Origin of the sequence: Methylobacterium sp. WL119, assembly GCF_008039875.1 — a bacterium.
In the GTDB taxonomy this organism is placed as follows: Bacteria; Pseudomonadota; Alphaproteobacteria; order Rhizobiales; family Beijerinckiaceae; genus Methylobacterium.
Window position 1 is genome coordinate 113,484 of record NZ_VRUU01000002.1, and the last position, 55,847, is coordinate 169,330.

Genomic DNA, 55,847 nt, shown 5'->3' on the forward strand with positions numbered 1-55,847 from the left:
CCACCCGCTGACCGAGCGCGCGCTGCAGCGGCAGGCCGGTGGCGAGGCCGACGGCGATGGTCAGCCCGGCGAGCACCACCATCGCCGCCGCGAGCGGAGCCGCGAAGGCCGGGATGCGCCCCGGCGCGAGGCGGACGAGGAGGTAGGCAGCGACGAGCGTCGGCAGGAACTCGCCGGCCATCCGCAGCGACAGCGCGGGGAACGGCGTCCAGGCCAGGGTGAGCGCGCACCAGGCGAGGAACGCCAGCGCGGCGAGGCCGACCGGCGTCGCGAGCGGCGGGACGAGGCGGCGCGGGACCGCGCCGGCATCCTCGACGCAGCGCCCGGCCAGGAACAGCACGGCCGCGATGGCGACGACGAGGGGGCTCGACCGGTTGGCCAGCGCCATCGCCAGGGGCATCACGGCGAGCGCGACGGCGCCCGCTGCATAAAGACGTCGGGACGGGGACACGGGCCGGCCGCGCGGTCGATTCGTGCGCCTACTGGAGCTGGTGCCCGCGCTTGCCCATCTCGGCGCGCACGCGGACCATGACGTATTCCGAGACTTCCTGGGTCCAGGTCTGCATCGCCTGCACCATCTCGTCGAGGATCTGAGGCTGGGTCTCGACGTAGCGCTTGCCGGCGGGCGAGCGGAAGAACGCCGCGATGTCCTGCAGCTCGGCTTCGCTCAGCTTGTTCGCGTAGATTCGCGCCGCGGTGTCGATGATGCGCTGCTTCTGCAGCTCCATCTCGGGGTTGAGGCCCTGCAGCACCTCGTCGAGATCCTTGCTCAGCTCGGGGCGGGTGACGGTCTGCTGCTTGATCTGCTCGGCGAAGGCCGGAATGATCGAGTCGAACGAGCGCGCGATGCCGGAATTGAGCATCACCTCGCGGGCGAGCGCGAGATGGTTGGCGCCGATCGTCGGGGCGCCGCGCGTGGCCGGGGCGGCGGGCGCGGCCGGCGTCGCGGCGGGCTTCTGAGGCGCAGCCTTCTGGGCCTGGGCGAGGCCGGGCGCAGCGGCGACTAGGGCCGCGACCAGCACGGGGAAGAGGCGGCGGGAGAGGACGGGCATTCCGGGCATTCCTGAAGCGAGGGGAAGAGCCGGCGCCGGCATCCGAGGCCGTCGCCGGGGCGCCGTCGGGCGCGCTGATGCAGCTATGCGAGGCTGCCGATCACGGTGATCTCGGCCTGCCCGTCGCGGTCCTCGGCGAGGATGGCCGCGGTGGCGATCCCGAGGAACAGGCCGTGCTCGACCACGCCAGGCACCGACCAGAGCAGCGCCGACAGCCGCTCGGGATCGGCGATCCGCCCAAGGCGCGCGTCGAGGATGTGGTGGCCGCCGTCGGTCGTGAGCGGCGCGCCGCCGGGGGCCATGCGCAGCGCGACCGCACCCGTGCAGCCGGCGCGCGCGATCGCCGCCTCGACGGCGCGCCGGGTCGCCGTGAGGCCGAAGACGTTGACCTCGATCGGCAGCGGGAAGGCGCCGAGCGTCCCGACGCGCTTGGCGGCATCGGCGATCACCACCATGCGGCGGCTGGCGCAGGCGACGATCTTCTCGCGCAGCAGCGCCGCGCCCCCGCCCTTGATCAGCCGGAGATCGGCATCGACCTCGTCGGCCCCGTCGATCGTCAGGTCGAGCTCGGGCAGTTCCTCCAGCGTCGCGAGGCGGATGCCTTCCCGCGTCGCCGCCGCGTGGGTCGCCTCGGAGGTCGGGACGCCGACGACGTCGAGGCCGTCGCGAACCCCTGCGCCGAGCAACGCGACGAAGGCCGCCGCCGTCGATCCGGTGCCGAGGCCGAGCCGCATTCCGGGCTCGACGAGATCGAGGGCGCGGGCGGCGGCCGCGCGGCGCAGGTCCGGGCCGCTCACGACGACGTCCCGCCGTCGGGTCTCACGAAAGGATGCATGCGCAGGGTGCCGGTCCGTCCCGTTGGGATGCGGCACGCCCTAGCATGGCCGCCGTCGCGCCGGGAAGCCGCGGTACCGGCCGAGACCGGTATTCGGATGACGATCCCCCCGGTGGGATCCGGCTTCGTCAGAACCGGCTGCCGCCCTGCGGCGGCGTCGCGCTCGCGCCGGCCCGGCCCGGGACGCTGCCAACGAGCGGCGCCTCGGCGGCCCCCTCGGCCGACGGGTTGGTCTGCTGGGTGCAGACGACCTGCTCCTTCTTCACCAGCACGAAGCAGATGCTCATCTCGCCGGTGCGGTAGTTCACCCGGAACACGCCCGCCTCCCGGGTGTGGCGCGTCGCCACGAGCCCATATTCCGACGGGGGCTGCGCACCGGCGCCCTCGCCGGCCGCGAAGCAGACCGTGAGGCCGATGCCGCCGGCGCCTTCCTGCAAGCCGTATTGGCACGAGGTGACCTCGCCGGTGACCTTGTCGACCCGATACATGCGGTTGAGGTCGGCCTGGGGCGCCGGAACGAACTCGAACGAGGCGGCGGCGGCGGTACCCGGCGCGAGCAGGCCGAGGCCGAGGGCGAGCAGAGGGAGTTTCATGGGGGGTCCCGGAGGGTGTGACGCCCCTCCTTTCGAGGGTTTTTCGGGCAAGTGTGGGGCGCCGCACGCCGTCTCGCGCACGACGCGCACGGTTTCGAAACCTGCCCGCAACCTTGCCCCGCCGCGGGCGGCCGGCTAGCGAGGGCCCCTCCCCCCGTCGCCCCGGAAAGACCCGATGCCCACCCTGCCGAAGATCGCCGTGTTCGACCTCGACGGCACCCTGGCCGAGACCGCGGGCGACCTCGTCGGCACGCTCAACGTGCTGCTCGTGCGGGAAGGCCTGCCGGAACTGGCGCTCGAGGAGGCCCGCGACCTGATCGGCGCCGGCGCCAAGGCGCTGATCCGCCGCGGCTTCGAGGCCGCCGGCCGCGAGCTGACGCCGGAGCGGCACGAGGCGCTGTTCGGCGACTTCCTGGAGCATTACGGCGCGCATCTGTGCGAGCGCTCGCACCTCTATCCCGGCGTGGTCGAGGCGCTGGATCGGCTCGAGGCCGAGGGCTTCCGGCTGGCCGTCTGCACCAACAAGGTCGAGGGGCTCGCGGTCGACCTGCTCGACCAACTCGGCATCGGCGGCCGTTTCGCCGCGATCTGCGGGCGCGCGACCTTCCCCTACAGCAAGCCCGATCCGCGCCACATCACGCTGACCATCGGCCGGGCCGGCGGCGATCCGGAGCGCGCGGTGATGGTCGGCGATTCCCGCGCCGACATCGATGCCGCCAAGGCCGCCGGCATCCCGGTGGTGGCGGTCACCTTCGGCTACACCGACACGCCGGTGGACCAGCTCGGGCCGGACCGGGTGATCTCGCACTTCTCGGACGTGCCCGGTGCCGTCGCCGAGCTGCTGTCGGCTCAGGCGTAGTCCTCCGGCACCCGGACCTTGCCCGCGCGCAGCAGCGTGTAGAGGAACGGCACGAACAGCAGCGTCGCCGGCGTGCCGAAGGCGATGCCGCCCATCACGGCGCGGGCGAGCGCGGCGTTCTGCTCGCCGCCCTCGCCCGTGCCGAGCGCCATCGGGATCAGGCCGAGGAACATCGCGCCCGCCGTCATCAGCACCGGGCGCAGGCGCGTCTCGCCGGCGAGCAGGGCGGCGTCGACCGCCGAGCACCCCGTCGCCTCGCGATGCTCGCGGGCGAAGGTGACGAGCAGGATCGAGTTCGCGGACGCGATGCCCACCGACATGATCGCGCCGAACAGCGACGGGATCGAGAAGGTGGTGCCGGTGATGAACAGGCTCGCGACGATGCCGCAGAAGGCGAGCGGCAGGGCGGCCAGCACCACGAAGGGATCGCCCCAGCTCTGATAGTTCACCGCCATCAGCAGGTAGACGGCGATGAGCGCGATGCTCAGGCCGACGCCGAGGCGCAGGAACGCCGAGTCCATGTTCTCGATCTGCCCGCGCACGGTGATCTTGTCGGGCACCGGCAGCGCCTTCTGCTCCTCGTCGACGATGGTGCGGATCTCCCGCGCCACCGAGCCGAGGTCGGAATCCTGCACCGCCGCGTAGATATTGTAGGTCGGCGCCGTGTTGACGTGGTTGACCACGGTCTGCGTCGCCTCGCGGCGCAGGGTCGAGACGCTGGAGAGCAGGGTCAGCACGCCCGGCTGGTCGCTGTTGGCGCGCACCAGCAGCGGCGTGTTCTGCAGGTCGGTGAGCGAGGCGTTGCGGTATTCCGGCGTCTGCACCCAGAGCTGGTACGGGATGCCGGTCTTCGGGTCGGTCCAGAAGTTCGGCGTCACCTGGAAGGAGCCCGACAGGGAGACGTTGAGCCCCTGCGCCACCTGCTGCTGGGTCAGCCCGAGCTCCGAGGCGAGGCGGCGGTCGACGTCGACGAAGAACTGTGGCGTGCCGACGATCTGGTGCAGGTGCACGTCGACCGCGCCCTTCGTCTCCTTCAGGCGGCGGACGATGTTCTGGGCGACCGCGAGGTCCTTTTCGGCGTTGCGACCCGAGACCTGGATGTCGATCTGCGCCAGCGTGCCGAAGTTCAGGATCTGCGTGATGATGTCGGAGGGCTGGAAGTAGACGATCACGTCGGGGAAGCGCTCGCGCAGCACCTCGCGCAGGCGCTTCGCGTAGGCGCCGACGTCGCCGTGTCCCTCGCGCAGGTTCACCAGCATCTGGCCGTCGTTGTAGCCGACGAAGGAGCCGTCCGAGAACGCGAAGTTGTAGTTGTTCGAGGGCAGGCCGATGTTGTCGAGGATCTGCTCGATCTCGCCGTCCGGGATCACCTCGCGCACCGTGGCGCCGACGGCCGCGAAGACCTGCTCGGCGGTCTCGATCCGCATGCCGGGCCGGGTGCGCAGGTGCAGCGTGAGCTGGCTCGAGGCGACCTGCGGGAAGTAGTCGCGCCCGACGAAGGTGAACAGCCCGGCCGTGCCGAGGAACACCAGCAGGACGACGGCGATCGTCGCGACGCGGCGGCGCACCACGACGTGGAGCAGCCCGAGATAGCCGCGGTGGAAGCGCTCGAAGCGCGCCTCGAAGCCGTTCCGGAAACGCCCGGCGACGTGGATCACCGGGCGCCCGAGCCAACCGATGGCCCGCGCCACCCGCCCGCGCCGCGGCGGCGCGACGGCGTCGTGCCCGCCGCCATGTCGCTCGACGTACTCGCGCGCGACCAGCACGTCGATCAGCACCGGCACGAGGGTGCGCGAGAGCAGGTACGAAGTCAGCATCGCGAACACGACCGCGAGCGCCTGCGGTGTGAACAGGTACTTCGGCGTGTCGGCCAGCGCGAAGACCGAGACGAAGGCGGCGCAGATCGACAGCGTCGAGATCAGCGTCGGCTTCGCGATGCTGGCGGCGCCCTCGACCACGGACTTGCGGAACGGCTCGCCCTCCTCGAACAGCCGATAGGTGTTCTCGATCGCCACCGTCGCGTCGTCGACGAGGATGCCGACGGCGAGCGCGAGGCCGCCCAGCGTCATCACATTGATGGTCTGGCCGAGCGCGGCGAGGATCGCGAGCGAGGTCAGGATCGAGAGCGGGATCGAGATCAGCACGACGATGGTCGAGCGCCACGAGCCGAGGAACAGCAGGATCGTCAGGCCGGTGAGGCAGGCGGCGATCGCCGCCTCGTGGATCACGCCCTCGATCGCGGCGGACACGAAGACCGACTGGTCGAACAGCGGCTTGATCGCCATGCCGTCGGGCGCGGCGGCCTGGATTTCGGGCAGCACCTTCTTGACGTTGTTGACCACGTCCAGCGTCGAGGCGGTGCCGTTCTTGAAGATCCGCATCAGCACCGAATGCAGCCCGTCCGAGCGCACGATGTTGACCTGCGGCGGCCCGCCGTCGCGGACGTAGGCGACGTCGCGCACCAGCACCGGCTGGCCGGCCACGACCTTGATCGGGATCTCGTTCAGCGCCGCGATCGCGTCCGGGGTCGCGTTGAGCAGGACCGGATATTGCTGCTCGCCGATCTTGACCAAGCCGGAGGGCACGGTGAGGTTCTGCGCCGTCATCGCGTTGGTGACGTCGAGGGCCGTGAGGCCGAGCGCCCGCAGCGCCTGGAGGTCGAGATCGACCATGATCTGGCGCGGCGTGCCGCCGAACGGCGACGGCAGCGTCGAGCCCGGCACCTGCACGAGGCGCTGGCGGATGCGGTACTGCGCGTAATCGTAGACCTTGGTCAGGCTCTCCTTGGTCGAGGTCAGCGCGAGCTGGATCACCGGCACCGAGGAGGCCGAGAACCGCAGCACGATCGGCGGCTGCACGCCCGGCGGCATCGCCGAGCGGATCGAGTTCATCGCCGAGACGACCTGGGTGATGGCGAGGTCGACGCTGACCTCGCCGTCGAAGTAGATCTTCTGGATCGCGGTGCCCTGGAGCGTCGTCGACTCCATCCGCTTGATGTTGTTGACGTTGTTCGAAAGCGAGAACTCGGCGTAGGTGGTGATCCGCCGCTCCATCTCCGGCGTCGACAGGCCGGTATAGGTCCAGACCACCACGACCACGGGGATGTCAACGATCGGCAGCACGTCCTTGGGCGCGACCACGATCGCGCCGCCCCCGGCGAGCATCATCAGCACGGCGAGCACGTAGGTCGTGATGCGGAACTTCAGTGCGTACTGGACGAGGCCCATCTGGTCTCCGTGATCCGGCCACGGCCCGGATCATCGCATCATGAATTCAGGCGCCACCGAACGCGAGTATTGTTTCGCGATCATGTCCGCGCGCTGCGGCTGCGAAGAGGCCGCAGGACCTTGCGGCGTGGTCGAAGGCCGGCTCAGACCCGCCGTCGCTGGCTCGGACGGGGTTTCGGTGCAGGCTTGTCCGGCCCGTCCGTCGCCCCGGGGCAGATCCCGCGCAGCTGCATCCAATCGGCGTCGCTCAGGATGTGCCTGTCGGGGTCCCGGGCCCCGGCGTGGGCGCGGATCGTCGCGGCACGCTCGCGGGTGAAGGGATGGCTGCGCAGGAGGGCCGGGTCGGCATCCGCCTCGTCCTTGGCGATCCGCTCGAGCATCGAGGCCAGCGCCGCCGCGTCGCCGCCGGCCGACCGCATCGCGGCGACGGAATAGGCGTCGGCCGCGCGCTCGGCATCGCGGCTGTAGCCGGCCGAGAGCACGGCCTGGCCGAGGGCGACGATCACGGTGGAGCCGGTGAGGTCGCCGAGCACGAGGCTGAGCAGGAACGACGTGCCCGAGGCCTGGATCAGCGCCCGGGTCGGATCGCGCAGCGCCACGTGCCCGAGCTCGTGCGCCAGCACGCCGGCGAACTCGTCGGCGCTCCGCGCCTTGGCGATCAGCTCGGAGAGCACGACGACGCGCGCGCCCGGCAACGTCACCGCGTTCGCGGTGTCGTGGCGGCGGACCGTGACCGCGAGATCGGGCGGCAGGCCGCGACCGGCCGCGAGGCGGGCGACGAGGCGGTCGAGCACGGCCCGGCCGGCCGGCTCCGCGCAGGGCGGCGGATCGCCCATCAGGTCGAGCACCTGCGCCTCCACCGCGGTGCCGAGGCGCGCCTCGATGCCGGCCGGCACCAGCGGCGCGAGAACGCCCGCCGCGATCGGAAGGCCGAAGAACACGGTGAGCAGGACCGCGATGCCGACCGCAAGCGAGCCGGCGACGAGGCGCCAGGTCCCTCCGCCCGCGTCTGCGCGCTTGCGCAGGTCGGGGCAGCGGGTTTCGAGACATGCGGCGAACGACGGGTCCACGACCTCGACATGGCCGGGATCGCCCGCGATCCCGAGGCGCAGCAGCGGGGCCTGCCCCTCGCCGGCCCGCAAATCGGTCAGGTTCCAGTCGCGATGGACCTCCAGCCCGGTGATCTCGAGGCGCTCGCCGAGGTGCAGGGTCACCTCGTGCGGCGCGGCGCTCCGTCCGTCGAACCAGCGGCCGGACGCGGTGAGCGCCATCAGAACCCGATCTGCAGCGCGCCGCCGACGTCGAGCGCGTCGGCGAGGCCCTCGTTGAGGCCGCTGCCGGGCCCGTGGCTCGCGGCGAGGATGCGGTTCAGGCCGTCGGCATCGGCCACCTGCGTCGTGGTTGCGACCGCGGCCCAGAGTCGGGCCTGGACGACGCGCACGTACAGCACCGCGAAGGCGAGCGCGCCGCCGAGATAGAGCAGGCCGCCGCCGAGCACCGCCGCCCAGGCCAGCCCGTCGCCGCCCGCGGCCCGCGCGGCGAGGCCGGCGAGCAGCGCGATCAGGCCAACCACCACGACGAAGCCTAGAAGCGACAGCGCGTAGACGAGGTAGGGCCAGTAGAATTGCCGCGCCCGGAGCGTCGAGACGAGGCGGACCGGCCCGAGGCGCGCCGCGTTCATGAAGACCCGCGTCTCGCGCGCCCGATAGAACGGTACCAGCAGGAGCGAGAGGGGCAGGCAGCAGCCGGCGGTGATCCCGAGCGCGACGGCGAGGGTTGCGATCCGGGTGCCGGCATAGGCGGGGTTGAGGATGAGATCGCCGCCCTTGCCACCGGGCTTGGGCAGCATCAGGTCGATCGGCGGGACGAAGTCGTTGGCGGCGATCAACGCCAGCAGCAGGGCGAGCACCGGGCCGAGCGCCACCGCGTAGAACAGCAGCCAAGGCCCGAAGAGCGCGCGCCCGCGCGCGTCGGACGCCATCCGGCTGGTGCCGATCAGGGTGTGGGCGATGCGGTAGCGCTCGAGGCCGGCGCGCATGAACGGGAAGGCGAGGCCCAGCGTCGCCAGCGTCAGCGCCCACCACAGGGCGGCCCGGCCGGCATAGGCGAGGCCCGAGCCGTCCTGGCCGAGGCGGATGCCGCGCCACAGCGTCCGCATCGCCCGGTAGCGGCGCCCGCGGTAGATCGCGAACTGCCCGAGCAGGAACAAGATGACGAAGGACAGGATCGCCGAGTATGGCGCCAGGCTCGGCAGCGCGATCGCCAGGCCGAACAGCCCGACATAGATCACGATCAGCAGCCCGAGGGCCGCGAGGAAGCCGAGAAAGAGCTCGCGCCCGGTGCCGGTGTAATCCGCCGGGCTGCCGTCGACGACGGTGCGGCTCCAGAAAAAGCGCCGCAGGTCGGTCATGTACCAGAAGCGGTAGACGCCGAAGGTGACGAGCGAGAGCAGGAACCCGACGATCGCGAGCCCGGTGAGGCCGCGGAGCCGGGTGTCGAAGGCAACCTGTCCGGTCCGCGACATGGATCCCCTTCCGGGCCTGCGATCGACGGCCGGTCAGCGCAGCAGGGCCGATTTCTCGACCTGGAGGGCGGCGGCGATCTCGTCGAGCGCCTTGTGCTCGACCTCGCTGATGCCGCCGAAATCAGCAACGTCGGCGGCGATCAGGAAGATGTCCTGGCGCTGGTCGAGCGGCCGGTCGGCGATGGCCGCGACGTGGCGCAGGTTCTCGATCCGCCCGGCGCGGGTCTTGGCGCGGGCGATGCCCTCGTACAGCTCCTGCTCGATCCGCAGGGTGTCGTAGGATTTCTGGAGGATCGGGTTGGCGCGCATGCCCGAGATCGCCGACTCGACCTCCTCCTCGTCGACGTCGCCGTCGGCGATCGTCACGTTGGCCGCGGCCGAGACCGCGGCAGCAAGAAACAGGCCGTCGCCGGCATAGGACATGATCGTCCGGCCGAACCGCAGAATGGCGTCCTGGAAGATGCTCATTGCCTACCTCGCACTCGCCTGACTCACGGGAAATGCCCGTTCGGAGTCAAGCGTTTCCCGCCCGCGACCGGGCCGCATCCTCGAACGATACGTCCGTCACGCCGTCGCATGGTCAACAGCAGCGAAATCCGTTGGTGTTGCCGACACCGAACCGCGCGTTCTCCCGATGGCGGAAGAACTCGATCTCGGTCATCGGCGCCTGGTCGGGATGCGTCCGCGCGGCGTGGGCGGCATAGGCCGCGTAATCGCCCTGCCCCACCATCAGCCGCGCGCCGTCGCAGAAGCACTTGGACAGGGCCTTCCAGCGGTCGCGCAGGTTCTGCGGGGCGGCCTCCATCGGCCCTACTCCGCCGCGACGATGCGGGCTTCGCTCTCGAGGGCCGTCCAGCGGTCGGTGCGCAGCGCCTTGACGCAGGCGGCGATGCCGAACCAGGCGATCGCCACGACGAGGCCGATGAACAGCCCGGCGAGCACCGCGTCGATCCGGTCGTTCAGCACGATCTGACCCATCTGGCCGAGGTCCTTGGCCGGCACCAGCACCTTGCCTTCCGCCAGCGCGCCCGCGTAGCGCTCGGCATGGGCGAGGAACCCGATCTTCGGGTCGGCGGAGAAGATCTTCTGCCAGCCCGCAGTGAGGGTGCAGATGCACAGCCACGCGGTCGGGATGATCGTCACGAACGCATAGCGCTCGCGCTTCATCTTGAAGATCACCACCGTGCACAGCGTCAGCGCCACGGCGGCCAGCATCTGGTTCGAGATGCCGAACAGCGGCCACAGCGTGTTGATGCCGCCGAGCGGGTCGGTCACGCCCTGGTAGAGAAAGTAGCCCCAGGCGCCGACCGCGATGGCCGTCGCCAGGATGCTCGGCACCCAGGCGTTGGTCTGCTTGAACGACGGCACCGCCAGCCCGACTAGGTCCTGCACCATGAAGCGGCAGGCGCGGGTCCCCGCATCGACCGCGGTGAGGATGAACAGCGCCTCGAACAGGATCGCGAAGTGATACCAGAACGCCATCATCGCCTTGCCGCCGATGGCGCTGGAGATGATGTGCGCCATGCCGACGGCGAGGGTCGGCGCGCCGCCGGCCCGCGCGACGATGGTGCGCTCGCCGACATCGCTGGCGGTCTGAGCGATCACCTCGGGCGTGGTCGGGAAGCCGAGCTTCGTCACCGCGGCGGCGGCGGTCTCCGGCGTCGTGCCGAGGAGCGCGACCGGCGCGTTCATCGTGAAGTACACGCCCGGATCGATGACGGTGGCCGAGACCAGCGCCATCACCGCGACGAAGCTCTCCATCAGCATGCCGCCGTAGCCGATGAAGCGCGCATCCGCCTCGCTGGCGATCAGCTTCGGCGTGGTGCCCGAGGCGATCAGCGCGTGGAAGCCCGAGACCGAGCCGCAGGCGATGGTGATGAACAGGAACGGGAAGAGCTGGCCCGCCCAGACCGGCCCGGTGCCGTCCACGAACTTGGTCACCGCCGGCATCTGCATGTGCGGGGCGACGAAGGCGATGCCCAGCGCGAGGCCGACGATCGTGCCGATCTTCAGGAAGGTCGAGAGGTAGTCGCGCGGGGCCAGCAGGAGCCAGACCGGCAGGATCGAGGCGACGAAGCCGTAGCCGATCAGCATCCAGCAAAGCTGCGTCCCGGTGAAGGTGAAGGCCGGGCCCCAGACCGGGCTGTCGGCGATCGCGCCGCCACCGAAGATCGCCGCCATCAGCAGGACGAAGCCGAGGATCGAGACCTCGCCGATGCGGCCGGGGCGGATGTAGCGGGTGTAGACGCCCATCAGCATCGCGATCGGGATCGTCGACATCACGGTGAAGGTGCCCCACGGGCTCTCGGCCAGCGCCTTGACGACGATGAGCGCGAGCACCGCCAGCAGGATCACCATGATCAGGAACGTGCCGAACAGCGCGATGATGCCCGGGACGGTGCCGAGCTCGGTGCGGATCAGCTCGCCGAGCGAGCGCCCGTCGCGCCGCATCGAGACGAACAGGACCATGAAGTCCTGCACCGCGCCGGCGAGCACGACGCCGGCGAGGATCCAGAGCAGGCCGGGCAGGTAGCCCATCTGCGCGGCCAGCACCGGGCCGACGAGGGGACCGGCACCGGCGATCGCCGCGAAGTGGTGGCCGAACAGGACGCTCTTGTTCGTCGGGACGTAGTCGAGCCCGTCGTTGTGGAGGACGGCCGGCGTCTCGCGCTTGGGATCGAGCCGCATCACCTTCTCGGCGATGAACAGCGCGTAGTAGCGATAGGCGATGAGGTAGACGCAGACCGCCGCGACGACGAGCCAGAGCGCGTTCACCGCTTCGCCGCGCTCGACGGCGACGATGGCGAGCGCCGCCGCCCCCAACGCACCGACCAGGGCCCAGGGGCCATGCCTACCGATCGCGCCCATCGTTCCACTCCCGAAGCCGGCACTCGGGGGCCGACGATCCCGCGCGTGATGCCGCAATTTTGGATTGAGGAAAATCCCCATCGCGGCAGCGAGTGGACAACCGCGCGGCGTTGTCGCGATCCGCTTCGCATCGTCGGCGCCGCGGTTTGACGCTGCGGTGCGCGATACCTAGACCGCTCCAGCAGCACACGAGACGGAGACGGATGATGGCGAAGGTCGCGTTCCTGGGGCTCGGCGTCATGGGCGCCCCGATGGCCGGACACCTGGTCAAGAAGGGCCACTCGGTCACCGTCTACAACCGCACGGCCGCCAAGGCCGAGGCGTGGGTGGCGGCCAACGGCGGCGCGCATGCGCCGACGCCGCGCGAGGCTTCCGAGGGCGCAGAGATCGTCTTCGCCTGCGTCGGCAACGACGACGACCTGCGCGGCGTCGTGCTCGGTCCGGACGGCGCGCTCGCCGGCATGGAGGCCGGTGCGATCTTCGTCGATCACACCACCGCCTCGGCCGAGGTGGCCCGCGAGCTTGCCGAGGCCGCGACCGCGAAGGGGCTGGGCTTCATCGACGCCCCGGTCTCCGGCGGCCAGGCCGGCGCCGAGAACGGCATGCTCACCGTGATGTGCGGCGGCGGCCAGGGCTGCTACGACAAGGTCGAGAGCGCGATCGGCGCCTATGCGCGCGCCTGCCGGCTGATGGGGCCGGTCGGGGCGGGCCAGCTCACCAAGATGGTCAATCAGATCTGCATCGCCGGCCTCGTCCAGGGGCTGTCCGAGGGCGTGCACTTCGCCAAGAAGGCGGGGCTCGACGTGGAGGCGGTGCTTTCCGTGATCTCGAAGGGGGCCGCCGGCTCCTGGCAGATGGAGAACCGCGGCTCGACCATGAACGCGGGGAAGTTCGATTTCGGCTTCGCCGTCGACTGGATGCGCAAGGACCTCGGCATCCTGCTCGACGAAGCGCGCCGCAACGGCGCCAAGCTCCCGGTCTCGGCCCTCGTCGACCAGTTCTACGCCGACATCCAGGCCATGGGCGGCAACCGCTGGGACACGTCGAGCCTCGTCGCGCGCCTGGAGCGCTGAGATCCCTCAGCCGATTTCCGCCATCGCCGCCTCGGGCGCCAGCCAGCGCCACTCCGCTCCCATCTGGTGGCGGAACCAGGTGAACTGGCGCTTGGCGTAGCGGCGGGTGTCGGCCTGCCCGCGCACGATCGCCTCCTCCAGCCCGATCGCGCCGTCGAGATGCGCGATCAGGCCGGGCACCCCGTGGGCGCGCATCACCGGCAGCAGCGGGTCGAGGCGGCGCTCGCGCAGCACCGCGACCTCGTCGAGTGCGCCCCGCTGCATCATCGTGCGGAAGCGCGCGTCGATGCGGGCGCGCAGCAGCTCGCGCTCGGGCGCCAGGAAGATCTTCAGCAGCCTTCGCCCCGCGAGCGGACCGGGCACGCGTGGCCCGTGGAACGCGGCGATCGGCCGGCCGGTGGCGGCGAGGATCTCGAGCGCGCGCATGACCCGGGCGCGGTCGCTCGGCCGCAACAGGGTGGCGCCGGCGGGGTCGCGTTCGGCGAGATCGGCGTGCAGCGCCTCGGTCGGGCGGCCCTCGCTCTCGGAGCGGATCGCGGCGCGCACGGCCTCCGGCACCGGCGGGAGGTCGGACAGGCCCTCCTCCAGGCTGCGGAAGTACAGCCCGGTTCCGCCGACGAAGACGGGCAGTCGCCCGTCGAGACCGGCCAGCAGCGACGCGGCGTCCCGCGCGAAATGCCCGGCAGAGTAGTTCACCGCCCCGTCGACATGCCCATAGAGGCGATGCGCGACGCTTGCCTCCTCCGCCCGATCCGGTCGCGCCGAGAGGATGCGCAGGTCGGCGTAGACCTGCATCGAGTCGGTGTTGACGACGATCCCGCCGTGACGGAGCGTCAGCGCCGTCGCGAGCGCCGACTTGCCCGACGCGGTCGGCCCTGCAATGAGGATCGCCTCCGGCCGCCCCTGCGACGACGCACTTGAAAGCGGCAACACGAAATCGTCGGCTCCGATGACCCTTGTCGCGACCCTGATAGCAAACGAGGCCCGCCCCGCCATCACCGATGCGGTGCTGGCTGAGGCGCGCCTGGTTCTCGCGACCGAGCATCAGCCGCGCATCCTGCACGGCGAGGTCGCCGCCGAGTTGCTGGTGCCGGGGGCTGCGGTCGCCGCGCCGGCGTTCACCGCGCGGTTGCGGACGGCGCTCGCGGGCGAGCCGATCGACGTCGCGGTGCTGCCGGCGGACGCCCACCGGCGCAGGCGCCTGTTCCTCGCGGACATGGACTCGACCATGATCGAGCAGGAATGCATCGACGAGCTCGCCGACACGATCGGCCTGAAGCAGCAGGTCTCGGCGATCACCGAGCGCGCGATGCGCGGCGAGATCGCCTTCGAGCCCGCTCTGCGCCAGCGCGTCGCCCTGCTTCGCGACGTGTCGGCCGGCGTCGTCGACGCGCTGATCCGCGACCGGCTGACCCTGACGCCGGGCGGTCGCACGCTCGTGCACACGATGAAGGCGCACGGCGCACGCACCTGCCTGGTGTCGGGCGGCTTCACGCTGTTCACCGGGCCGATCGCCGAAGCGCTCGGCTTCGACGAGCATCACGCCAACCGGCTCGGTCTCTCGGACGGGCGCCTGACCGGCATGGTGGACGACCCGATCGTCGGGCGTGCCGAGAAGCGCGCGACGCTGATCGCGCTCCGCGATGGCCTCGGACTGGACGTTGCGGAGACGATGGCGGTCGGCGACGGGGCCAACGACCTCGACATGCTCGGCGAAGCGGGCCTCGGCGTGGCGTTTCGCGCGAAGCCGGCTGTGGCCGCCGCGGCGCGCGCCCGGATCGAGCACGGCGACCTGAGCGCGCTGCTCTACCTGCAGGGCTACATGGCGAGCGAGTTCGTCGCCTGACCGCCGTCAGTGCAGGCTGCGGACGAGCGCGACGACCGCGCCGAGGATCGCGACCGTCTGGAACCCGATCATCCCGAACATCCACTTGATGATGTCGGACTTCGCCGTCGCAATGTCCACGCGGGTTGCTAGACGCAGGGCATCGATGTCCGCCTTCGTCGAGAAGCGCAGCGCATCGATGTCATGTCGGACCGCGACGATGTCGGCCTGCGTCGTCACGCGGAACGCTTCGATGTCGTGCCGGACATCCGCGATGTCGGTCTTGGTCGGAATGCCGCTGGCGAACACCTCGGACATGGCGTCCGCCATCCCCTCCGCCTGCTCCGGCGTGAGGTGAGCCTTCTCGTGCAGGTTGCGCGCGAACTTCAACGTATCGAAGGCGATGGCGTTCACGGGGGCGGCCGACTCGCGCGCGGGCATCCGCCGGATGCGAAGGGTGACGGGTTCGATCCTTGCGGGCAAGGCATCCGCCAGCTTTCGTCCGCCACCAAAAAGAACGCCGCCGCCCGGATCAGGCGGCGGCGTCGGTTCGTGCCGTTATCTTCGCGAAAAGGTCAGTCCAGGCCGATCGCCACGAACCGGACGTCGCCAGTCGCGCTGGCGACCAGCAGAAGCACCGACTTGCGGGAATCCTTGCGAAGAGCCTCGACGCGCTTGGTCACGTCGGCCGGCGTGTTGACCGCCTCCTGCCCGACCTCGACGATGACTTCGCCCGGCTGGATGCGCTTGTCGGCCGCGGTCGAGTTCGGGTCGACGCGGGTGACGACCACGCCCTTCACGCCGTCCTTGATGCTGTACTTCCGGCGAAGCTCGTCGGTAAGGCCCGAGAGGTTGAGGCCGAGCGCCTGACGCGTGGCGCTCTCGGCCTCGGGCTGGCGAAGGTTGGCGAGCTGCGGCTTGTCGCTGTCCTCGAGACGGCCGAGCGTCACGGCCTTGGTGCTCTCCTCACCCTTCCGGACGACGACGACGTCGACCTTCTGCCCGACCGGGGTCGAGGCGACGATGCGCGGCAGGTCGCTCGAGGCCTTCACCGCCGTGCCGTTGAACTTGACGATCACGTCGCCGACCTCGAGGCCCGAGGTCTTGGCCGGCCCCTTCTCGTCGACGCCGGCGATCAGCGCGCCCTTGGCGCCCCCCTTCAGCCCGAGCGCTTCGGCGGTGGCGTCGTCCACGTTCTGGATGCGCACGCCGAGCCAGCCGCGACGGACCTCGCCGAACTCGCGGAGCTGGTCGATCACCGGCTTGGCCGAGCTCGACGGGACGGCGAAGCCGATGCCGACGGAGCCGCCGGTCGGCGACAGGATCGCCGTGTTGATGCCGATCACCTCGCCGTCCATGTTGAACAGCGGGCCGCCCGAATTGCCCTTGTTGATGGCCGCATCGGTCTGCAGGTAGTTGTCGTAGGGACCGGACTCGATGTTGCGGCCGCGCGCCGAGACGATGCCGGCCGACACCGAGCCGCCGAGGCCGAACGGGTTGCCGATCGCGATGACCCAGTCGCCGGCGCGCATCTTGTCCGAATCGCCGAACGGCACCGCCTTCAGCGGGCGCTCGGCCGTCGGCTTCACGCGCAGCACGGCGAGGTCGATCTTGGAATCCTTGCCGATGATCTCGGCCTTCAGCTTCGTGCCGTCGTGCAGGATCACCTGGATGTCGTTGGCGTCGCCGATGACGTGGTTGTTCGTCACCACGATCCCGGACGCGTCGATGATGAAGCCGGAGCCGAGCGAGCTCGACTTGCGCTGCTGGCGCGGGTTGTCGCTCTCGCCGCGCTGCTCCGGTCCGCCGCGCCCGCCGCGCTTGTTGAAGAATTCCTCGAACAAGTCCTCGAACGGGGTCCCGGGCGGCAGCTGCGGGCCGGCGCGGTTGCCGGGGCGCGCTTCGACGGTGGTCGACGCCGAGATGTTGACCACCGCGTCGTCGACCTTCTCCGCAAGGTCGGCGAGCGAATCCGGCCCCTTGGCATAGGCCGGCATCGCCACGGACGAGGATGCGATCAGGATCGCGGCGGCGACGGACCGCGCGGAGCGGCGGAACCGGGCGAGGGGATGCGCGGGCGCGCTCGCGGCGGGGTGCATGATCGACCTCTTCAAGAACGCGTTTCCGGTGCTGTCGGGTGCCGCCGATCGGCGGCCGGCGGTTCGATGGCCGCCTTAAGATCGGCGGCGGCCCGCCCCGTTCAAGGGCGGGCCGCCTGCGTCATGGTCAGCGTGCCGGGCCGGTCGAGCCGGTCGTCGCCGCCGGATCGGACCCGCGCGGCGCCCCGCCCTGCGCCGCCTTGCCCTGCGGATCGCTGAAGTAGCGGAAGAAGTCCGAGTTCGGGCTCATCACCAGCCGGGTCTCGTTCCCCTTCAGCCCGGTCTCGTAGGCCTGCATCGAGCGATAGAAGCTGAAGAAGCCCGCATCCTTCCCGAAGGCCTCGGCGAGGATGCGGTTCTTGTCCGCGTCGCCCTGGCCGCGCAGCTTCTCCGCCGTCTGGGTCGCGTCGGCGAGGATCACGGTCACGTCCCGGTCGGCCTTCGCCTTGATCGTCGCGGCGATCTGGTCGCCGTTGGCGCGGATGTCGGCGGCCTCGCGCTCGCGCTCGGTCTTCATCCGGCGATAGACCGCGACGCTGTTCTGGGCGGGCAGGTCGACGCGGGTCATCCGCAGGTCGACGATCTGCACGCCAAGCGCCTTGGCCTCCCGGTTCACGTCCTCCTGGATCTGGTTCATCAGGCGGGTGCGCTCGGTCTTGACGATGGCGTCGCGTGTCGAGCGCGCCAGGACGTTGCGCAGGGACGAGTTGGTGAAGCTCGCGAGGCGCTGGTTGGCCAGCGCGACGTTGTTCACCGACTGGTAGAACCGCAGCGGATCGACGATCCGGTAGCGGGCGAAGGCGTCGACCTCGAGGTTCTGCCGGTCGGCGGTCAGGAGCGTCTGCACCGGCAGGTCGAGGTCGAGGACGCGCTTGTCGAAGAGCACCACGTTCTCGACGAAGGGCAGCTTGAAGTAGAGCCCGGGCTTGTCCTCGCCGGTCTGGTTCAGGACGGCGCGGACGCGGCCGAACTGAAGCACCAGCGCCTGCTGCATCTGCCCGACGGTGAAGACCGAGGCATAGAAGGCGAGTGCGAGGGCGGCGGCGACGACCGCCGAGCCCGTGCGGATGGCCTGTGCGTTCATCGGGCCGCTCCATTGGTCTGCGCCGGGGCGGGGGTGCGGGACCCGAACTCGGCCAGCGGCAGCACCGGCACGACGCCCGCGGCACCGGTCGCGCCGGAGCCGGCGACGCCCTGATCGATGATCACCTTGTTCACGGAGCCGAGCACCTTCTCCATCGTCTCCAGGAAGATCCGCTCGCGGCTGATCGCCGGGGCGGTCTTGTAGGAGGCGTAGACCTCGTCGAAGCGCGCGGCCTGGCCCGTCGCGTCGGCGGTCGCCTTGGTCTTGTAGGCTTCCGCCGCCTGGACGATCTGCGAGGCACGGCCGCGGGCCTGCGGGACCTCGCGGCTGGCATAGGTCTTCGCCTCGTTCTGCGCCGTGTCGGCGTCCTGCTGGGCCGCGTTCACGTCGATGAAGGCGGGCCGGACTTCCGGCGGCGGGTTGACGCTGACGAGCTGCACCACCTCGATGCGCACGCCGGCGCCGTACTCGTCGAGCGCATTCTGGGTGATCTCCTTGACCTCCTGCGCGACGCTCGACTGCTCGTTCGTCAGGATCGCCTGGATGTTGCGGCGGCCGACCACCTCGCGCATCGCGCTCTCGGCGATCGCCTTGATCGTGCCTTCCGGGTTCTGGAGATTGAACACGTAGTCCGAGGCCTTGAGTGGGTTCACGCGCCACTGCACCTCGAAGTCGAGGTCGACGATGTTCTCGTCGCCCGTCAGCATCAGGCTCTCGTCGGGCATGTCGCGCGAGCGCGCCTGGGTTCCGCCGCCGGAGCGGAAGCCGACCTGGATCGAGTTCACCTGGCCGACGTTCGGCTTGATCACGCCGCCGACCGGATAGGGGAAGTTGTAGCGCAGGCCCTCGCCCTTGGAGCCGACGTAGCGCCCGAAGATCGTCTCGATGCCGACCTGGTTGGGGGCGACGGTGTAGAAGCCGGTCGCGAGCCAGAGGCCCACCGCCAAGGCGCCGATCACCACGAAGCTCTTGCCGCCGCCGAGCGAGCCGCCCGGCATCACGCCGCGCAGGCGGTCCTGGCCGCGGCGCAGAAGATCCTCGAGATTGGGCGGTGTCTTGCCGCCACCGCCACCGCCGCTGCCCCAGGGGCCGCCGCCATTGCCGCCGCCGCCACGACCCCAGGGACCTCCCCCGCCGCCACTGCCGCCGCTCTGATTGCTCCAAGGCATGCTAGCCGTCTTCTCCTGCCTGCTGCGGGATTGCCCGCGCGCCAACGGTTCGAACCGCCCGAACGGCCCGCGACCGTGTCCAAACCTGCCCGGATGAGGCAGCCACCGGAACGAGCGGAGGCCTACGCACCTGCGAGGGACCGTCGCCTGCTGTCAAGGCAAGCAGGTGGGCATCGGCGCCGCCTTTGGCAACCGCGACCGGACGCCCCTCCACATCCGAGGGAAATCGTGGTTTTCACGGGATGCGTTCGAGGTCCACGAACGTGTAGGCGTGCTCGTCGTGCGGACCGGCCGGATGCGCCTCGCGGAAGGTCTCGCGAAACAGGGTCCGGTCGAAGGCGGGGAAGCGCGTATCGCCGTCCGGGCTCGCCGCGACCTCGGTCAGCCTGAGGGCGTCGGCATGGGGGAGCGCGAGCCGGTAGATCTCGGCGCCGCCGACCACCATCAGCTCCTCGGCCGCCGCGGCCGCCAGCGCCTGCGACCAATCGTGAACCGTCTCGATCCCGTCGGCCGCGAAGGCGGGATCGCGGGTCATGACCAGCGTGCGGCGACCCGGCAGGGGGCGGCCGATCGAGGCGTAGGTCTTGCGCCCCATCAGCATCGGCTTGCCCATGGTCACCGCCTTGAACCGTTTCAGGTCGCCGCGCAGGTGCCACGCGAGCCCGTTGTCCCGGCCGATCACGCCGTTCTCGGCCAAGGCTACCACCAAGGTGATCTTGACCGGCCGCATACCGGCCCCGTGCGTCGGGGACGGCATCAGACGGCCACCGGCGCGCGGATGGCGGGATGGGGCTCGTAGCCCTCGATCGCGATGTCCTCGTAGCGGAAGGCGAACAGGTCGCGGACCTCCGGGTTGAGGCGCAGCGTCGGCAGCGGCCGCGGCGCGCGCGTGAGCTGGAGGCGCGCCTGGTCGAGGTGATTCCGGTAGAGATGCGCGTCACCGAAGCTGTGGACGAAATCGCCGGGGCGCAGCCCGGTGACCTGCGCGATCATCGCGGTCAGCAGGGCGTAGCTCGCGATGTTGAACGGCACGCCGAGGAAGACGTCGGCCGAGCGCTGGTAGAGCTGGCACGAGAGCCGCCCGTCGGCGACGTAGAACTGGAACAGGCAGTGGCACGGTGCCAGCGCCATCCGGTCGAGGTCGGCCGGGTTCCAGGCCGAGACGATGAGACGGCGCGAATCGGGATTGCGGCGGATCTCGTCGACGACCCAGGCGATCTGGTCGACGGTGCCGCCGCCGGGCTTCTCCCAGGAACGCCACTGCTTGCCGTAGACCGGGCCGAGATCGCCCTGCGCGTCAGCCCACTCGTCCCAGATCGTCACGCCGTTGGCGCGCAGCGCGCCGACATTGGTGTCGCCGGTGAGGAACCACAGCAGCTCGTGGATGATCGAGCGCAGGTGCAGCTGCTTGGTGGTGACCAGGGGAAAGCCCCGGCCGAGATCGAACCGCATCTGGTGGCCGAACACCGAGAGGGTGCCGGTGCCGGTGCGGTCTTCCTTGGTGCAGCCCTCGTCGAGGATGCGGGTGAGCAGCTGGTGATACGCGTCCATCATCCGACTTCCTGCCCGCGTTCGCGGGCGTTGCCAAGAGCGGGTCGCGGGCGGAGGGCCGACGGCGCGCGTGCGGCTTCGCGGGACTGGATGGAGCGGTCCGACCTGCTATCACTCGTTCATGGCTTCACGTGCGTCCGCTCCCCGTCCTCGCGAACAGGCACAGGGCGCGCGACCTCCCTCCGTCGAGCGGCTTCTCGGTGACGAAGCCTCCGTCGCGCTGGTCGAGAGGTTCGGCCGAACCGCTCTCCGGGACGCGATCCGCGACGATCTCGCCGCGATCCGGGCCGGCGGGGACGGCGTGCCGGAGGCGGCCGAGATCCTCGCCCGCGTCGGCCATGCTCTGGCCCGGCAGGCGAGCCCGTCCTTGCGGCCGGTCTTCAACCTCACCGGCACCGTTCTGCACACCAATCTCGGCCGCGCCCTGCTGCCGCCCGAGGCGGCCGCCGCGGTATCGGCGGTGATGACGGGCGCGAGCAACCTTGAGTTCGACCTCGCCACGGGCGAGCGCGGCGAGCGCGACGACCATGTCGAGGCGCTGATCTGTCGGCTGACCGGGGCGGAGGCGGCGATCGTCGTCAACAACAACGCGGCGGCCGTCTTCCTCGTCCTGAACGCGCTCGCGATGCGCAAGGAGGTGGTGGTCTCCCGCGGCGAGCTCGTGGAGATCGGCGGCTCGTTCCGCGTGCCCGACGTGATGGCGCGGGCCGGGTGTCGCCTGCGCGAGGTCGGCACCACGAACCGGACCCACCTGCGCGACTTCGACGAGGCGCTCGGCCCGCGCACCGGCCTGGTGATGCGGGTCCATCCCAGCAACTACGAGATCCGCGGGTTCACGGCGCAGCCCCGCGAGGAGGCGCTCGGCGCGCTCTGCCGCGAGCGCAGCGTGCCGCTGGCGCTCGACCTCGGCAGTGGCAGCCTGATCGATCTGGCCGCGCATGGCCTGCCGCCGGAGCCGACCGTGCGGGCCGCCCTCGCCCATGCCGACCTCGTCACCTTCAGCGGCGACAAGCTCCTCGGCGGGGTCCAGTGCGGGATCGTCGCCGGGCGCGCCGACCTGCTGCGTAAGGTTCGCAAGAGCCCGTTGAAGCGCGCGTTGCGGGTCGACAAGATGACCTACGCCGCGCTCGAGGCGACGCTGCGGCTCTACCTGCATCCCGAGCGCTTGGCCGAGCGCCTGCCGACGCTGCGCCTCCTGACGCGCCCGGCCGAGGCGATCGACGCCCAGGCGCGCCGGCTCGCGCCGGAGGTGGCACGTCGCCTCGCCGGCCGGGCGGAGGTCGCGGTCGCGGCCTGCAGCAGCCAGATCGGCTCGGGCGCCCTGCCGGTGGAGACCCTGCCGAGCGCCTGTCTGGTCCTGACCCCGCCCGCGGGCGAGGGCGGGCGCCGCGGCGGTGCCTGGCCGAAGCGCATGGCCGCCCTCCTGCGCGATCTGCCGGTCCCGGTGATCGGCCGGATCGCCGACGGCGCCCTGCACCTCGACCTGCGCACGCTTGAGGACGAGCCCGGCCTGCTCGCGAGCCTCGACGCGCTCGCCGCCTGAGACGGCAAGTGGCTCCATGCAATAAGTGGCTCTATGCAATGAGGTTTGCGACGGAATTTCACGTTCGCCCCCTCACCGATCGGACATATCGTGCTATGCGGGAAGGCCGGGGCGACGCGCGAGCGCGACGGAGACTCGCGCGTGACGATGTGGGCGACTGAGATGGCGTGCATGACGGAGGCGACGCGGGAGGCGCCCGAGGCGGAAGCCGAGCGGACCAGGGATCCCCTGCTGCTCGACAACCAGCTCTGCTACGCCCTCTATGCGGCCGCGCACCGGATGACGAAGTCATACCGCCCGCTGCTGGAGCGGATCGGGCTGACCTACCCGCAATATCTCGTGCTGATGGTCCTGTGGGAGACCGACGGGGTCACCGTCTCCGAAATCGGGCGGCGCCTGCGCCTCGATTCCGGCACGCTGACGCCGGTGCTCAAGCGGCTCGAGGCGGCCGGCTTGCTCCAGCGCAACCGACGCCGCTCCGACGAGCGCGAGGTCGAGATCGCCCTGACCGAGAAGGGGCGTGCCCTGCGCGCCGACGCGGCGGAGGTGCGCCAGAGCGTCATGTGCCAGCTCGATCTGACCGAGCCCGAGGTGCAGGCGATGCGCATCGACCTGAACCACCTCATCGACAGCCTGTCGAAGGACTGACCGCACGGCTCGCCTAGGGAGCGGCTTCCTTGGCGATGCCGGCGAGGCCCGCCTCGTAGACGCCGGCGATGTCGGCGACCGCCTCGGCCTCGGTCATCCCCTCCGCCTCGAAGCGCGCGGTCCAGGTGACCGTCGCGCCCTTGCCGATCGGCGTGACCGAGAGCGTCGACGTGTAGTCCTTCGCGGGCAACGGCCCGGAGACGAGCCTGTAGGAATAGCTCAGCGCCGCCTCGTCCCGCGCGGTCTCGATCTCGATGAGCGTGCCGAGGCCGCCCGCCGCGACGAGGGCGCGCACCGGGGCGCCGTCTTCCGATGACAGCGTGCAGCGCGTCACCTGCGGGTGCCACCGCGCGATGTCGCAGAAGCCGCCGATCAACGACCAGATCGCGGCGGGCGGCGCGGCGACGATGCGGGAGCGGGTCACTTCCAGCGCCGAGGCGGCCCCGGCATGCGCGACGATGCCGAGCGAGACCGCGAAGACGAGGTGCCCGTGCGACGGCTTGCGGATCCCGGTCGTGCGCGCTCGCGTCTGCATGGTCGGCCTCGTCCGCTTCACGATCTCCACCTAGGGCGGCGCGCCTGGCGATCACGCCTTTGCCGCGAGGATCGCCCATCCGTGCGGCGAAAGGCGGATGCGGGCCTGGGCTTCGCCCTCGCCGATCACCTCGCCCTGCCCGGCTTCGAGGCCGAGCGCGCCCGGCGCCGGCTGCTCCGACGGCTCGTTCGACAGGTTAAGGGCGAGGAGGAGCCGTTGCCCGTCGCCGTGCGCTTCCAGCGTCAGGGCGGTGTTGGTCAGGTGCAGCGCGCGCGTCCGCGCCGTGTGCAGCCACGGATGCCGCCGGCGCAGGGCGATGAGGTCCTGATGCAGCCGGTAGGTCGGCCAGCCTTCCGGCGCGAGGTCGTCGGGGCTCGGGGGGAAGGCCGGGCGGACGGCGTCGTCGCCGCCGGCCCGGTCCTCCTTGATGCCGCGGAAGGCCTGCTCGTCGCCGGCATAGATCGAGGGCGTGCCGCCGACGGTGAGCAGCACCGCCAGGGCATGGGGCAGGTGCCGGATGTCGGCGATCCGGCTCGCGATCCGGGTGACGTCGTGGTTGCCGACGAAGGTCATCGGCACGAAGGCGTCGAGAAAGTCGTCGTGCCGCTTCAGGGCGTGTGCCAGCTCGAACAGGTTGCGGTCGTTGAAGCCGCTCCAGATTGCCTTCCACAGCTCGTACTGCGTCACCGAATCGAGGCCGGTCTCGGCGAGCATGCCGGCGTAATCGCCGTGGATCACCTCGCCGACGAGGTAGGCGTCCGGATGCGCCGCGCGGACCCGCGGCAGGACGCGCGTCCAGAAGGCGCGCGGGACGGCGTAGGCCGCGTCGAGGCGCCAGCCGTCTGCGCCGCGGGCCAGCCAGTGGTTCATCACCGCGACGACGTGGTCGGCGACCTCTGGGTGGTCGTGGTTCAGGGTGACCAGGGCGCTGTGGCCCTCGAAGCAGCGGTGGTCCGGTACGTCGCCGGGGTTGGTGCCCTCCGGCCAGGACAGGTGGAACCAGCCGGCCCGGGCGGCGGACGGGCCCTCGTCGAGGACAGTGCGGAACGCCGGAAAATCCTGCCCGACATGGTTGAACACGCCGTCGAGCAGGACCTTCAGCCCGCGGGCATGGGCCGCCGCGATCAGCCGGTCGAAGTCGGCCTCGTCGCCGAGCCGCGGGTCGATGCGCAGGTAGTCGATCGTGTCGTAGCCGTGGGTCTCGGACGCGAAGATCGGGCCGAGCGCGAGGCCGGTCGCGCCGAGATCGGCGGCGTAGTCGAGCCAGGCGACGATGTGGTCCAGGCGATGCGCGACCTCGGCGCCGCGTCGGCGCGTGCCTTCCGCCCCGACGAAGCCGAGCGGGTAGACCTGCCACCACACGGTGTCGCGAATCCAGTCGGGCATGAAGGTGCGTGATCCTCGGCCGGCGCGGCCCTGCCCCGTGACATAGGGCGCACCCGGCAAAATCAGCGGCGCAGCCGGTTGCCGAGCACGAAGCCGTACAACCCCATCAGGATGATGCCGGCGGCGCCTTCGATGCCGACGAGCAGGTTGGTGAAGCGGCCGATCGGCTTGACGCCGATCTCCGGCGGGTTCGCCGTCATCATGTTGAGCGCGCTGTAGCTCAGCCAGTCGACGGCGTTCCGGGTCGGCTCGGTCGACCCGTCCGGGATCAGGCCGCCGGCGAAACCGAACAGGACCGCGAAGACGACGATCAGGATGGCGAAGGCGCGGGCGATCCGCGACAGGCTCTCGCCGTAGTCGCACAGCCACTCGACGAAGCGGTCCGAAGTCCAGCGGTAGCCGTGGCGCAGGAACGCCCGCCCGTCCCGTGCGGTCCAGGCCGCGCGGGTCTTCTCCCCGGCCTCGAACCGTCCCATCCTTCGGCCGCGCTTGTACGCCCAGCTCGCCTCGTCGTGGCTCCCGATGCTCTTCAGGTTCTGCTCCAGCGCGAGGTAGCTCGCCTGCGCGCCGGTGTAGTCGCCCGCGGCCTCCTCGCCGACCATGCCGCCGAGCTGCTCGATCCGCATCCGCGTGCCGTTGAGCCAGGCGCCGGCGAAGCGGGCATGGTGCAGCTTGCACGTGACGAAGTTGAGCCGGACCAGGCTGGTCTCCGAGAGGTCCGCGCCGGAGAGGTCGGCGCCGTCGAGCTTGACGTTCGAGAGGTTGGCGCCGCGAAGCCGCGAGCCGACGAGGCGCGCCTTGGTCAGGCTCGCGCCCTCGAAGTCCGCGTGCGTCAGGTTCACGTCGGAGAGGTCGGCCTCGTCGAGCCGCGCCCCCTTGAAGCTGGTGTCGTCGGCATCCGCCCCGGTGAAGTCCGCGCCCCACAGGTCGGCGCCGGAGAAGTTCGCGCCGTCGAGCAGCGCCTGCGGGAACTTCGCGAAGCGCAACGCCGCGTCGTCGAAGCGTGCATCCTCCAGCATCGCCTCGCGGAAGCTCGCCTGGCCGGCGACGATGCCCCGGAAATCGGTGCCGCTGAGGTCGGCCTCGCCGAGGTCGGCCTCTTCCAGGTTCGCGCCGGCGAAGGTGGCGGAGCGGCCGACCGCGCCGGAGAGGTTCGCCCGCCGCAGGTTCGCGGCCGAGAGGTTCGCCCCTTCCATCCGGGCCCGGTCGAGGACCGCGTCGGCGAGGTTCAGGCCGCCGCATTCGGGGTCCCACCACGCCGGCGCGGGCGCCTCCGGGTCGATGCGCTGCGCGAGCGTTGCGCCCGCGGCGTCGATGCGCACGAGATCGAGCCCGTGCTCGCCGGTCCCGAAGCGGGTGCTCCCCGCGGCGGCGATCCGGTCGAGGACCGCTTCGGTTCGGGCGTCGCGCGGGGCGTCTGCGGCGCGCGGCAGCGGGGTCTCGTTCCGGTCGGACAATCGGGGGCGTGCTTTCGATGATGGCCGGGGCGAGCCGTAGCACGGCCGACCGTCCGCCGCCGACCCTGCGCGCGCGCGATGTTTGCCGCATGCGCCCGACCGGACCCTTTCGCACCGACGGACGGTTCTTCCCCGATGATCGCGCCTTCGGCCCGATCCGCGAACGCGAAGTTGGAGTCTCGGGAATGACGGATTCGGTGCAGCTCGATCCCTACGAGGGGCCGGCCGGCGGCTGGGGGTCGGCGAAGTCGCTGACCGAGATCCTGCTGCGCGAGCAGATCCCCGTCACCGGCGGGTTGATGCTGCGCCACCAAAACAAGCCCGGCGGGTTCATGTGCGTCAGCTGCGCCTGGGCCAAGCCCGGCAAGCCGGCGGTGTTCGAGTATTGCGAGAACGGCGCCAAGGCCACCGCGTGGGAGGTGACGCGCAAGCGCGTCGGCGCCGACTTCTTCGCCGCCCATACCGTGACCGAGCTCGCCGGCTGGCGCGACTACGATCTCGAGGAGCTCGGCCGCCTCACCGTGCCGCTGCGCTGGGACGCGGCGACCGACCGGTACCGGCCGGTCTCGTGGGACGACGCCTTCGCGGAGATCGGCGCCGAGCTGAAGGCGCTCGAGCCGAAGCAGGCGGTGTTCTACGCCTCGGGCCGCGCCTCGCTCGAGACCTCGTACATGTACGGCCTGCTGGCGCGGCTCTACGGCAACAACAACCTGCCCGACTCGTCGAACATGTGCCACGAATCGACCTCCGTGGCCCTGCCCGAGAGCATCGGCTCGCCGGTCGGCACCGTGTTGCTGGAGGCGTTCGAGCATACCGACTGCATCCTGTTCTTCGGCCAGAACCCCGGCTCGAACGCGCCGCGGATGCTGCACCCGCTGCAGGACGCCAGCCGGCGCGGCGTCCCGATCATCACCTTCAACCCGTTCCGCGAGCGCGGGCTGGAGCGCTTCACCAACCCGCAGGCGCCGCTCGAGATGCTGACGCGATCCGAGACGCGGATCTCGTCGCAGTACCTCCAGGTGAAGGCCGGCGGCGACCTCGGGGCGATCTACGGCATCTGCAAGGCGCTGCTGGCGCTCGATGACGCGGCGATCGCGAGCGGGGCGGAGCGGGTTCTCGACACCGCCTTCATCGCCGAGCACACCCAGGGCTTCGAGGCGTTCGCGGCCTCCGTGCGCGAAAAGACCTGGGACCAGCTCGAGCGGCATTCCGGCCTGACGCGGAAGGCCTTGGAGCAGACGGCCGCGACCTACGCCAAGGCGAAGGCGACGATCGGCGTCTACGGAATGGGGCTGACGCAGCACCGCATGGGCGTCGAGACGGTGCAGGCCCTGGTCAATCTGCTCCTGATGCGCGGCAACATCGGGAAGCGCGGCGCCGGCATCTGCCCGGTCCGGGGGCACTCCAACGTCCAGGGGCAGCGCACGGTCGGCATCACCGAGAAGCCGGAGCTGGTGCCGAACGACAAGCTGCGGCAGCTCTACGATTTCGAGCCGCCGATGGAGAAGGGCCTCAACACCGTCGAGGCCTGCGAGGGCATCCTCGACGGGTCGGTGAAGGCGTTCGTGGCGCTCGGCGGGAACTTCATCCGCGCCGTCCCTGAGACCACGCTGATGGAGGCGGCCTGGAAGACGCTGCGCCTGACGGTGCAGATCTCGACCAAGCTCAACCGCAACCACCTGATCCACGGCGAGGTCGCCTACATCCTGCCCTGCCTCGGCCGGATCGAGATCGACCAGCAGGCCGGAGGACGGCAGGCGGTCTCGATGGAGGATTCGACCGCGTGCATCCACGGCTCGAAGGGCTATGCCGAGCCGGCGGGACCGGAACTGCTTTCCGAGCCGCGGATCGTCGCCGGGATCGCCAAGGCGACGCTGGCGCCCAATCCGCGAATCGACTGGGATCGCTGGGGCAGCGACTACGCCAGCGTGCGCGACGCGATCGAGGCGACCTATCCGGATCAGTTCAAGGACTTCAACGCGCGGATGTGGACGCCCGGCGGCTTCCGCCGTCCGATCCCCGCGGCCGACCGCGATTGGAAGACCGAGAGCGGCAAGGCGAACTTCGTCACCCCCCGCGGGCTGTCGGCCGATCCCGACACCGAGCAGGCTGATCCGGACGTGATGCGTCTCATCACGATGCGGTCGAACGATCAGTTCAACACCACGATCTACGGCTACGACGATCGCTTCCGCGGCGTCAAAGGCACGCGCATGGTGCTGTTCATGAACCGCGACGACATCGCCCGCCTCGGCCTGCGCGATGCGCAGAACGTCGATCTCGTCGGTGCGGCCAACGACCAGGTCGTTCGGCGGGTGGATGGGTTTCGGGTGCTCGCCTACGACATCCCGAAGGGTTGCGTCGGCGGCTACTACCCCGAATGCAATCCGCTGATCCCGCTCTGGCACCATGCCGAGCGCAGCAAGGTGCCCGCGGCGAAGTCGGTCCCGGTGCGGATCGAGGTCGCCTCGGCCTGAGACCGGTCGCGGGCGAGGGACGACCGGCGCTTGGCGGGCGCCGATCCGACGGGTGATCGATCATGGAACGCCGGCCCGAGCCTTTCGGGTCGGCGTTGGGCCGTCAGCCCTCGGCCTGTATCTCGGGCGCCATGTAAGGGCGGCCCTCGGCGGTCAGCGCCCGGTCGACGGCCTCGATCGCGACGAGGATGCGGGTCAGGTCCTCGGCCATCGAGACCGGCGCGAGATCGATCCCGGCGAGCCGCTTGGTCATCGCGTTGCGCTGGCGTGCGAGCACGGTTCGGGCGCGGTGCAGGTCTTCGATTTCGTCGGCCATCATGATGTGAGTTTCCCTTCGGCCCGGCACGGTATCCGGCCGGCAGCAAAAAGCCCCGCGACCCTCTCGGCCGCGGGGCTCTCCTTCAGTTCGGTACGATGCCGTTACGGGCAGGAATGCCGCTGGCCGTCGTTGCCGAGGTAGGTCTGCGACCGCACATCGTAGGAGCGGAAGCGCTGGATGCAGTAGCTCACCGACTCCTGCGGCCCCGGCGCCACCTCGGTCTGAACCTCGGTGTATCCCGGATTGTAGCCGTAGCCGTAGCCGGCCGGCGCATAGCCGCTGCCGTAGTAGTTGTCGTCGTAGCCGTATCCGCCGTAGCCGTAACCCAGGCCGCCGCCGATCAGCGCGCCGGTCGCCAGCCCGAGGCCGAGCCCGGCAGCGCCGTATCCGAGGCCGCGACCGTACCCGCCGCGGTAACCGCGCCCATAACCGGCGCCGTAGCCCCGGCCGATCCCGCGGTTGGCGAAGCCCGCGTTGTTGGCGAAGCCGCGGTTTCCGCCGAATGCGCCGCGATTGGCGAAGCCGGCATTTCCGCCGAACGCACCTCGGTTGGCGAAGCCGCCGCCGCCGATGCCGCGACCCGCGAAGCCGCCACTACCGAAGCCGCGGCCACCACCGAAGCCACGGCCGCCGCCGAACCCGCCGCCGCCGAAGCCGTGACCGCCGCCGATGCCGCCGCCGCGACCGCCGAAGCCGCGGGCGTCGACCGTCGCCGGAAGCATCGCGAGTGCGCCGACCATCAGCGCGGATGTCAGAACAATCCGTTTCATAAGATTCTCACTCGTTCATCGACATGATGTTGTCGGATAAACAACGCGCGAGAGAGAGAAACGTACCGTTGTATCGTGTGCCCGCGGCGAAACATCCAATCGTCGCGGTCCTCCGTTCAGAAGAAGGCCTGCAGCCCGGTCTGCGCACGCCCGAGGATCAGGGCGTGGACGTCGTGCGTGCCCTCGTAGGTATTGACCGTCTCAAGGTTCTGGGCGTGCCGCATCACGTGGTACTCGCCCATGATGCCGTTGCCGCCGTGCATGTCGCGGGCGGTCCGCGCGATGTCGAGCGCCTTGCCGCAATTGTTGCGCTTGATCAGCGAGATCATCTCCGGCGCCATCTTGCCCTCGTCCATCAGGCGGCCGACGCGTAAGGACGCCTGCAGCCCGAGGGTGATCTCGGTCTGCATGTCGGCGAGCTTCTTCTGGATCAGCTGCGTCTGCGCCAGCGGACGGCCGAACTGCTTGCGCTCCAGGGTGTAGGACCGCGCCCGGTGCCAGCAATCCTCGGCGGCGCCCATCGCCCCCCACGAGATGCCGTAACGGGCGCGGTTGAGGCAGCCGAACGGCCCCTTCAGCCCGGAGACGTTCGGCAGCAGCGCGTCCTCGCCGACCTCGACGCCCTCCATCACGATCTCGCCCGTGGTCGAGGCGCGAAGCGACAGCTTTCCCTTCAGCGTCGGGGCGGAGAGCCCCTTCATGCCCTTCTCCAGGATGAAGCCGCGGATCGCGCCGTCATGCGCGTCGGACTTCGCCCAGACCACGAACACGTCGGCGAAGGGCGCGTTCGAGATCCACATCTTGGCGCCCGACAGGCGGTAGCCGCCGTCGATCTTCTCGGCTCGCGTCTTCATCCCGCCGGGATCCGAGCCGGCATCGGGCTCGGTCAGGCCGAAGCAACCGATGAACTCGCCGGACGCGAGCTTCGGCAGGAACTTGCGGCGCTGCGCCTCGGAGCCGTAGGCGTGGATCGGGTACATCACCAGGGACGACTGCACGCTCATCATCGAGCGGTAGCCGGAATCGACCCGCTCGACGGCGCGGGCCACCAAGCCGTAGGCGACGTAGCCGGCGCCGGCGCAGCCGTACTCCTCCGGGATCGTCACGCCGAGCAGGCCGAGCGCGCCCATCTCGCGAAACAGGTCCGGGTTGGTCTTCTCCTCGGCGTAGGCCTCGACGATGCCGGGCAGCAAACGCTCCTGCGCGAAGTCGTGCGCCACGTCGCGGATCGCGCGCTCGTCCTCGGTGAGCTGGTCGTCGAGCAGGAACGGGTCGTCCCAGACGAAGCCGGCCGACGCCTTGGCCGTGGGGCCGGCGCTTCCGGCAGGCGCGCGCATCGGTGCGTTCATGGTCGGTCCCTCTCCGAGACTGTCTTCGCCGGTTCGGTGGTCCGCCGGTCCGTTGCTCGAGAAGATAGACGGATGCGCGCCGACTTCCACCGCGCCCGGCGCGGCGAAGGGTCAGCCGCGCGCCGCTGTCACGCCCGGCCGAGCAGGGTCAGCCAGGCGATGGTGGTGAAGGGCGCGAGCAGCGTCGAGACCAGCAGGGAGGCCGCGATCAGCCCGGTCTCGGTGCGGTAGCGCATGGCGAGCAGGTAGGCGTTGATGCCGACCGGCATCGCCGCGAACAGGGTCGCGACGCCGGCATAGGCCGGCGGCATCGCGAACACCTTGGTCGCCAGCAGCCACACGATCAGCGGATGCACGACGAGCTTGAGCAGCGCGATCACCACGGCACCCGGCAGGTCGAACAGCACCCGGTAGCGCCGCAGCCCGGCGCCGAGCGCGATCAGCGCGCAGGTCGAGGCGGTCGCCGCGAACATGTCGATCAGCGACTTCGGGATGACGGACGGGACGACGCCGCCCTGCTTCAGCGCCATCCCGATGAGCAGCGCCACGAAGATCGGGTTGCGGATCAGCACGAGAGCGAGGCCGCGCAGGCGCTGCCACAGGGAGCGACCGGCCTCCGCCTCGATCAGGAAGGTGGCGCAGCCCATCATCAGCGGCAGGTGGACGGCGAGCAGCAGGAAGAGCGGGAACGCGCCCTCCTCGCCGTAGGCCTGCAGGATGGTCGGCACGCCGACGAAGATCGTGTTGGACTGGCTCGCAGCGAAGCCGTGCAGGATCGCGCCCTGACGCCCGATGCCGTCCCGCCTCCGCGCAATCAGCGAGCCGGCGAGCCACGACACGCCGGCGCCGCCGAAATAGGCGATCCAGTAGCCCCAGGCGATCTCGCCTTCGAGGCCGGGCCTGGTCAGCGTCGCGATGATCAGCGACGGCACGGCGATGGCGAAGACGTATTCCGACAGGCCCTCGCTCACCTTGTCGGAGAGCAGGCCGGCGAGCGCGGCGCCCCAGCCGATCAGGATGATCCCGAAGATCGGGACGATGATCATCACGGCGTTCACGGGATGGCCGACCGGTTCGTGTTCGAGGAGGTGCCGCGCATAGCACGCCCGTTGCGGCCGTCGCGCTGCGCCCGGCGCATGGCCGCAGCGAACCCTTGCGCCGGCTACGGCCCGGCGACCTCGGTCCGGGCCTTCAGGATGTCGATCAGCGCCCGGTCGCGGCGGGCTTCGAGGTCGGCGAGCGAGCGTCCGGCCGCCTCCGCCGCGACGCCCTCGACGATGGCGTCCTTCACCGCCTCGCTCAGGTCGGGATGGCCGAGGCTCTCCCAGCGGCGGACCTGGCTCGGGCCAAGATGGTCGAGATAGTGCCGGATGCCGCCCGCGCCGCCGCCGAGATGGTAGGTCATGTGCGGCCCCATCGCCGCCCAGCGCAGGCCCGGCCCGTTGCAGAGCGCGGCGTCGATGTCGGCGACGCTCGCGACCCCCTCGGCAACGAGGTTCACCGCCTCGCGGTACAGGGCCGAGGCGAGGCGGTTGGCGACGTGGCCCGGCATCTCGCGCCGCAGGATCACCGGGCGCCGTCCGAGCCCGGCGTAGAACGCTGCCGCGCGCTCGGCGATCGCGGCGTCGCCGGCGACGATCTCGACCAGCGGAACCAGGTGCGGCGGGTGGAACGGGTGGGCGACGATCACGCGCTCGGGCGTGCCGCAATCGGCGACGATCCGGCTGCGCAGCATCGCCGAGGTGCTCGACGCGACGATCACGCCGGGGGCCGCCCGCGCGTCGAGCTCGGCCAGGATCGCGCGCTTGACCGCCTCGTTCTCCGGCGCGTTCTCCTGGACGAAGACGGCGCCGGACACGGCTTGGTCGAGCGTCTCGCAGATCTCGAGGCGACCCGTGCCGGTCGGGCCGAGCTCGGCCAGCTGATCGCGGTATCGGGCGACGGACGCAAGCATCCGATCGGCGAAGCCGGGGGCGGTGTCGTAGGCCGCCACATCGAAGCCGTGCGCCAGGAAGAGCGCCGCCCAGCTCGCGCCGAGCGTGCCGCAGCCGACCACGGCTATCGGGCCGGTTTCATCCGTTTCAACAGCTGTCACCGCGTCGCCTCCCTGCGCTTTACTTTCAGTCGAGCCCGCGCCTAGTCAATGCGACGGCCGGCGTACAGCGTCGGGCCAAACGCAGGCGGGACGACCTGCGACCGGAGGACATTGATGTTCAAGCGCGCTTCGGCTGCCGCCGCCGCAATCCTGTTCCTGGCCGCCGGAGCGGCGCAGGCCGACGACGTCGTCCGCCTCGGGAACCTGAAGTTCGCCCATTACGGCGCGATCTCGTACATGAAGGAGATCGCCCCGAAGTTCGGCCTGAAGATCGACGAGAAGCAGTTCGCCAAGGGCGCCGACATCTATCCGGCGATGGCGGTCGACCAGATCGACATCTCGGCCTCGGGCGCCGACGGCGCGGTGGCGGCGCGCGGCAACGGCGTGAAGCTCTACGTCGTGGCGGGCTTCGCCAACGGCGGCGTGCGGATCCTGAAGCGGCCGGACCTCGACGCGGTGAAGACGCTGAAGGACGTGAAGGGCCTCAAGGTCGCCACCGTCCGCGGCGGGACGCAGGACCTGATGCTGCTCGCCGAGCTCGACAAGCACGGCATGACCTGGGGCGAGCGCGCCGGCAAGGACGTGCAGCTGATCTACTTCAACAACTACGCCGACCTGAACCAGGCGCTGGCGCAGAAGTACGTCGACGTGATCTGCCAGTCGGAGCCGCAATCGACCCAGGCGATCAGCGCCGGCTGGGGCGTCGAGGTGGTCAAGCCCTACGACACGCCGATCGGCATTCCGGTGCGTCCGCTCGTGATGACCGAGAAGATGTACAACGAGAAGCCTGAGATCGCCGGACGCGTCCTCAAGCTGTTCGTGGCCGCGACCAAGGCGTTCATCGACGACCCGGCGCTCGCCGAGAAGTACGTGCGGGAATCGGTGTTCAAGGGCCAGCTCTCGAGCCAGGACTTTCGCGACGGCATGGCCAACGCGAGCTACACCTACGACGTCCCGGCCGGCCACATGCAGACGACCACCGACTACATGATGAAGTACGGCCTGGGTAAGATGGTGACCCCGCCCAAGAGCGACGCCGAGTGGGTGAAGACCGATCTTCTCGACAGGGCCAAGGCCGAGCTGAAGATCAAGTGATGCGGCTGTCCTCGCTTCGCGGCGCCGTCGTCCCGGTCGGGCTGCTGGTCCTTTGGGAGATCCTGAGCCGGGTCGGGGTGTTTTCGCCGATCGTCCTGCCGCCGCCGAGCGCGGTTGCGGTGAAGTGGTATGCCGGCCTCCTGCCCGCCCTCCCCTACGAGCCGGGCCAGGAGAGCTACGTCGCCTGGCTCTTCTCCGGCGAGATGCCGCACGACGCGGTGTCGAGCCTGACGCGGGTGCTGTCGGGCTTCGTCATCGGGGCCGGGCTCGCGGTGCCGACCGGGCTGATGCTCGGCACCAGCGACCGGCTCTACGCGCTGTTCAACCCGCTGCTGCAGGTGCTGCGCCCGATCCCGCCGATCGCCTACATCCCGCTCGCCATCGTTTGGTTCGGGCTCGGCAACCCGCCCGCCCTGTTCCTGATCGCGCTCGGCACCTTCTTCCCGGTGCTGGTCAACACCATCGCCGGCGTCCGGCAGGTGGACTCGATCTACATCCGCGCAGCCCGGAACCTCGGGGCGAATTCCTGGACGATGTTCCGCCGCGTGATCCTGCCGGCGGCGAGCCCCTACGTGCTGGCCGGCATGCGGATCGGGATCGGCACGGCCTTCATCGTCGTGATCGTCGCCGAGATGATCGCGGTCTCCGACGGCCTCGGCTACCGCATCCTCGAGGCGCGCGAGTACATGTGGTCGGACAAGATCATCGGCGGCATGCTGACGATCGGCATCCTCGGCCTGATCATCGACGGCGCGATGAGCCGCCTCAACGACCACCTGCTGCGCTGGCATCGCGGCCTCGAGCGATAGGCCGTTCATGTCCGCAGAGATCGTCGTCGCGAACGCCGTGAAGGTGTTCGGCTCCGGAACCGCCGCGGTCGCGGCGCTGCAGGACATCACCGCCACGGTGCCCGAAGGCCAGTTCCTGTGCCTGCTCGGTCCGTCGGGCTGCGGCAAGTCCACCCTGCTGAACGCCATCGCCGGCTTCACCCCGCTGACCGACGGGCGGATCACGCTGGGCGGCCGCCCGGTGACCCAGCCGGGGCCGGACCGCGGCATGGTCTTCCAGGAATACGCGCTGTTCCCGTGGATGAACGTCGAGGACAACGTGCGCTTCGGCCTCGACATCAAGGGGGTGCCCAAGCCCGAGGCGACCGTCACCGTCGACCGCATCGTCGCGACGCTCGGCCTTTCCGACTTCCGCAAGCGCTATCCGAAGGACCTGTCCGGCGGCATGCGCCAGCGCGTCGCGATCGCCCGCATCCTGGCCCTCGACCCGCCGGTGATGCTGATGGACGAGCCCTTCGGCGCGCTCGACGCCCTGACCCGCCGAACGCTGCAGGACGAGCTGCTCCGGATCTGGTCGGAATACCGCAAGACGATCGTGTTCGTGACGCACTCGATCGAGGAGGCGATCTACCTCGCCGACCGCATCCTGGTGATGACCTACCGCCCGGGCCGGATCAAACGCGACGTCGTCGTGCCGATGCCGCGCCCGCGCGATCCGGCGAGCCAGGACTTCAACGCGATCAAGCGCGAGCTCGGCGCGCTGGTGATGGAGGAGCAGCAGCGCTTCACCAACGCCGAGTTGCACGCCCCGGCCGTCGATTAGGCGCGCGGCCGGCCATCCTCAGATTCGCCGTTTTCGGTGCGCACAGCCGCGGGGCGACCTGCCGACCCGGTCGCGCCGAGGAGACCGGCCCGCGGTGATCCGCTTCGAGAACGTCACCAAGATCTACAAGACCGACGGCCACCGCCGCACGATCCTGGAGCGGGTGTCGCTGACGCTGAAGCCCGGCATCAGCTACGGCATCCTCGGGATCAACGGCGCCGGCAAGTCGACGACGATGCGCATGATCGGCGGCACCGAGGAGCCGACGAGCGGCAAGATCAAGCGGAACCTCCGGGTCTCCTGGCCGCTCGGCTTCGGCGGCGGCTTCCACCCGATGATGACGGGGCGCGACAACGTGATCTTCGTCGCCCGGGTGTACGGCGAGGACCCGAAGCGGGTGCTCGACTACGTCGAGGACTTCTCCGAGCTCGGCAGCTACCTCGACGTGCCGATCCGGACCTACTCCTCGGGCATGGGCTCCCGCCTCGCCTTCGGGATGAGCATGGCGATCCCGTTCGACTGCTACCTGATCGACGAGGTCACGGCGGTCGGCGACGCGCGCTTCCAGCGGCGCTGCTCGGAGGTGTTCGCCGAGCGGCGCAAGTCGGCCGACGTCATCATGGTGTCCCACTCGATGGAGACCATCCGCGAGTGGTGCACGCAGGGCATCGTGCTGATCAACGGCCGCGCGATCATCTACGAGGACGTCAACGACGCGATCGAGGTCTATCGCCGCCTGAACGCGTGAGGATGCGCGGCGCGGCGGACATCGTTTCGCCGCGCACGAAGCCGAGGGTGGTCGCCGCCTCCGCCGGGACAACGGAAACAGCAGGTCCATGAACGTCGAGATCCGCAATCCCCAGGGCCAGCCGCTGACGACCGCCGACCGGTCCAAGGCGGTGGCGGAGTCGCTGAGCCAGATCGCGCGGCTGTCCCGCTTCGCCGACCGCAAGAAGGGCATCCGCTCCTACCAGAGCCACGTGAAGAGCGATCCGTGGCTGCCGATCCTGTTCGTGCTCTGCTTCGTCCTGCCGACCGCGCTCGGCGGGATCTATTACGGCCTCATGGCCTCCGACCGCTTCGTCACCGAGGCGCGCTTCGCGCTGCGCCCGGCGCTCGGCGGCGCCGAGAAGGCGACCCCCGACGCGGTCGGCACCAACGCCGGCGTTCCCAAGGAGATGCTGGCCCAGGACGTGCTGATCACGCACCAGTACGTCCTCAGCCGGCCGATGCTGGAAGTCATTCAGGCGAAGCTGCCGATCCGGGAATGGTTCAGCCGGGATCAGATCGACTTCCTCTCCCGCTTCGACGCCGAGAAGCCGATCGAGAAGTTCCTGAAATACTGGCGCGAGCGCGTGAACGTCGAGCTCGAGGGCAGCTCCGGCATCATGTCGCTGACGGTGTCGGCATTCGACCCGGCCGAGTCGCTGGCGATCACCAAGGCGGTGATGGCGGAAGCCGAGCGGATGGTGAACGAGCTCAGCATGCGCGCGCGCACCGACGCGGTCGCCGAGAGCAACCGCGAGATGCGCCTCGCCGAGGAACGCCTCGCCAAGATCCGCCTCGCGGTGCGCGACCTGCGCAACCGGGACGGCGTCCTCGACGCGCAGAAGGCCAACGAGACCAATCTGAAGGTGATCGGCGAGCTTCGTGCCGCGCGCATCAACCTGTCGGTTCAGCTGACGATGTCGCTGCGCGACCTCGCACCGGAATCGCGCCGGATCCAAGACATGAAGGCGCAGATCAAGGACCTCGACGACAACATCAGCCGGATCGAGCGTCAGTCGGCGAGCCAGGATCCGGAGCAGAAGCGCCTGCTTTCCGACGCGCTGACGCGCTTCGAAGCCTTGGACAACGAGCGCAAGGACACCGAGAAATACTACGCCAAGGTCATCGCCGCCAACGAGCGCGCGCGGATGATCGCGGCGCGGCAGATCGAGTTCTTCAGCCCGATCGTCGAGCCGGTGCTGGCGGAATCCTCGACGCAACCGCGGCGCCTGCTGATGAGCAGCCTGGTCGCGGCGGGCGCGGCGGTGTTCTTCGCCGCCGCCCTGTTCGCCCGCAAGCAGATAACCTGATCGCCGCAAGGCGACTAGGTTCGGGCGGTCAGCGGCGGTCCGATCCGAAGGTCTGGGTCGGCGCAGGCGGCGTGCCGGCGGCCTTGTGCTCCTCCGCCGGCAGCAGGGTGTGACCGCTCTCGGTGTCGAGCCCCGTCGTGGTCGAGCCCGCGGCGCCGATCGCGGTCGACCCGATCTCACCCCTCGCCCCGTCCGAGCCGGTCATCCCGCCGGTCCAGCCCTGTGCCCGCCAGCCCTGCGCCCGCTCGTCGAGATCGATCGAGCCGTGCCGATCGAGGATGGCGAGGACGCGGTCGGCATGGCCCTCGTCGACGCGCGCGGTGACGAGGGTCCCGCCCCGGCGCACGCCCTCCGCATAGGTCTCCGCCTCGTGCTCGCTGAGGCCGGCGCCGGTCAGCGCGCCGAGCAGCCCGCCCGCCGCCGAGCACGGTGCCGAGCGTCGCGCCGGTGCCGGCGCCTCCGACGTTGGCGTCGTTCGGGTCGGACGAGCGCGTCGGATCCCCGACGGGGGCCAAGCGCCCGGCGTGCCGATCCTCGGCGTTGTTCGCGACGATGCTGATGTCGCCGTGCGGAATGCCCTCGGCCTCGAGCTTGTCGACCGCGCGGGCTGCCGCGTCGTAATCGTCGAACAGGGCGGTGATGGCTCGCATCGCCATGGGCATTCCTCCGGTGTCGAACCTCGGATCGCGCAACCCGCCTGGACGGCGGGCCCGATCCCGAGCCCGTTCAAGCCCCGGGATCCGAGCCGGGTTCCAGCTTGGCCTTAGGCATCGATCGCGTCCGTTAAGGCGCCGCTAACCATCCGCCCGGCAGATCTTGCCGGGTCCGCCTATCGCGGGCGGGAGCGGTGGACATGAGCGAGACGGCGATCGCGTCGGAGCGGAGCGGAGGCCTGTCGGCGCTCGCCGGCTTCTCGATGCCGAACCGCGCCAGCCTCGATGCGCTCACCAAGCGCACCGACCTGTTCTTCGCCACCGCGGTGATGGGCATCCTCGCGGTGCTGATCTTCCCGCTGCCGTCGGTGCTGCTCGACCTGCTGCTCGCCGTGTCGATCATCATGTCGGTGCTGATCATGATGACCGGGCTGTTCATCGACAACCCGCTCGAGTTCACCGTCTTCCCGACGCTGCTGCTGATGGCGACCATGCTGCGGCTGGCGCTCAACCTCGCCTCGACCCGGCTGATCCTCGGGCACGGTCACGAGGGCACGGCGGCGGCCGGCCACGTGATCGAAGCCTTCGGCAACTTCGTGATGGGCGGCAACTTCGTCATCGGGATCATCGTGTTCGCGATCCTGATCATCGTGAACTTCGTCGTGATCACCAAGGGCTCGGGCCGCATCGCCGAGGTCGCGGCGCGGTTCACCCTCGACGCGATGCCCGGCAAGCAGATGGCGATCGACGCGGACCTCTCGGCCGGCCTGATCGACGAGAAGGTCGCCAAGGCGCGGCGCTCGGCGCTCGAGGAGGAATCGTCGTTCTTCGGCGCCATGGACGGCGCCTCGAAGTTCGTCCGCGGCGACGCGATCGCGGCCCTGCTCATCACCTTCATCAACGTTGTCGGCGGCATCATCATCGGCGTCGCGCAGCAGGACATGGCGATCGGCGCGGCGGCCAAGAGCTACACCCTGCTCACCATCGGCGACGGCCTCGCCTCGCAGGTTCCGGCGCTGATCGTCTCGACCGCGGCCGGCATCCTCGTCTCGAAGGCCGGCGTGAAGGGCTCGGCCGACAAGGCGCTCGGCAAGCAGCTCGCCAACTACCCGAAGGCGCTCGGCATGTCCTCGGGCGTGATGGTGCTGATCGCGCTGATGCCCGGCATGCCGATGCTTCCGTTCCTCGCCCTCGCCGGCGCCTCCGGCTACGCCGCCTGGCGGTTCGCGAAGACCGCCCGCGAGGCGCCCCCGCTCGATGCCGCCGGCGTGCCGATGGACGCGGCGGCGGTGGCGGCCGCGGCCAAGGAGAAGGAGGAGACGGTCACCGACCTCCTGAAGCTCGACGAGCTCAAGCTCGAGATGGGCTACGCCCTCCTCGCCCTCGTCAACGGCGAGGGACAGGACCGGCTGACCGACCAGATCAAGGCGCTGCGCCGGCAGCTGGCGGCCGATCTCGGCTTCGTCATGCCCTCCGTTCGGATCCTCGACAACGTCCAGCTCGATGCCAACGCGTACGTCGTGCGCGTGAAGGAGATCGAGGCCGGAACCGGCCAGATCTTCCCCGGCCAGTTCATGGCGATGGACCCGATGGGCGGGCAGGTGCAGCTTCCCGGCCAGCACATGCTGGAGCCGACCTTCGGCCTGCCGGCGACCTGGATCGACGCGTCCCTGCGCGATCAGGCCCAGCTCAAGGGCTACACGGTCGTCGATGCGGCCACCGTCGTCTCGACGCACCTCACCGAGATCATCAAGGCGCACGTCTCGGAACTTCTCAACCACGTCGAGGTCTCGAAGCTGCTGCGCGAGCTGTCCAAGGAGCACGCCGACCTGGTCAAGGAGGTCGTGCCCTCGCAGATCAACACCACCGGCATCCAGCGGGTGCTGCAGTTCCTGCTGGCCGAGCGCGTCTCGATCCGCGACCTCGGCGCCATCGTCGAGGGCATCGCCGAGGTCGCCGGATCGATCAAGAACCCGCGCGACATCGTCGAGCACGTCCGCGCGCGGCTCGGCCGCCAGATCTGTGCGCAGTATCAGGGCGCCGACGGCATGCTGCCGATCATCACCCTGTCGCCGGCCTGGGAGCAGGCCTTCCTCGATTCGATCGTCGGCGAGCGCGACGAGCGCTACCTGGCGATGCAGCCCTCGAAGCTCACCGAATTCGTGCAGACGGTGCGCGACCGGTTCGAGACCGCCGCCCGCATGGGCGAGATGCCGGTGCTCGTCACCTCGGTCCAGGCCCGGCCGTTCGTCCGCTCGATCATCGAGCGCTTCCGCCGCGAGACGCCGGTGATGAGCCAGGCGGAAATTCACGCGCGGGCGCGGCTTCGCAACGTCGGCTCGGTCTGAGGTCCGGCGGCGGATAATCGAGCGGCAGGCTTCGAACGCCGCGGCGATAGGGAAATCGCGCGCGTTGCAGCGGGTCCGGACCCGTGAAGATCAGGCGAACCCGGAAGGCGACCGGGCTCGCGCAGAGCAGGTAGTCGCGCAGGTTCGGCTCGTCCAGCAGGAACCACGCCGTGGTGAGGTAACGCGCGTCGTCCCGCACCCATCCGGGGATCGGCAATCCCCAACGGCGTACAAGATGCTCGGCGATCGCACCGAGATAGGCGTCCGCGCGCCGATCGCCGACGAGTCCGGGATCGCCGGCGATCATCGCCGCCTGGCGCTCGATCTCGCCGTCGAGCGCGTAGAATGCGTCGAGAAACTCGCGGCTGTGATGATCCCATTCGCCATCCTCGCGGATGCGGATGGCGAGCGCGTGCAGCGTGGCGGGTCTCACGGCGACGCGTCCAGGACGCCCGGAAAGCGGAGTTGCGCATCGATCGGCGGGGCTTCGTCGTAGATCGACGCGTAGAGGGCGTGCAGGCTTTCCAGGTCGAGGATCCCGAGATGGGCGGCGAGCGCGCGGGCATCGTCCATGTCGCGCGTTCCGCGATCGAGGCTGCTCAGGGCGCGGAGCTTCATGGCGAGGAGATAGTGCGGACGGGCCACGAGCGTCCTCAGCCCCGGGGGGGCCCTCGCTGGGATAGGTGCCCGACACATCGAACAAGCTCTCGGGCTCGTCGAGGGGCGTGAACATGCCGACGGCATTGTTGAGCCAGTCGGGATCGAGGCCCATCAGCCCGGCGACCCGGGCGACGGATGGCGCGAGCGTCGCCTCGTCGAAACCTTCCCGCACCACCGCGTCGACGTCCCGCGTCGATCACCGCCATGCGACGCGAAGGATCAGAGCGCCGCCACGGTGCACGGCCAGTTCGACGAAAAGGCCGCGCGCGGCCAGATCCGCTCCAAGGGCCTCAAGGGCCTGCCGCAAGCGCTCGTGGCCGAGCGGTTGCGCCATAAGCCCTGTCTCTCACACCGTCTTCTGCTTCAGGTCCCGCTCGATCTTCGCCGGATCGAGGCCGGGCGCGACGAGCGGCGGGTCCGGCGTGGGGGCTGCCGACGTCCCGGTCCCGCGCAGGGCGCCGGCCAGGCGGTTGCGCTCGTAGAGCAGCACCACGATCACCGAGATCAGGAACGGAAGCCAGAAATAGAACATCCGGAAGACGAGGAGCGCGGCGATGATCGAGGGCCGAGCGATGTCGGGCATCGCCACCACGAAGACCAGCTCGAACACGCCGAGGCCGCCCGGCGCGTTCGAGACCAGCGCCGCCGAGAACGAGGCGAGGAAGACCGCAAGGACCACGAGGAAGCCGGGATTGTGCGCCTCGGGCAGCGCGAAATAGATGATGCCGGCGGCCCCCAGCAGCTCCAGCGGGGCCGCGATGATCTGCCGGATCATGATCGGCGGGCGCGGGTACTCGAGCTTGAACGACCGGATCGTCAGCGGCTTCAGCCGGAGCAGCGAGCCGGCGATGTAGAGCGCGACCGCGCCGAGCAGGACAGCGCCGAGGGTGCGGGCGGTGCTCGGGTTGGTGAGGATCGCCGGCAGGTAGCCCTGGAGGCGCGTCAGGGTATCGGGGAGCGCGACGAGCACGAAGCCGCCGAGCAGGATCGTCCCGAGGCCGAAGGTGAAGGAGCACAGGGCCACGAGCACCGCGACCTGCGCGGCCGACAGGCCCTTGGCGGTGTAGGCGCGGTAGCGCACCACCGCCCCGGAGAACACCGAGGCGCCGATGTTGTGCGACAGCGCGTAGGTGGTGAAGGAGCAGACCGAGACGAAGAACGTTGAGATGTGCGTCACGCCGAGATGCAGCAGCGCGATCCGGTCGTACCAAGCCAAAGCGGCGTACGCGACCAGCGTCGACAGGGCGGCGAGCAGGAAGCGGTGCGGCGGGATGGCGGCGAGGCTACCCTTGATCTCTGACAGCGAGATGCCGCGCAATTCACGAAACAGCAGGTATCCGGAGACGATCACCGCGGCGAGGCCGACGATCGGCCAGATGAAATCGCTGATCTTCTTCATGGACACCGACACCTCGGGGGGAACGCCCCTGATGCGTCAGGACGCGACGCATCGCAAGCACGCCCGCGGGAGCGCGCCTGCGCGGTCTGATGTCATCGGATCATGACGGTTTCGTGCCGCCTTGCCTCTCGCGCGGACGCGCCCGCGCCTGAGGCGCTGGGGCGCGGCTCGCCTCAGGCGCGGGCGCGGGCGAGGCCGATCCCGTCCATCGCCGCCTGCTCGCGGACGGCTTCCGCAGCGCGCTCGGCCGAGCGCTCGCGATCGTCGAGGATCTCGACCTTCTTCAGGTCCTCGAACGCCTCGCCGAGCTCAGCCTTGGCCTCGGCGAGCTGGCCTTCCAGGGCGATCGCCGATTGGCGCATGTTGTCCCGGCGCGTGGCGGCGGCGCGGGCGTAGGTCGGGTAGGCGAAATGCCCGATGTCGGTGATACCGGCGCGGGCCTCCTCGTGGACGACCTCGCGGTCGAGCTCCATCGCCATGCGCTGGAAGTCGGCCATCATCATCTCGATCTGGGTGACGCGGCGGCGCTTCTCGTCGACCTGAAAGCGGCGCAGCCGGATCAGCGTGTCACGCGATTTCATGGGATACGCTCACTCCACACAACGCAGGAGATCCAGGCATATGACCCGAGGAGCGGAGGCGGCGAAGGGCCGCCGCACCGCACGTCTCAGGAACCGCCCACGATCTCCGCGAGCCGTGCGTAACCATCGCCGATGGAGGTTGCTTCTTCCTTACCCTGCCCCAGAAAAGCCTCCAATCGCGGCATGAGCGCCACCGCCTCGTCGACCTCGGCCGAGGCGCCGGCGCGGTAGGCGCCGAGGCGGATCAGCTCCTCCATGTCGGCGAAGGTCGCGAGCAGCTTGCGCGCCCGCCGCACCACCGGGAGGAAGGCCGGGTCGCAGGACCGCGGCATGGTGCGCGAGACCGAGCGCAGCACGTTCACCGCCGGATAGCGCCCGCGCTCGGCGATGGAGCGCTCCATCACGATGTGCCCGTCGAGGATGCCGCGCACCGCATCCGCCACCGGCTCGTTGTGGTCGTCGCCCTCCACCAGAACCGTGAACAGCGCCGAGATCGTCCCCTCCCCCACGCCGGGGCCGGCGCGCTCGAGCAGGCGCGGCAGCTCCGAGAACACCGTCGGGGTGTAGCCCTTGGCGGTCGGCGGCTCGCCGGCGGCGAGGCCGATGTCGCGCTGGGCCATGGCGAAGCGCGTGATCGAATCGATCATGCACAGCACCTTGGCGCCCTGATCGCGGAAATGCTCGGCGACGGAGAGGGTCACGTAGGCGGCGTTCCGGCGCATCAGGGCCGGCTCGTCCGAGGTCGCGACCACGACCACGGACCGGGCGAGGCCGGCGGCGCCGAGGTCGTCCTGCAGGAATTCCTGAACCTCGCGGCCGCGCTCGCCCACGAGACCGATCACCGCGACGTCGGCGGCGGTGTAGCGGGCGAGCATCGACAGCAGCACGGACTTGCCGACGCCGGAGCCGGCGAAGATGCCCATGCGCTGCCCGGCGCACATCGTCAGGAAGGTGTTGAGGCAGCGCACCCCGAGATCGAGTGGCGTCCCGACGCGGCGTCGGGCATGGGCGGGCGGCGGGTCGGCCCGCAGCGGGTAGATCTCCGGCCCGCTGGCGAGCGGGCCGAGGCCGTCCACCGGGCGGCCCAGCGCATCGACGACGCGCCCGAGCCAGGCCGGCGAGGGCCGGATCGCGCCCGCGGCCTCGTCGCGGACGAAGGCGGGGCAGCCGCGGCGGACGCCCTCGAGCGAGCCGAACGGCATGGCGAGCGCCCGGTCGCCCTGAAAGCCGATGATCTCGCACGGGATGAGCCCGGCGCTGCCGGCGCCCTCGACGTCGAGCCGCCCGCCGAGCCGCATCGCGGCGACGGGGCCTGCGACCTCGACGAGCAGGCCGCGAATCGCGACGACCCGTCCGTAGGTCTCCAGCGGCTCGACGCGCTCCAGCCCGGCGCGGATTCCCGAGAGCGTCCGTGCCGCGGTCCCACCCTGGTCCTGCGTCATTCCTGAAGCCCTAACGGTTCGTTTACCTCCCTCCTTAACACTGCGGTCATCGGGCTTGTAGCGGGGCCGATCGCAGTGCTGGTCCGGGTCCCTCGATCCGCTCAGGACATGCGTGCTGGATGTGGCGGAACGGTCACAAACGGGTGCGGCCCGTTACGGGTGAAGGACTTGGCTGGGGCGGGGGGCGCGGCGTCGGCCGCGGACGGTTTGTGCGGTGAGAACAGACCGCAAACACCGGACGCAAAAAGGTCGCGGCGGGGTCAAACGATCGCTTGCCACACAGAATCAGGTTTTGTTAACGATTAACGAATAGCGTTTCACGTCAATGACGATGGGGCGTCCGTCCACAGGCCGGTGGCGGACGAATGGCGGCGACGTGTCCGAACGCTGATACGGCCGGCCGGGCTGGGGATCGACGATGCGGGTACTTCTGATCGAGGACGACGGCGCCACGGCGCAGAGCATCGAGTTGATGCTCAAGTCCGAGAACTTCAACACCTACACCACCGATCTCGGTGAGGAAGGAATCGATCTCGGCAAGCTCTACGATTACGACATCATCCTGCTCGATCTGAACCTGCCCGACATGTCGGGCTACGAAGTGCTTCGCAACCTTCGCGTCGCCAAGGTCAAGACGCCGATCCTGATCCTGTCGGGCATGGCCGGCATTGAGGACAAGGTGAAGGGCCTCGGCTTCGGCGCCGACGACTACCTCACCAAGCCGTTCCACAAGGACGAGCTCGTGGCCCGCATCCACGCGATCGTCCGCCGCTCGAAGGGCCACGCCCAGTCGGTGATCACCACCGCCGACCTGATCGTGAACCTCGACCAGAAGACCGTCGAGGTCGCCGGCTCCCGCGTCCACCTCACCGGCAAGGAGTACCAGATGCTGGAGCTCCTCTCGCTGCGGAAGGGCACGACGCTGACCAAGGAGATGTTCCTCAACCATCTCTACGGCGGCATGGACGAGCCCGAGCTGAAGATCATCGACGTGTTCATCTGCAAGCTGCGGAAGAAGCTCGCCAACGCCAGCCAGGGCAAGAACTACATCGAGACCGTCTGGGGCCGCGGCTACGTGCTGCGCGAGCCGATGGACGCCGAGGAGCGCATCGCCGTCTGATCCTCGCCCGCCCCGGCTCTTCCCTCTACAGGCACCCGCGGATCGCTCCGCGGGTGCCTTCTTCGTTGCGGCGGCCGGTTTCGCCGCTCGGCCGGTCGACGGTCGCGCTTGTCTTCGGGCCCAACCAGGGATATCCATGCTGCCTGCGTCGCCGGCCCCGCACATCTCCGTGCGGTCCCGAGATCGGCGCCGAGGAGAGACGAGCCTTGGCCAGCGCCGGCTCAGCACCCGTCATCGTCGAGGCCGCGACCGCGGCGTCGCTGACGCGCGCCCTCCGCTCGCTTCTGCTTACCCGCCCCTGAGGGCCGTCCGGGCGTTCGCCTGGGCCTTCAGGGGATCGCATGGCCGACCTCACAGGCTTCGAAGGCCGCCCGATCCGCTCGGCGGGGGCGCGCCGCGACAGGGTGGACAACCGATGACCAGCGTTTCCGAGACGAAAAAAGACCGCGTCGTGATCTTCGACACGACGTTGCGCGACGGCGAGCAATGCCCGGGCGCGACCATGACCCTTGACGAGAAGCTCGCCGTCGCCGAGCTGCTCGACGCGATGGGCGTCGACGTCATCGAGGCCGGCTTCCCGATCGCCTCGAACGGCGACTTCGAGGCCGTCTCGGAGATCGCCCGCCGCGCCAAGCGCGCCACCATCGCCGGGCTCGCCCGCGCCATCCCCGCCGACATCGCCCGGGCCGGCGAAGCGGTGCGGCACGCCCGCCAGGGGCGCATCCACACCTTCGTCTCGACCTCGCCGATTCATCTCGCGCACCAGATGCGCAAGACCGAGGACGAGGTCGTCGAGATCATCCTCAAGACGGTGGCGCAGGCCCGCGACCTCGTCGCCGACGTCGAGTGGTCGGCGATGGACGCGACCCGCACGCCGATCGACTACCTGTGCCGCTGCGTCGAGGCGGCGATCAAGGCCGGCGCGACGACGATCAACCTGCCCGACACCGTCGGCTACGCGACGCCGGGCGAGTACCGCGCGATGTTCGAGGCGGTGCGCGAGCGTGTGCCGAACGCCGACAAGGCGATCTTCTCGGTCCATTGCCACAACGATCTCGGCCTCGCGATCGCCAACACGTTGGCCGGCATCGAGGGCGGCGCGCGGCAGGTCGAGTGCACGATCAACGGCATCGGCGAGCGCGCGGGCAACGCGGCGCTTGAGGAGGTGGTGATGGCAATCCGCACCCGCTCCGACGTGCTGCCCTACGAGACCGGCATCGAATCGACGATGCTGACCCGGGCCTCGAAGCTCGTCAGCCACGCCACGAACTTCCCGGTACAATTCAACAAGGCAATCGTCGGCCGCAACGCCTTCGCGCACGAGAGCGGCATCCACCAGGACGGCATGCTCAAGCACGCCGAGACCTACGAGATCATGACCCCGGCCTCGGTCGGCCTCACCAAGACCAACCTGGTGATGGGCAAGCATTCCGGCCGCGCCGCCTTCCGCTCGAAGCTCGACGAGCTCGGATTGAGGCTGTCCGACAACCAGCTGCAGGACGTTTTCGAGCGGTTCAAGGCCTTGGCCGACCGCAAGAAGAACGTCTACGACGAGGACATCGAGGCGCTGGTCGACGAGAATCTCGCCACCGCGCACGACCGCATCCGCCTGGTCTCGCTCTCGGTCATCGCCGGCACGCGCGGGCCGCAGCGCGCGACCATGAAGGTCGCCGTCGACGGCAAGACGCTCACCGAGGAGGCCGACGGCAACGGGCCGGTCGACGCGGTGTTCAACGCGATCCAGGCGCTGGTGCCGCACGAGGCGCAGCTCGAGCTCTACCAGGTCCACGCGGTTACCGCCGGCACGGATGCCCAGGCGGAGGTCTCGGTGCGGCTGAAGGCCGGCGAGCGCTCGATCACCGCACGCGGCGCCGACCCCGACACCCTCGTCGCCTCGGCCAAGGCCTACCTCTCGGCGCTGAACAAGCTCTCGGCCTCGGCCGTACGCCTCCACGCGCAGCACGCGGCGGCGGAGTAGGCCGAAAACCGACCGGCCCGGGGGAAAATTCCCGCTCGCGGGCAAAAACCGCGAACACGGGGTGGACAGCCCCCGGCCCGGTTGGTATCAGCCCGCATCGCAGCGGGACTTGGTGGACCGCGGCGGATCGCTCAATGCGATCGGGCGCATAGCTCAGTTGGTAGAGCAGCTGACTCTTAATCAGCGGGTCCTAGGTTCGAACCCTAGTGCGCCCACCAAAAGATTCCGAACTTCGATGATGTCAGGGCAGGACGCGGTCGCGCGTTCTGCCCTTCTTCGTTTGGTCCGGCGCCAGCGATCACGCGTGTCTCGCCGATTCGGCCTCGCGCCTGCATTCTGCATGCAGTTTGGCCCGGGCCTTGCTGGATCCCGCCGTCAGCGTGGAGCCGGTGATGGATGCGGTTGCGAACGGCCGGGACGTGCAGCTCGCCCTGCGGGGCATCCGCAAGGCGTTCCCGGCGAAGGGTGGTGCCGTCCCGGTGCTCGACGGGCTGAGCTTCGACATCTACGAGCGCGACTTCGTCAGCATCATCGGGCCGTCCGGCTGCGGCAAGACCACGGTCTTCAACGTGATCGCCGGCCTGCTCGAGCCCGACGCGGGGACGATGCGCTTTCGCGGCGAGATCGTGCCCGGCCTGTCCGGCCGCGTCGGCTACATGATGCAGAAGGACCTGCTGTTCCCCTGGCGCACGGTCCTGCAGAACGTGATGCTCGGCCTGGAGATGAAGGGCGTCGACGCCAGGGCCGCCACCGAGACGGCACGGGACTACCTCGCCCGCTTCGGCCTGTCCGGCTTCGAGAACGCCTCCCCCAAGACCCTGTCAGGCGGCATGCGGCAGCGCGCGGCGCTGATCCGGACGCTGATCATGGATCCGGACATCCTGCTCCTCGACGAGCCGTTCTCGGCGCTCGACTACCAGACCCGGCTCTACCTCGAAGGCGTGCTGCTCGACGCGGTCGAGACCTTCCACAAGACCGTCGTGCTCGTGACCCACGACATCGACGAGGCGGTGGCGCTCTCGAAGCGCGTTGTGGTGCTGGGCAATCGCCCGACCCGGGTGAAGGCGGTGCACGACATCGCGCTCAGCGATCGGTCGCCGATCGGCGCCCGCAGCGATCCGCGCTTCTCCGAGTATTTCAATACGCTCTGCGGCGAGCTCGACATCCAGACCAGCGCGAGGGCGGCCTGATGGCGATCCAGATCCTATCCCACGAACAGGCACCGCCGGAGGCGGCGAGCCGACCGACGCCGCCGGCCCGACGCCGCCGGCCCGGTGCCCTGGCACGGGCGATCGACACCACGCTCGGGCGCGGACTGATCCAGCTCCTCGCGGTGGCCGTGTTCTTCGCGGCTTGGGAGGTCGCGGTCGATGCCGGCTGGCTCACCGAGTTCCTGGTCGGCGCGCCCTCGGGCATCTGGCGGGTGTTCGTCAAGAGCGTGCTCGACGGCAGCCTCGCCCACGACACCTGGCTCACGGTGGTGGAGGCCATCCTGGGCTTCGTGATCGGCACCGCGATCGGCTCGGTCGCGGGGCTCGGGCTCTGGTACTCGGTGCTGGTGGCGCGGATCGTCGAGCCGTTCATCGTCGCGATCAACTCGGTGCCGAAGATCGCGCTCGCCCCGATCGTGATCCTGTGGTTCGGCACCGGGTTCGTCTCGAAGGTCGCGCTCGCGGTCTCGCTGACGGCGCTGGTCGCGCTGATCGCGGCGTACCAGGCCGCCCGGGACGCCGATCCCGACCTGCAGGCGCTGCTGGCCTCGATGGGCGCCTCGAAGAACCGGATCTTCCGCTCGGTGATCGTGCCGTCGACGCTGCCGGCGATCATCGGGATGTTCCGGATCAACATCGGCTTCGCGCTGGTCGGCGCGGTCGTCGGCGAGTTCATCTCGTCCCAGGCCGGGCTCGGCCACCTGATCTACAACGCCTCGTCGCTCTACGACCTCAACGCCGTCTGGGTCGGGCTGTTCGTGCTGATGTTCGTCGGCTTCCTGCTCTACCACGTCATCGATTTCGCCGAGCGCCGCATCCTGCCGTGGCGGCAGGTCGACACCGCCTGCAGCGTCCAGGTCTGAGTTCCAAGCCGGCGGAGCGCGGCTCGCCGCGGCCGTCCGCCCCGCCCTTCCCGCCAGCAGAACGAGAGCCTTCCGATGATCCAGCGTCGTCCCCTCATCGCGACCGTCGCCGCGGCCTGGCTGATGGGGGCCCTGCCCGCCTCGGCGGCGGCGCTGAAGGCGACCGCGAGCCAGGCCTTCCAGTCGATGCTCTACCTGCCGCTCTACGTCGCCCTGGACGAGGGCCTGTTCGAGAAGGCCGGCATCGACGTGACCAAGGAGACGGCCGGCGCGCCGAGCGTCGCGCTCTCGGCGGTGATCTCGAAGAGCGCGCAGTTCTCGATCCACGGCCCGGAATGGACCGCGGTGGCGGCCTCCAAGGGCGCGCCCGTCGGCGTCATCGCCAACGTCGTCAACGGTGCCGCCGTGTGGATCGCGACGACGCCGGACTTCGTCTTCAACGACGTGAAGGACCTCAAGGGGCAGACCATCGTCACCGGGTTGATGCCGACGACGAGCACCTCGCTGTTCCTCAAGCTCTTGAAGGAGAACGGCCTGTCGAAGGACGACGTGACGCTGACGCAGGTGCAGCTCGGCACCGAGCCGGGCCCGTTCCTCGCCGGCCAGGCCAAGGTCGCCGTGCTGTACGAGCCCGGCCTCGATCAGGTCGCCGCCAAGGGGATGAAGGTCGTCCTCGGCTTCCCCGAGAAGTACGGCCCCTACGCGTTCTCGGCGGTGAGCGCGCGCAGGGATGTCGATCCGGCGGTGGCGCAGGCCTTCGTCGACGGCATGCAGGCGGCGATCCGGCTGATGCAGTCCGATCCGGCCAAGGCGGTCGCGGTGGCGAAGAAGGAGTTCCCCAACCTCGATCCGACCGTGGTCGAGGCTGCGGTCAAGCGCATGATGGGCGACAAGGTCTATCCGGAAAGCGTCGACATCACGTCCGATGCCCTCAAGATCGCCCTCGATACGCAGATCGCCCTCGGCAACCTCGCGGCCCAGCCGGACTACGCCACCTTCGTGCGGCGCGATTTCATCACCAAGGCGATGGCCGGCCAGTAGCGCCCGGTGCCGTCCGCGATCTCAGCGCGGATGGTCCCCCGTCTCAGCGGGCGGCCGGACGCGACGATCGGAGGGACTTCGCTGCCATCGACGCGCTCGGTGGCAGATCGTTCGCGCTCGGAACCGCCGCGTCCTTCTCCGGGAGGGGGCCGGGCTTCTTCGCCTCCCGTTCGCGCTCGAAGCCGTAGCCGAGGTTCACGCCGGCATAGGCGCCGGTGAAATCCTCGGCCCTCGCCTGCTGCGCCGTGGCGAGGGCGAGCAGGATTCCGAACGGTACGGTACAACGCATGAGATGTCTCCGATTGCCGTCCCGGAACGCAAAACGGCGGCCCCGTGAGGGACCGCCGGTTCCAATCGCAGCGGGAAGGCGGCGGAAGCGAGGCCGCCGCGTTCGCCAAAAACGCCGCCGATCAATCGTCGACGTTGATGCTCTGAGCCTCGCGGCCCTTCTGGCCGTCGACCACACCGAGCGTCACGGTCTGACCCTCGGCAAGCGACTCGAGGCCGGCCCGCGACAGGGCAGAGCGATGGACGAACACGTCCTTGCCGCCGTCGTTCACCGACACGAAGCCGAAGCCCTTGGCCGGGTCGTACCACTTCACGGTGCCCTGCATCTCGGTCGAGGGGCCCGAGGCGACGCGGCCACCGCCGCCGTAACCGCCGCCGCCGCCACCGAAGCCGCCTCCGGCGCCGCCGTAACCACCGCCGGCACCGTAGCCGCCGGCGCCGCCGAAGCCGCCGGCGCGCGGGGGACGCGCATCGCGCATCTCGCGCCGGGGCGGAGCCGCCTCGGCCGTCGAGGTGTCGACGCTGGTCACGTTGGTGACCTGCGGACCCTTCTGGCCCTGCGCGGTCTGAACGGTGAGCCGGGTGCCCGGCAGCAGGTCGTCATGGCCGGCTGCCTCGACGGCGCGGATGTGGAGGAAGGCGTCGCCCGAGCCGTCGCCCAGCTCAACGAAGCCGAAGCCCTTCTCCTTGTTGAACCACTTGACCGTGGCATCGCGCTCCGGACCCGTAGGGGCCGCCGCAGCCCGGGGAGCGCCGCGATCGAAACCACCGCCGCCGCCACCGAACCCGCCACCGCCGCCGCCGAAGCCGCCGCCACCGTATCCGCCGCCACTCGGGGGAGCCTGATCAGGCCATCTTGGCTCTGCGCCACCCTCATCGAAGCCGCGCTTCTGCGGCCCCCGGAAATCACGACCACGTCCCATCGAAAGCTCGCCAAAAACCGTCCGCCGACCACGTCTCGAATACCGCGTGCGCGCCATCCCAGACAGCTCACGCCCCGCACTCCCATTACCCCCGGTCGCGGTAACCAAGAATAACGCCTCAGTCCTGACGCAATTGGCCGTTGACCGCAAGGACCTTGTTGTCGATCAGCTCGGAGTTCCATCACTTTCTCGTCGTCGTGAAACCCAGGCTGCAGAGCGCGCCGTGTTAGGGAAGCGCAAAGGCCGGGCGCGTATGAAGGGGGACAGGCTCCCGCATCCGCCGGGCCCCGCGTGCCGCCCCCTCGATGATCGCGACCCCGACCTTCCCGGACTTCTCCGCCCTCGTGGTCGACGAGAGCCTCTACATCCGTCGAATCGTGCGCGACATGCTGATGCGCGTCGGCATCAAGCGGGTGCTGGAGGCGCCGGACGGGGCCGAGGCGCTCGGCGTGCTCGCCGAGAGCAAGCCCGACCTGACGATCATCGACTGGGACCTGGCGATCCTCTCGGGCGAGGAGTTCATCCGGCTGGCACGCACGCCCTCGACCTCGCCTTGCCCGACGATTCCCATCATCCTGATGCTCGCCCAGCCGCGTCGGAACGTTGTCGACCGCGCGATCACCCTCGGCGTCAACGAGATCATCGCGAAACCGTTTTCGCCCAAGACGTTGTGGTCGCGCCTCGACGAGGTGATCAACCGGCCGCGACCCTACTCCCAGGTGAAGAGCCTGCTGCGGCCGACCTCCCGCGCCGCCAGCCTCGCCAAGGCGATGGCCTGACGCGACCGCGTGATCGCGCATCGCATCCGATGTCTCGGCGGCCGGGTCTCGGCGTCGGGCGCATGGTTTTCGATCCTCGTCGCCGGCTGCGGTCGCGCCGACGGCCGTGGATGCAGTCCCGGCATTCGTGAACGGGACGTTGCAGTTCGCCGCCGAGCGAGTAGGGTCGAGCGTGAATGATGGCCGGGCGGTTCGCCGGGGCCAGGGATGGGAAAGCGCGGCGACGCCGATGAGGGACGAGAGTGGCGCGACCGCGCCGGCCCGCCCCCAGGGCGCGCCACCGGCAGGGGCACCCGGTTCCGCCCCCGCGGTCTCGCATCGCGACGTGCGCCGCAACGCCTACGCGGCCCTGGATCTCGGCACCAACAACTGCCGCCTGCTCATCGCCGAGCCGTCCTCGCACGGATTCCGGGTGATCGACGCGTTCTCGCGCATCGTCCGGCTCGGCGAGGGGCTCGGCAGCTCCGACCGGCTCAGCGAGGCGGCGATCGAGCGGACGATCGACGCGCTGCGGATCTGCAAGGGGAAGATGCGCGCCCGCGGCGTCGGGCGGGCCAAGATCATCGCCACGGAGGCCTGCCGGCTCGCCGTGAACGGTGCCGAGTTCGTTGCGCGCGTGCGGGCCGAGGTGGGCCTCGATCTCGAGATCGTCGACCGGCAGACCGAAGCCTATCTCGCCGTCACCGGCTGCGCCGCGCTCGCCGACCCGCAAGCCGAATCGGTGGTGATCTTCGACATCGGCGGCGGCTCGACCGAGATCGCCTGGCTCGACGGCTCGGCCGCCAACCCCTCGACCGATCCGACCCTGCGCATCCGCGCCTGGGATTCGCTGCCGGTCGGCGTCGTCACCCTGGCCGAGCGCCACGGCGGCTCCGAGGTGACGCGGATGATGTTCGAGGGCATGGTCGAGGAGGTGGCCGAGATGCTGGGCCCCTTCGCGATCCGCGCGGCGGCCGCGGCGACGGCGCCCGGCTTCCACCTGCTCGGAACCTCCGGCACCGTCACCACCATCGCGGCGATGCACCTGCGCCTCGTGCGCTACGAGCGTCGCCGGGTCGACGGGCTGTGGATGAGCGACGCCGAGGTCGCCGGTGCGATCGACGACCTGCTCGACACGCGGCTCGACCAGCGGGCGGAGAACCCGTGCATCGGCCGCGACCGCGCCGACCTGGTCCTCGCCGGCTGCGCGATCCTGGAGGCGATCCGCCGGGCCTTCCCGGCCGAGCGCCTGCGCATCGCCGATCGCGGCCTGCGCGAAGGATTGTTGATGAACATGATGCGGGAAGACGGCGTGTGGCGCCGCGGGGGCTACCGGTGACCGACAGGCGTGGCGGAGCGGGCGCGACGGGCGGAGTCCGCGGCGATCTCAAGCAGCGGGTGAAGACCGGGCGCGGGCGCACCCATTCGCAGAAGAGCTGGCTCGAGCGCCAGCTCAACGATCCCTACGTTCAGCGGGCCAAGCGCGAAGGATACCGCTCGCGGGCGGCCTTCAAGCTGATGGAGATCGACGAGCGCTTCAAGCTGCTGAAGCCCGGCCAGCGCATCGTCGATCTCGGCGCCGCCCCCGGCGGCTGGTCGCAGGTCGCGGCGAAGATCGTCGGCGAGACCGGCCGCATCGTCGGAATCGACCTGCTCGAGATCGAGCCGATGCCGGGCGTCGAGTTCATCACCCTCGACTTCCTCGACCCCGAGGCGCCGAAGCGCCTCACCGGCCTGCTCGGCGGCCCGGCCGACCTCGTGCTGTCCGACATGGCCGCCAACGCCACCGGCCACAAGAAGACCGATCACCTGCGCATCATCGGGCTCGCCGAGACCGCGGCCGAGTTCGCCCGGGAGGTTCTGGCGCCCGGCGGCGCCTACCTCGCCAAGGTGCTGCAGGGCGGCACAGAGACCGCGTTGCTCACCGACCTCAAGCGCGACTTCTCCCTCGTGCGGCACGTCAAGCCGAATGCGAGCCGGGCCGATTCGAGCGAGCTCTACGTGCTGGCGACCGGCTATCGCGGGCCGACGCCGGCCCTCGCCCTCGCCGAGGCGGACGGGGACTGATTCGCGGCGCTCCGCCTGCTGCGCGCACGGGCGGTCCGGCTCGAAACGCCGGTGCCGTGGCACCCATGCCGGCTCGGTGACCTGCCGCGAGAGCCTATCGCTCGACGCCCGCTGGCACTGCCGGGAGGCCTGGATCTCACGTCTCTCCGGCCCGTTCTCTGCGTCCGAGCGTATCCCGACCGGATGAAGGCCGGATCGGCCCTTCGGGGACCGAACTTCGGATACGAAAAAGGCCGCCCCGGAGATCCGGAGCGGCCTGTCTCGCGGGAATGTTGGCGTCTACTCGACCGAGGAGGCGCCGTCCGGTGCCATGGTCTCCGGCGAACCTTCGGCCTCGGTCCCCTCGAAGCGCGGGCGCCGCCGGCGACGGACCTTCGGAGCCGGCGCGTCCTC

General features: G+C 70.0%; 53 protein-coding genes, 1 tRNA gene and 1 pseudogene (2 of these 55 cut by a window edge). 21 read left to right on the forward strand and 34 right to left on the reverse strand.

What is annotated here, in order from left to right; all coding sequences use genetic code 11:
- The 4 genes from FV227_RS01650 to FV227_RS01665 all read right to left on the reverse strand — a co-directional run.
- Positions 1-400 carry the 5' portion of an O-antigen ligase family protein gene (locus FV227_RS01650; RefSeq protein ID WP_147858168.1) on the reverse strand. The gene continues 788 nt to the left of window position 1, outside the view, so the window shows 400 of its 1,188 coding nt (coding positions 1-400); it begins with the start codon at positions 398-400; its stop codon lies beyond the left edge, outside the window.
- A 79-nt stretch (positions 401-479) separates the two neighbouring features.
- A complete protein-coding gene (locus FV227_RS01655; protein ID WP_147858169.1) occupies positions 480-1,061 on the reverse strand; it encodes a DUF2059 domain-containing protein in 582 nt (193 codons plus the stop codon).
- A gap of 74 nt (positions 1,062-1,135) precedes the next feature.
- On the reverse strand, positions 1,136-1,849 hold the full coding sequence (rpiA, locus tag FV227_RS01660; protein WP_147858170.1) for a ribose-5-phosphate isomerase RpiA: 714 nt from the start codon (positions 1,847-1,849) through the stop codon (positions 1,136-1,138).
- A gap of 166 nt (positions 1,850-2,015) precedes the next feature.
- Complete coding sequence (locus FV227_RS01665) at positions 2,016-2,480, reverse strand: hypothetical protein (protein WP_147858171.1); 465 nt, start codon at positions 2,478-2,480, stop codon at positions 2,016-2,018.
- Between the two features lie 175 nt (positions 2,481-2,655).
- Between FV227_RS01665 and FV227_RS01670 the strand changes: the two genes are divergently transcribed.
- A complete protein-coding gene (locus FV227_RS01670; protein WP_147858172.1) occupies positions 2,656-3,339 on the forward strand; it encodes an HAD family hydrolase in 684 nt (227 codons plus the stop codon).
- Here the strand turns inward: FV227_RS01670 and FV227_RS01675 are convergent.
- The 6 genes from FV227_RS01675 to FV227_RS01700 all read right to left on the reverse strand — a co-directional run bounded on the left by FV227_RS01675 (position 3,330) and on the right by FV227_RS01700 (position 11,958).
- The gene (locus FV227_RS01675; protein ID WP_147858173.1) at positions 3,330-6,566 is read right to left on the reverse strand and encodes an efflux RND transporter permease subunit; all 3,237 of its coding nucleotides are present in this window, start codon (positions 6,564-6,566) and stop codon (positions 3,330-3,332) included. The genes FV227_RS01670 and FV227_RS01675 overlap by 10 nt on opposite strands.
- Positions 6,567-6,709: 143 nt before the next feature.
- Positions 6,710-7,837 carry a M48 family metallopeptidase gene (locus FV227_RS01680; protein ID WP_147858174.1) on the reverse strand — a complete coding sequence of 376 codons (1,128 nt, stop codon included), beginning with the start codon at positions 7,835-7,837 and terminating at the stop codon, positions 6,710-6,712.
- Positions 7,837-9,090 (reverse strand): DUF898 family protein, encoded by a 1,254-nt coding sequence (locus FV227_RS01685; protein WP_147858175.1) that lies wholly within the window; start codon positions 9,088-9,090, stop codon positions 7,837-7,839. The genes FV227_RS01680 and FV227_RS01685 overlap by 1 nt, the downstream gene beginning before the upstream one ends.
- Before the next feature lie 33 nt (positions 9,091-9,123).
- Positions 9,124-9,558, reverse strand: a complete 435-nt coding sequence (locus FV227_RS01690; RefSeq protein ID WP_147844056.1) for a tellurite resistance TerB family protein — start codon at positions 9,556-9,558, stop codon at positions 9,124-9,126.
- A gap of 112 nt (positions 9,559-9,670) precedes the next feature.
- Positions 9,671-9,895, reverse strand: a complete 225-nt coding sequence (locus FV227_RS01695) for a YbdD/YjiX family protein (protein ID WP_147727445.1) — start codon at positions 9,893-9,895, stop codon at positions 9,671-9,673.
- A 5-nt stretch (positions 9,896-9,900) separates the two neighbouring features.
- On the reverse strand, positions 9,901-11,958 hold the full coding sequence (locus FV227_RS01700) for a carbon starvation CstA family protein (protein WP_147858176.1): 2,058 nt from the start codon (positions 11,956-11,958) through the stop codon (positions 9,901-9,903).
- Between the two features lie 206 nt (positions 11,959-12,164).
- Between FV227_RS01700 and FV227_RS01705 the strand changes: the two genes are divergently transcribed.
- On the forward strand, positions 12,165-13,031 hold the full coding sequence (locus FV227_RS01705; protein WP_147727450.1) for an NAD(P)-dependent oxidoreductase: 867 nt from the start codon (positions 12,165-12,167) through the stop codon (positions 13,029-13,031).
- Positions 13,032-13,037: 6 nt separating this feature from the next.
- Here the strand turns inward: FV227_RS01705 and miaA are convergent, their stop codons facing one another.
- Positions 13,038-13,961 (reverse strand): tRNA (adenosine(37)-N6)-dimethylallyltransferase MiaA, encoded by a 924-nt coding sequence (miaA, locus tag FV227_RS01710; protein ID WP_246686352.1) that lies wholly within the window; start codon positions 13,959-13,961, stop codon positions 13,038-13,040.
- Positions 13,962-13,980: 19 nt separating this feature from the next.
- Between miaA and serB the strand changes: the two genes are divergently transcribed.
- Entirely contained in the window at positions 13,981-14,877 is an 897-nt protein-coding gene (gene serB / locus FV227_RS01715; protein ID WP_147727448.1) for a phosphoserine phosphatase SerB, read from the forward strand.
- A gap of 6 nt (positions 14,878-14,883) precedes the next feature.
- Here the strand turns inward: serB and FV227_RS01720 are convergent, their stop codons facing one another.
- The 6 genes from FV227_RS01720 to FV227_RS01745 form a co-directional block, all read right to left on the reverse strand.
- Complete coding sequence (locus FV227_RS01720; protein ID WP_147727449.1) at positions 14,884-15,270, reverse strand: DUF1640 domain-containing protein; 387 nt, start codon at positions 15,268-15,270, stop codon at positions 14,884-14,886.
- A 161-nt stretch (positions 15,271-15,431) separates the two neighbouring features.
- Positions 15,432-16,955, reverse strand: coding sequence for a Do family serine endopeptidase (locus FV227_RS01725; protein WP_147727451.1), 1,524 nt, complete (start codon positions 16,953-16,955; stop codon positions 15,432-15,434).
- Positions 16,956-17,082: 127 nt separating this feature from the next.
- Positions 17,083-18,039 carry a protease modulator HflC gene (locus tag FV227_RS01730; protein WP_147843690.1) on the reverse strand — a complete coding sequence of 319 codons (957 nt, stop codon included), beginning with the start codon at positions 18,037-18,039 and terminating at the stop codon, positions 17,083-17,085.
- A complete protein-coding gene (hflK, locus tag FV227_RS01735) occupies positions 18,036-19,208 on the reverse strand; it encodes an FtsH protease activity modulator HflK (RefSeq protein ID WP_147728693.1) in 1,173 nt (390 codons plus the stop codon). The genes FV227_RS01730 and hflK overlap by 4 nt, the downstream gene beginning before the upstream one ends.
- A 235-nt stretch (positions 19,209-19,443) precedes the next feature.
- The gene (locus FV227_RS01740; RefSeq protein WP_147728696.1) at positions 19,444-19,938 is read right to left on the reverse strand and encodes a dihydrofolate reductase; all 495 of its coding nucleotides are present in this window, start codon (positions 19,936-19,938) and stop codon (positions 19,444-19,446) included.
- A 26-nt stretch (positions 19,939-19,964) separates the two neighbouring features.
- Positions 19,965-20,759, reverse strand: coding sequence for a thymidylate synthase (locus tag FV227_RS01745; protein ID WP_147728695.1), 795 nt, complete (start codon positions 20,757-20,759; stop codon positions 19,965-19,967).
- A gap of 121 nt (positions 20,760-20,880) precedes the next feature.
- Between FV227_RS01745 and selA the strand changes: the two genes are divergently transcribed.
- Together selA and FV227_RS01755 are read left to right on the forward strand one after the other, a co-directional pair.
- Positions 20,881-22,302, forward strand: a complete 1,422-nt coding sequence (gene selA, locus FV227_RS01750; RefSeq protein ID WP_147858177.1) for an L-seryl-tRNA(Sec) selenium transferase — start codon at positions 20,881-20,883, stop codon at positions 22,300-22,302.
- Positions 22,303-22,473: 171 nt separating this feature from the next.
- Positions 22,474-22,950 carry a MarR family transcriptional regulator gene (locus tag FV227_RS01755; protein ID WP_147726067.1) on the forward strand — a complete coding sequence of 159 codons (477 nt, stop codon included), beginning with the start codon at positions 22,474-22,476 and terminating at the stop codon, positions 22,948-22,950.
- Positions 22,951-22,963: 13 nt separating this feature from the next.
- Here FV227_RS01755 and FV227_RS01760 read toward each other — a convergent pair whose 3' ends face one another.
- The 3 genes from FV227_RS01760 to FV227_RS01770 form a co-directional block, all read right to left on the reverse strand.
- Entirely contained in the window at positions 22,964-23,485 is a 522-nt protein-coding gene (locus tag FV227_RS01760) for an SRPBCC family protein (RefSeq protein WP_147858178.1), read from the reverse strand.
- A gap of 51 nt (positions 23,486-23,536) precedes the next feature.
- Positions 23,537-24,871 carry an alpha-amylase family glycosyl hydrolase gene (locus tag FV227_RS01765; protein WP_147726056.1) on the reverse strand — a complete coding sequence of 445 codons (1,335 nt, stop codon included), beginning with the start codon at positions 24,869-24,871 and terminating at the stop codon, positions 23,537-23,539.
- Positions 24,872-24,933: 62 nt separating this feature from the next.
- On the reverse strand, positions 24,934-26,328 hold the full coding sequence (locus tag FV227_RS01770) for a pentapeptide repeat-containing protein (RefSeq protein ID WP_246686523.1): 1,395 nt from the start codon (positions 26,326-26,328) through the stop codon (positions 24,934-24,936).
- Positions 26,329-26,513: 185 nt separating this feature from the next.
- On the opposite strand from FV227_RS01770, the gene FV227_RS01775 reads away from it, so the two are divergent.
- A complete protein-coding gene (locus tag FV227_RS01775) occupies positions 26,514-28,805 on the forward strand; it encodes an FdhF/YdeP family oxidoreductase (protein ID WP_147858179.1) in 2,292 nt (763 codons plus the stop codon).
- 103 nt (positions 28,806-28,908) lie between these two features.
- Here the strand turns inward: FV227_RS01775 and FV227_RS01780 are convergent, their stop codons facing one another.
- The 5 genes from FV227_RS01780 to FV227_RS01800 form a co-directional block, all read right to left on the reverse strand.
- Complete coding sequence (locus FV227_RS01780) at positions 28,909-29,124, reverse strand: hypothetical protein (RefSeq protein WP_147726058.1); 216 nt, start codon at positions 29,122-29,124, stop codon at positions 28,909-28,911.
- Between the two features lie 101 nt (positions 29,125-29,225).
- Positions 29,226-29,864, reverse strand: coding sequence for a BA14K family protein (locus FV227_RS01785; protein ID WP_246686522.1), 639 nt, complete (start codon positions 29,862-29,864; stop codon positions 29,226-29,228).
- A 146-nt stretch (positions 29,865-30,010) separates the two neighbouring features.
- On the reverse strand, positions 30,011-31,231 hold the full coding sequence (locus FV227_RS01790; protein WP_243946291.1) for an acyl-CoA dehydrogenase: 1,221 nt from the start codon (positions 31,229-31,231) through the stop codon (positions 30,011-30,013).
- Between the two features lie 140 nt (positions 31,232-31,371).
- The gene (locus FV227_RS01795) at positions 31,372-32,301 is read right to left on the reverse strand and encodes an AEC family transporter (protein ID WP_147858181.1); all 930 of its coding nucleotides are present in this window, start codon (positions 32,299-32,301) and stop codon (positions 31,372-31,374) included.
- 104 nt (positions 32,302-32,405) lie between these two features.
- Positions 32,406-33,338: a 3-hydroxyacyl-CoA dehydrogenase NAD-binding domain-containing protein gene (locus FV227_RS01800; RefSeq protein ID WP_187274646.1), complete on the reverse strand. Its 933-nt coding sequence runs from the start codon at positions 33,336-33,338 to the stop codon at positions 32,406-32,408.
- A 114-nt stretch (positions 33,339-33,452) separates the two neighbouring features.
- Between FV227_RS01800 and FV227_RS01805 the strand changes: the two genes are divergently transcribed.
- The 5 genes from FV227_RS01805 to FV227_RS01825 all read left to right on the forward strand — a co-directional run bounded on the left by FV227_RS01805 (position 33,453) and on the right by FV227_RS01825 (position 38,122).
- Entirely contained in the window at positions 33,453-34,433 is a 981-nt protein-coding gene (locus FV227_RS01805; RefSeq protein WP_147726062.1) for an ABC transporter substrate-binding protein, read from the forward strand.
- Positions 34,433-35,242, forward strand: coding sequence for an ABC transporter permease (locus tag FV227_RS01810; RefSeq protein WP_147726063.1), 810 nt, complete (start codon positions 34,433-34,435; stop codon positions 35,240-35,242). The genes FV227_RS01805 and FV227_RS01810 overlap by 1 nt, the downstream gene beginning before the upstream one ends.
- Before the next feature lie 7 nt (positions 35,243-35,249).
- Positions 35,250-36,044 (forward strand): ABC transporter ATP-binding protein, encoded by a 795-nt coding sequence (locus tag FV227_RS01815; RefSeq protein WP_147726064.1) that lies wholly within the window; start codon positions 35,250-35,252, stop codon positions 36,042-36,044.
- Positions 36,045-36,138: 94 nt separating this feature from the next.
- Entirely contained in the window at positions 36,139-36,792 is a 654-nt protein-coding gene (locus FV227_RS01820) for an ABC transporter ATP-binding protein (RefSeq protein WP_147726065.1), read from the forward strand.
- Between the two features lie 88 nt (positions 36,793-36,880).
- Positions 36,881-38,122 (forward strand): capsule biosynthesis protein, encoded by a 1,242-nt coding sequence (locus FV227_RS01825; protein ID WP_147726066.1) that lies wholly within the window; start codon positions 36,881-36,883, stop codon positions 38,120-38,122.
- A gap of 28 nt (positions 38,123-38,150) precedes the next feature.
- Here the strand turns inward: FV227_RS01825 and FV227_RS01830 are convergent.
- Positions 38,151-38,778: pseudogene (locus FV227_RS01830) on the reverse strand (general stress protein).
- A gap of 197 nt (positions 38,779-38,975) precedes the next feature.
- On the opposite strand from FV227_RS01830, the gene flhA reads away from it, so the two are divergent.
- Positions 38,976-41,123 carry a flagellar biosynthesis protein FlhA gene (flhA, locus tag FV227_RS01835; RefSeq protein ID WP_147728230.1) on the forward strand — a complete coding sequence of 716 codons (2,148 nt, stop codon included), beginning with the start codon at positions 38,976-38,978 and terminating at the stop codon, positions 41,121-41,123.
- Here the strand turns inward: flhA and FV227_RS01840 are convergent.
- From FV227_RS01840 to fliI, 5 genes are all read right to left on the reverse strand, one after another.
- Entirely contained in the window at positions 41,035-41,556 is a 522-nt protein-coding gene (locus FV227_RS01840; protein ID WP_246686521.1) for a hypothetical protein, read from the reverse strand. The genes flhA and FV227_RS01840 overlap by 89 nt on opposite strands.
- The gene (locus tag FV227_RS29595) at positions 41,553-41,768 is read right to left on the reverse strand and encodes a hypothetical protein (RefSeq protein ID WP_246686520.1); all 216 of its coding nucleotides are present in this window, start codon (positions 41,766-41,768) and stop codon (positions 41,553-41,555) included. The genes FV227_RS01840 and FV227_RS29595 overlap by 4 nt, the downstream gene beginning before the upstream one ends.
- 361 nt (positions 41,769-42,129) lie before the next feature.
- A complete protein-coding gene (locus tag FV227_RS01850) occupies positions 42,130-43,182 on the reverse strand; it encodes a lysylphosphatidylglycerol synthase domain-containing protein (RefSeq protein WP_147728231.1) in 1,053 nt (350 codons plus the stop codon).
- 173 nt (positions 43,183-43,355) lie between these two features.
- Positions 43,356-43,763 (reverse strand): flagellar export protein FliJ, encoded by a 408-nt coding sequence (gene fliJ / locus FV227_RS01855; protein WP_147728232.1) that lies wholly within the window; start codon positions 43,761-43,763, stop codon positions 43,356-43,358.
- Between the two features lie 86 nt (positions 43,764-43,849).
- A complete protein-coding gene (gene fliI, locus FV227_RS01860) occupies positions 43,850-45,205 on the reverse strand; it encodes a flagellar protein export ATPase FliI (RefSeq protein ID WP_147858182.1) in 1,356 nt (451 codons plus the stop codon).
- Positions 45,206-45,623: 418 nt separating this feature from the next.
- Between fliI and FV227_RS01865 the strand changes: the two genes are divergently transcribed.
- From FV227_RS01865 to FV227_RS01890, 6 genes are all read left to right on the forward strand, one after another.
- Positions 45,624-46,325 carry a response regulator transcription factor CtrA gene (locus FV227_RS01865; RefSeq protein ID WP_147727979.1) on the forward strand — a complete coding sequence of 234 codons (702 nt, stop codon included), beginning with the start codon at positions 45,624-45,626 and terminating at the stop codon, positions 46,323-46,325.
- A gap of 415 nt (positions 46,326-46,740) precedes the next feature.
- Positions 46,741-48,303 carry a 2-isopropylmalate synthase gene (locus FV227_RS01870; protein WP_147727980.1) on the forward strand — a complete coding sequence of 521 codons (1,563 nt, stop codon included), beginning with the start codon at positions 46,741-46,743 and terminating at the stop codon, positions 48,301-48,303.
- 142 nt (positions 48,304-48,445) lie between these two features.
- A tRNA-Lys gene (locus FV227_RS01875) sits at positions 48,446-48,521 on the forward strand.
- A 174-nt stretch (positions 48,522-48,695) separates the two neighbouring features.
- Positions 48,696-49,493: an ABC transporter ATP-binding protein gene (locus tag FV227_RS01880; protein ID WP_147858183.1), complete on the forward strand. Its 798-nt coding sequence runs from the start codon at positions 48,696-48,698 to the stop codon at positions 49,491-49,493.
- Complete coding sequence (locus FV227_RS01885) at positions 49,493-50,377, forward strand: ABC transporter permease (protein WP_147727982.1); 885 nt, start codon at positions 49,493-49,495, stop codon at positions 50,375-50,377. Before FV227_RS01880 ends, FV227_RS01885 begins: the two co-directional genes overlap by 1 nt.
- A gap of 75 nt (positions 50,378-50,452) precedes the next feature.
- Positions 50,453-51,418, forward strand: a complete 966-nt coding sequence (locus FV227_RS01890) for an ABC transporter substrate-binding protein (RefSeq protein ID WP_147858184.1) — start codon at positions 50,453-50,455, stop codon at positions 51,416-51,418.
- A 43-nt stretch (positions 51,419-51,461) separates the two neighbouring features.
- Here FV227_RS01890 and FV227_RS01895 read toward each other — a convergent pair whose 3' ends face one another.
- Positions 51,462-51,707, reverse strand: coding sequence for a hypothetical protein (locus FV227_RS01895; RefSeq protein ID WP_147858185.1), 246 nt, complete (start codon positions 51,705-51,707; stop codon positions 51,462-51,464).
- Between the two features lie 121 nt (positions 51,708-51,828).
- Positions 51,829-52,629, reverse strand: a complete 801-nt coding sequence (locus FV227_RS30255) for a cold shock domain-containing protein (RefSeq protein WP_147858186.1) — start codon at positions 52,627-52,629, stop codon at positions 51,829-51,831.
- Between the two features lie 305 nt (positions 52,630-52,934).
- Between FV227_RS30255 and FV227_RS01905 the strand changes: the two genes are divergently transcribed.
- The 3 genes from FV227_RS01905 to FV227_RS01915 all read left to right on the forward strand — a co-directional run bounded on the left by FV227_RS01905 (position 52,935) and on the right by FV227_RS01915 (position 55,454).
- Positions 52,935-53,408 (forward strand): response regulator, encoded by a 474-nt coding sequence (locus FV227_RS01905; protein ID WP_147729085.1) that lies wholly within the window; start codon positions 52,935-52,937, stop codon positions 53,406-53,408.
- A 229-nt stretch (positions 53,409-53,637) separates the two neighbouring features.
- Entirely contained in the window at positions 53,638-54,726 is a 1,089-nt protein-coding gene (locus FV227_RS01910) for a Ppx/GppA phosphatase family protein (RefSeq protein WP_147729084.1), read from the forward strand.
- Entirely contained in the window at positions 54,723-55,454 is a 732-nt protein-coding gene (locus FV227_RS01915; protein ID WP_147729083.1) for an RlmE family RNA methyltransferase, read from the forward strand. The genes FV227_RS01910 and FV227_RS01915 overlap by 4 nt, the downstream gene beginning before the upstream one ends.
- A gap of 279 nt (positions 55,455-55,733) precedes the next feature.
- Here the strand turns inward: FV227_RS01915 and FV227_RS01920 are convergent, their stop codons facing one another.
- Positions 55,734-55,847: the 3' portion of a DUF4167 domain-containing protein gene (locus FV227_RS01920; protein ID WP_147858187.1), read on the reverse strand. It continues 1,119 nt past the right edge of the window; the window shows 114 of its 1,233 coding nt (coding positions 1,120-1,233); its start codon lies beyond the right edge, outside the window; it ends in the stop codon at positions 55,734-55,736.

What these genes read in the sequence shown, in the direction of transcription:
- FV227_RS01655 (WP_147858169.1), bottom strand. Translation starts at nt 1,061, where the DNA reads ATGCCCGGAATGCCCGTCCTCTCCCGCCGCCTCTTCCCCGTGCTGGTC.
- FV227_RS01665 (WP_147858171.1), bottom strand. Translation starts at nt 2,480, where the DNA reads ATGAAACTCCCTCTGCTCGCCCTCGGCCTCGGCCTGCTCGCGCCGGGT.
- FV227_RS01670 (WP_147858172.1), top strand. Translation starts at nt 2,656, where the DNA reads ATGCCCACCCTGCCGAAGATCGCCGTGTTCGACCTCGACGGCACCCTG.
- FV227_RS01675 (WP_147858173.1), bottom strand. Translation starts at nt 6,566, where the DNA reads ATGGGCCTCGTCCAGTACGCACTGAAGTTCCGCATCACGACCTACGTG.
- FV227_RS01680 (WP_147858174.1), bottom strand. Translation starts at nt 7,837, where the DNA reads ATGGCGCTCACCGCGTCCGGCCGCTGGTTCGACGGACGGAGCGCCGCG.
- FV227_RS01685 (WP_147858175.1), bottom strand. Translation starts at nt 9,090, where the DNA reads ATGTCGCGGACCGGACAGGTTGCCTTCGACACCCGGCTCCGCGGCCTC.
- FV227_RS01690 (WP_147844056.1), bottom strand. Translation starts at nt 9,558, where the DNA reads ATGAGCATCTTCCAGGACGCCATTCTGCGGTTCGGCCGGACGATCATG.
- FV227_RS01695 (WP_147727445.1), bottom strand. Translation starts at nt 9,895, where the DNA reads ATGGAGGCCGCCCCGCAGAACCTGCGCGACCGCTGGAAGGCCCTGTCC.
- FV227_RS01700 (WP_147858176.1), bottom strand. Translation starts at nt 11,958, where the DNA reads ATGGGCGCGATCGGTAGGCATGGCCCCTGGGCCCTGGTCGGTGCGTTG.
- FV227_RS01705 (WP_147727450.1), top strand. Translation starts at nt 12,165, where the DNA reads ATGGCGAAGGTCGCGTTCCTGGGGCTCGGCGTCATGGGCGCCCCGATG.
- serB (WP_147727448.1), top strand. Translation starts at nt 13,981, where the DNA reads ATGACCCTTGTCGCGACCCTGATAGCAAACGAGGCCCGCCCCGCCATC.
- FV227_RS01725 (WP_147727451.1), bottom strand. Translation starts at nt 16,955, where the DNA reads ATGCACCCCGCCGCGAGCGCGCCCGCGCATCCCCTCGCCCGGTTCCGC.
- FV227_RS01730 (WP_147843690.1), bottom strand. Translation starts at nt 18,039, where the DNA reads ATGAACGCACAGGCCATCCGCACGGGCTCGGCGGTCGTCGCCGCCGCC.
- hflK (WP_147728693.1), bottom strand. Translation starts at nt 19,208, where the DNA reads ATGCCTTGGAGCAATCAGAGCGGCGGCAGTGGCGGCGGGGGAGGTCCC.
- FV227_RS01740 (WP_147728696.1), bottom strand. Translation starts at nt 19,938, where the DNA reads ATGCGGCCGGTCAAGATCACCTTGGTGGTAGCCTTGGCCGAGAACGGC.
- FV227_RS01745 (WP_147728695.1), bottom strand. Translation starts at nt 20,759, where the DNA reads ATGGACGCGTATCACCAGCTGCTCACCCGCATCCTCGACGAGGGCTGC.
- selA (WP_147858177.1), top strand. Translation starts at nt 20,881, where the DNA reads ATGGCTTCACGTGCGTCCGCTCCCCGTCCTCGCGAACAGGCACAGGGC.
- FV227_RS01755 (WP_147726067.1), top strand. Translation starts at nt 22,474, where the DNA reads ATGACGGAGGCGACGCGGGAGGCGCCCGAGGCGGAAGCCGAGCGGACC.
- FV227_RS01760 (WP_147858178.1), bottom strand. Translation starts at nt 23,485, where the DNA reads ATGCAGACGCGAGCGCGCACGACCGGGATCCGCAAGCCGTCGCACGGG.
- FV227_RS01765 (WP_147726056.1), bottom strand. Translation starts at nt 24,871, where the DNA reads ATGCCCGACTGGATTCGCGACACCGTGTGGTGGCAGGTCTACCCGCTC.
- FV227_RS01775 (WP_147858179.1), top strand. Translation starts at nt 26,514, where the DNA reads ATGACGGATTCGGTGCAGCTCGATCCCTACGAGGGGCCGGCCGGCGGC.
- FV227_RS01780 (WP_147726058.1), bottom strand. Translation starts at nt 29,124, where the DNA reads ATGATGGCCGACGAAATCGAAGACCTGCACCGCGCCCGAACCGTGCTC.
- FV227_RS01785 (WP_246686522.1), bottom strand. Translation starts at nt 29,864, where the DNA reads ATGGTCGGCGCACTCGCGATGCTTCCGGCGACGGTCGACGCCCGCGGC.
- FV227_RS01790 (WP_243946291.1), bottom strand. Translation starts at nt 31,231, where the DNA reads ATGCGCGCGCCTGCCGGAAGCGCCGGCCCCACGGCCAAGGCGTCGGCC.
- FV227_RS01805 (WP_147726062.1), top strand. Translation starts at nt 33,453, where the DNA reads ATGTTCAAGCGCGCTTCGGCTGCCGCCGCCGCAATCCTGTTCCTGGCC.
- FV227_RS01810 (WP_147726063.1), top strand. Translation starts at nt 34,433, where the DNA reads ATGCGGCTGTCCTCGCTTCGCGGCGCCGTCGTCCCGGTCGGGCTGCTG.
- FV227_RS01815 (WP_147726064.1), top strand. Translation starts at nt 35,250, where the DNA reads ATGTCCGCAGAGATCGTCGTCGCGAACGCCGTGAAGGTGTTCGGCTCC.
- FV227_RS01825 (WP_147726066.1), top strand. Translation starts at nt 36,881, where the DNA reads ATGAACGTCGAGATCCGCAATCCCCAGGGCCAGCCGCTGACGACCGCC.
- flhA (WP_147728230.1), top strand. Translation starts at nt 38,976, where the DNA reads ATGAGCGAGACGGCGATCGCGTCGGAGCGGAGCGGAGGCCTGTCGGCG.
- FV227_RS01850 (WP_147728231.1), bottom strand. Translation starts at nt 43,182, where the DNA reads ATGAAGAAGATCAGCGATTTCATCTGGCCGATCGTCGGCCTCGCCGCG.
- fliJ (WP_147728232.1), bottom strand. Translation starts at nt 43,763, where the DNA reads ATGAAATCGCGTGACACGCTGATCCGGCTGCGCCGCTTTCAGGTCGAC.
- fliI (WP_147858182.1), bottom strand. Translation starts at nt 45,205, where the DNA reads ATGACGCAGGACCAGGGTGGGACCGCGGCACGGACGCTCTCGGGAATC.
- FV227_RS01865 (WP_147727979.1), top strand. Translation starts at nt 45,624, where the DNA reads ATGCGGGTACTTCTGATCGAGGACGACGGCGCCACGGCGCAGAGCATC.
- FV227_RS01870 (WP_147727980.1), top strand. Translation starts at nt 46,741, where the DNA reads ATGACCAGCGTTTCCGAGACGAAAAAAGACCGCGTCGTGATCTTCGAC.
- FV227_RS01880 (WP_147858183.1), top strand. Translation starts at nt 48,696, where the DNA reads ATGGATGCGGTTGCGAACGGCCGGGACGTGCAGCTCGCCCTGCGGGGC.
- FV227_RS01885 (WP_147727982.1), top strand. Translation starts at nt 49,493, where the DNA reads ATGGCGATCCAGATCCTATCCCACGAACAGGCACCGCCGGAGGCGGCG.
- FV227_RS01890 (WP_147858184.1), top strand. Translation starts at nt 50,453, where the DNA reads ATGATCCAGCGTCGTCCCCTCATCGCGACCGTCGCCGCGGCCTGGCTG.
- FV227_RS01895 (WP_147858185.1), bottom strand. Translation starts at nt 51,707, where the DNA reads ATGCGTTGTACCGTACCGTTCGGAATCCTGCTCGCCCTCGCCACGGCG.
- FV227_RS30255 (WP_147858186.1), bottom strand. Translation starts at nt 52,629, where the DNA reads ATGGGACGTGGTCGTGATTTCCGGGGGCCGCAGAAGCGCGGCTTCGAT.
- FV227_RS01905 (WP_147729085.1), top strand. Translation starts at nt 52,935, where the DNA reads ATGATCGCGACCCCGACCTTCCCGGACTTCTCCGCCCTCGTGGTCGAC.
- FV227_RS01910 (WP_147729084.1), top strand. Translation starts at nt 53,638, where the DNA reads ATGAGGGACGAGAGTGGCGCGACCGCGCCGGCCCGCCCCCAGGGCGCG.